Origin of the sequence: Siphonobacter sp. SORGH_AS_0500 (genome assembly GCF_031453245.1) — a bacterium.
Classification (GTDB): domain Bacteria; phylum Bacteroidota; class Bacteroidia; order Cytophagales; family Spirosomataceae; genus Siphonobacter.
Map to the genome: position 1 here is coordinate 115,344 of NZ_JAVIYT010000006.1, position 57,671 is coordinate 173,014.

The window sequence follows — 57,671 nt, forward strand, 5'->3', positions numbered from 1 at the left end:
CATTACTGGCACGGCACGAATCGACTTTTCCTAAACGCTATTTTCTACGGAAATTTGATTCAGTTACAATCCGGTTTTCAGGGAGCCGAAGAAGAGTAATACCTGAATTAATTATAGAGATTTTTAAAGGTTACTTCCCTGGTGGGAGTAACCTTTTTTATGATCCATGAAAATGAAATCAATCGCCGTGGTTGGTGTCCTCATCAACCAAAACTACTTTCCAATACAAAACTTGCTTCCAAAAATGGCTGGTGAGGACACCAGCCGTGGAAATTAAACGGGTTTGCATTAGTTAATAATAGAAAATAGATTGAATAGTATTGGTCAGTATAAAAGTACTTGAGTTAAAGTAAATAGTATAAATCTTAGAATAGTTTGGCTCGTTGAGTAAGCTTCACAATTGCATAATATTTACGTTTCCTTCAGATAATATACCCCTTGTTTCTTTGCAGAAGAATGAAGGAGTATGAGCATTACATTACGCATTGTTTTTCTGGGATTACTCGCTCACACAAGTTATAGTCAGCCATCCGTAACCGTGACGCGTTCGTTTACGACTGATTCGCTGGGAGCGTGTCAGGGCGTAAGTTGCCTGAATGAGAAGGTGTATTTGTACGGAGATCGGGAGGTGGGAATGATTCGGGAATATGACTGGATCGATGGTTCTCTGCGGTACACGAACCGGGAAGTTCGGCTAACGCAGGACGGAAAGGATGTTATAAACCATCCTACCGGTATTGCTTATCGCCCGGATTTACCCGTCTTTGTAGGCAATAGCATTCGTCTCAATCACGAAGGAACCCTCTGGAAAGCAGTAATTTATGCCATTGATTGGGAGGGCCTCTGGAAAACCGGAACGCTGGATGGGAATTTGATTCAAACCATTGAAGACGATGCCTGCATTCAGGGTACTCGTCCGCAATACGTGGAGTATCAGGGAAAGTGGGTAGTTGCCACCGCCGATTATGGTAGTAAAAATAATGAAGTTCGGCTTTACGATCCTGAGCGGTTAAAGAATGCGTCTAAAACTTCCGAGCCAGGCATTGTTCTCAAAAAATTCAAATGTTCGCCCTGGGTTCAGAATCTGCACTGGATTCCCGAAAAGAGACAGTTAGTCCTCATTCAAAACCAGATGGAAGGCCGAAAATGGCGATTAACTTTTCTGGATTTTGATCGCTCCGTTGAGCAGGGAAGCGAGGTAGTTTTAAAAGTAATAGATTTCAATAATGCGGATGAGTTAGAAGGTTTTTCCATACTTCCTCAGAAAAATAAAGGTTTAATCGTCACTTCTTCAAAAGCCTTAAATACGCATATGGTAGCACTAGAATAAGTAAAAATAGGCGATACCAATCAGGTTAATTAAGGTTACTTCAAAATCTAATACTCATTCGATCTATAGTTCGTCAATTCCTGGCAGACGTCTGTCAGGCAGGAATTGCTTTACCCTGTTTCTAACCATATTTCAACATTTTTTTTCATGCAAAAACGTCTATTAAAAACGATTCGAAAGACCTCGCTTACCGTGGCTTCGCTGTCGGTACTGGCGGGTGCAACCGTAGAAGTAGCAGTGGCGAATGTTCATCCTTTGCTGGAAGGCATTCACCAGCCTCGTGCCTTAATCCGCGTGACGGGTATTGTTCGGGATGAAAAAAATGAGCCAATTCCCGGGGTGACCGTTTCAAACAAAGGCACCAATCGCGGAACCATTACCGACGCCATTGGAAAATATACGCTGGAGGTAGAGCCTAACAGCAAACTGGTTTTCTCCTTCATTGGGTACGAATCACAGGAAGTATCGGTTGGAAATCAGCAGGTTATTGATGTCATTCTTCAGGAAAGTGCCAGTCAGTTGAACGAAGTTGTGGCGGTGGGTTACCAAACCGTTCGGAAAAGCGACGTAACCGGGGCTATTTCCAGTGTCAAAGCCAAAGAACTTAACCTCAGCACGCCAACCGTTGGACAGGCTCTGGTGGGTAAAGTAGCAGGCGTTCAGATTTCACAGGTGAGCGGTGCTCCTTACAATAGCACGAAAATTCGGGTGCGTGGGGTCGGTTCAATCAACGCCAGCTCTGATCCTCTATACGTCATTGACGGCTATCCGGCGGGGAATGACGTGTTCATTAACCCCAACGATATTGAGTCGATTGACATTCTGAAAGATGCCGCGTCGGCAGCCATTTATGGTTCACGGGCTTCGGGCGGGGTTGTACTGATTACGACCAAACGCGGGAAGGAAGGCAAAGGTCGCCTGGATTATGATTTCCAGTATGGTCTGAATCAGTTGAGCAAGAAAGTGAAATTGCTTAACAGTGAAGAGTTTGCTCAACTGTTGATTGACGGTCGAAACAATACCTATCGGGATCTGATCCGTAATGCGGGTAAATCCTGGAATGATGGCATGTTTTCGGATGATAATGCTACGCGTATCACGAAAGTAGGAAGCGGCAGTAACTCCAACACGTTCAGCATTCCGACGGATCTTTATGACTTTGCCAGTCAGACGATGATTAAGCCCAAGTATAACACCGACTGGCAGGACGAGCTGTATCGACTGGCTTCCGTACAACGCCATAACCTGACGTTTTCGGGCGGAACCAAAGACGTGCGTTATGCCATCAGCGGCGGTTACATGAACCAGCAGGGAATTATCGTAACTACGGGTCAGGAACGACTGAACTTGCGTACGAATGTGGATGCTCAGTTGAATAAGCGTCTGAAAGTAGGAGTGAACCTGGCTTTGACTTCCAACCAAAACCGGGAAGTTCAGGAAGGGCGGTTCAACCAGGGGCCTATTTTAGGGGCTCTTATCTACATGCCTATTTTCAGGGCATATAATGAAGACGGCTCTTTCTCCAAATTTGAAGCTTCGTCTCAGGCTCCTTTGTACGCCTATCAGACGATCGAAAACCCGGTGGCTCTGGCGTCCGAGACGATCATTCGTCGCAAGGGTTTACGCAGTACATATAATGGGAATGCGACTTACGAAATTCTGCCGGGCTTCAATGCCAAGATTAACCTGGGCATGCTGACCTATAACGAGAAGTACGAGTTTTACCTGCCCACGAGCTTGAGTAGCGGCAACTATGCTCCCGGTTCGCCCCAGGCGATTGCAGCAGCTACAGCCACGGCTCAAACACTGACGCAGGTGGATCGACTGGCCGAGTTTACGCTGAATTACAGCAAGAAAATAGGGAAACATAGCATCGACGCTTTGGCGGGTTATACGGCTCAAAAGTTTCAGAGTGACCAGATTAGCCTGACGGCCCGAGGTTTCCAGAATGACCGCATTCAGGAAATTACGGGCAAGGGAGCCGATCCTTCACTCTTTACCCTGAACTCCAGTTCTGGTAAGTACACCTGGACGCTGCTTTCGTACCTGGCTCGTGTGGGCTATAATTTCGACGAGAAGTATTTCTTAACGGGGTCATTCCGTCAGGACGGTTCTTCCCGTTTTGGTCCGCTGAACAAATGGGGCGTGTTTCCCTCAGTATCCGGTGGCTGGAATATCTCGAAAGAGACTTTCTATGACAACTGGTTAGGAGCGAATTCTTCGCTGAAATTACGGGCAAGCTGGGGTTTGAGCGGTAACAACAACATTGGTAACTACAGCTTCCAGCAGGTGATGAATAGTCCGGGTGGCGTAGTGTTTGGAAATAATACCATCGAATCAGCCATCTGGTCCAATGCCATTCGGGATGCCCGTCTGGGTTGGGAATCGACTTCGCAGTATAACCTCGGGCTAGATGCCGGGTTGTTCAATAACCGACTCTTCGTTATCGCGAACTATTACGTGAGCCGTTCGTTCAACCTGCTTTTCAATCAGCCCCTATCGGCGGTTTCGGGTGCCGCTACGATGTTAACCAACCTTCGGGATTCCCGTGTGCAGAACAAAGGCTGGGATTTTCAACTGGATGCCCGCGTGATTTCTACGCCTGATTTCAAGCTGAACGCTAGTGGTAACATCTCCATTAACCGCAACAAAGTATTGAACATGGGCGGTGCCAGTACGATTATTACCAACGGAGCTGAGCGTTCATACCTGACCCACATTACGCAGGAAGGGCAGCCCATCGGGATGTTCTACGGATTCAAGGTAAAGGGTATGGTGCGTGAGTCGGACATGGAAAATCTGGCGGCTGATAATGCTCAGTATAATTCCGCTACGCAGTCTTTCCCCGCTGGTTATCAGATCAAAGGCCCGGCTCGTTCTACGGCTTCAAGCAACCCGTTGCAACCCGGCGATTTATACTTCGAAGATGTTAACGGCGATGGTGTCGTGAACGATGCGGATAAAACCGTCATTGGTACGCCTTACCCGAAGTTTACCTACGGTTTTGCGATCAGTGCGACTTACAAAAGCTTTGATTTTAGCTCTTCTTTCAACGGTTCATACGGTAACCAGGTACTTGACGGTCAGGATTATTACCTGTTCAATATGGAAGGTTCAGGTAATCAGTATTCCGTTGTGAAAGATCGGTACCGTTCGGAAGCTCAGCCGGGGAATGGTCAGGTATACCGGGCCGCTCGCGGAGGTACCCAAAGTAACAGTACGCGTCTGTCTACTTTCTATTTACAGGACGGTTCATTCCTGCGTTGTACAAACCTGATGCTGGGGTATACTTTACCTGCTAAATGGTTCACTGAACGTGGGTTAAGCAATGCCCGCGTGTATGTTTCGGTGGATAATGCCTTTACACTGACGAAGTACAAAGGCTATAACCCGGAAGTGGACTACAACAACGGAGCTAACCTGACGCCCGGCGTGGATTACGGCAAGTACCCGCTGGTTCGTGGGTATAACGTGGGGGTAAAACTGAGCTTCTAATTCCGAAAAAGACAGGCTCTTTTTCTTAACGAACGACAATCATGAATAAACGATTTATACAGATGGCCAGCTTGGTGACCTTATTGTCGCTGGGCTCGTGTACTAAAAATTTTGTGGTGGAATACGATCCCAACGCGGTTCCAACCGAGATTTATTTCCAGTCTGAAAACGACGTAAAACTGGCCGTGAACGGGGTGTATCAATCCCTTCGCAGCTCGAATACAGTAGGAGAAAACAGCGGTTTATTTACCGACGAACGCTCCGACGATACCGGACGAAATGATAGCCAGTCGAACGCCGGAGAGCCCTTTCAATTCAACGATTTCTCGCTGTTACCCAGTAATACCTATCTGAAAAACCACTGGCTGGCTTTATACGAGGCTATTTCCCGCTGTAACCTAGTGCTGGATAACGTCGATAAAGTAAGCTATTCCGATCCGGCCACGAAGGTGAACTACCAGGCGGAAGTAAAATTCGTGCGGGCGTTTCTTTACTTTCAACTGGTTCGTAAATGGGGAGATGTTCCTCTGGTGTTACGTCAGTTGAAAACCAAGGCGGAGGTGGATGAACATACCTTCCGTGAAAAAAAAGAGAAAGTCTACGAGCAAATCGTTAGTGATTTAAAGGATGCGGCGGGTAGCACATTGCCCGATCATCAGCCGTCGTCTTCCAAAGGGCACACATCTAAAGTAGCAATTAATGCTTTGTTGGGTAAAGTATATCTGACCATGGCAACAACGCTGGATCAGACCAACCGTACCACGAATCTGAACTTGGCGAAGACGTATTTGATGGAAGCCTATAACAAAAAAGCGTTCAGCCAACTGAAGGATATTCCTTATACGGATGTGTTTGACGTAGCTAAAAAGTCTACCAATTCCGAGATTATCTGGCAGATTGTAAACCGTCAGGGAGATGTTACCTATTCTTCCAGCATTGCGGCTAATAACCAGGCGAAAGGTGAGACGATTAACTCTCTGAAACCTGGCACGGGCGTTGGAGGAAATGTGACAATGGATTTAGTGAAGGAATACGAAGAGGGCGATCTTCGGAAAGATTTTTCCATAAAATTTGCCAATGATGCTTCGGTCAAAGACTGGTTCATCACCAAGTATCGCGATGCCAGTTCGGCGGCAAGTACGTTGGGATACGGTGGTAACGACTGGATTTTACTACGTTACGCCGATGTAATTCTAATGCTGGCGGAAGTGCATCAATACCTGGGTGATGAGGCTACCGCGATTCAGTACCTGAACATGGTGCGGGAACGGGCGGGCCGTCCGACGTATCAGAACATGCAGAACGATGCGACGTATAAGTCAAAATATCCGACATTGAAATTGGCCATTTTACACGAACGTCGGGTAGAATTAGCCTTTGAACACCAACGCTGGTTTGATCTGCTTCGCACCTTTACTGCTCAGGAACTGGTTAGTTACATGAAAAGCAAGTCGCAGGCTGATTTTGGTATTGCCAAGCTTTCCAACTTCGGAACAAAGGATATATATTACCCTATTCCTTTCGACGAAAACAAGTTGAATCCTGAGAAAATGTACCAAAATCCAGGGTATAATTAATTTTTAAGATTTAATAATAGAAAAAACACCCGCTGATCACTCAGCGGGTGTTTTTTCTTATTCTAAGTTTTTCTTCCAAAACATCCCACGAGCTATGCATGGATGGGGGGCTAAGTGAATTGATCCACTAGTGAAGGAACTCTCAAGGTTTAAATCGTTCTGCTTCCTCTACAATTGCGTGATTTTTTGGCGATGGTTCTTCCCCCATTCTCCCAGCACGTTTACAAGCTCTTTCAGCGTCTCGGCGTATTCGGTGGGTTGGTATTCAACAATGACCGGTATGTTTTCTGCATGCACGACTCGTTTTACTAATCCATTTTGTTCCAGAGCCTTCAATTCACTGGAAAGGACCGTAGCCGAAATGCCCTTGATGGTTCGTTGTAATTCATTGAATCGGGTGTATCCGCTTACTAAAGCGATAATGATGCGGAGTTTCCACTTGCCACCTAATACATAAATAGCATCTTCTACGGCCGCTAAATTCTGGGCACACTGCGTTTCGGAGTAAAATATTAGGGGATCGTTCATCTTCTTTTCAGATAGTATAGTAATATAAACCTTACTGCTAAGGTTTTGTTTAGTACTAGTTTTTGCGTAGTTAATATAAATACATTTGCGATCATCATATAATTCGAAGCAAATGAAAAATATACTGCATATTATTTCCAGTCCTCAGGATGAAGCCTCAGTCAGTCGAAAACTGGGAGCTGCTATTTTGAAAGAGGTTCAGGAAAAATATCCAATCAATCAGGTAAAGGTTCGCGATTTATATAAAGAACCCGCTCCTCATCTGGATGAATCGCATATTAATGCCTTTTTTACGCCTAAAGAAAATCTCTCACCGGAGCAGGAGCAAAGCATCAAGTATTCGGATGATGCCGTTGCGGAATTAATGGAAAGTGACATCATTATTATGGAAGCTCCCATGTATAATTTCAACATCACGTCTACATTAAAGGCCTATTTTGATCACATAACCAGAGCCGGAATCACGTTCCACTACACGGGTAATGGTTTACTTCCCGAAGGACTTCTGAAAAACAAAAAGGCTTATCTGGCCATCACCTCGGGAGGTGTTTATTCCAAAGGAGAACTCAAGCCGTATGATTTCATTGATACGTACGTGCGTTTCTTTTTAACGTCAATTGGCATTGAAGTGATGGGCGTTTTTCGAGCAGAAGGGCAGGCCATTGTCGGAAAAGAAGTTGCTTTGGAAGAGGGTATTAAAAGCATTACTATCCATTGATGGGTAGTTTCCGTCGCTGCTTTTTCGAATGGATCAAGAACTTGCTTGAGTATATAAGTTTGTAATTTAGGAAGTTGAGTTAGTTTCTTTGTCCCCCGCCAAGAAATGGGCGGGGGGTTTGCTTATTCTTTAGAACGATAGCTTAGAATGTGCCTCAGCACGATGATAACCAGACTGTTTTACTGACGACAAAATACTCGGGAGAAAAGGAAGATCCTTTGCTTCGCTCTAGATGACAGACGCTGATGATAAAGTAGTTAGAAGTCATTTAAGTGTCCCCGGATGAAATCCGGGGACATTCTGAATGACAGATGTTTGGAGCATTTGTTAAAAAAGAAAAGCTGCCAGCATAAGAGTTGGCAGCTTTTCTTCGAAGATGTTTTCAAACTGGGAATGCTTTACGAAGCCAGACTAACTTCCTCAGTCTGATACAATTCACTAAGGATAGACAAGACTTCGTTGATTTCTTCAAACGTATTATCCGCTCCGAAGGAGAAACGAACGTTTTCTTTCCCAAAACTGGTGGGAATTTCCTGTAGTACGTGTGAGCCTCCGGCGAGATTGGAACAGGCACTACCACCGGAGACGGCAATGCCGCGAGCATCCAGGGCTTCTACCAATGAGCAGGGGCCGTCGAGAATAGGGAAGGCGACGTTAATTAATCCGGGTAAACTTTCCTCGAGGCTTTGACATCGACCATTAAACAAAACCCCGGGGATTTGCCGTTGGATTTCGTCGATGAACTGTTGTTTCAATGAATTCAGATGGGCGATGTTCTGCGTTTGATGGGTTATCGCCAGCTCCAGAGCCTTAGTTAATCCCACAATGCCGGGAATATTTTCGGTTCCTCCGCGTTGCCCCCCTTCCTGTCCGCCGCCGCTGATAAAGGCGGGCAATCGGTGTCCCTGACGGGCAAACAAAAATCCTACGCCTTTAGGACCACGAAATTTATGAGCCGAAGCCGTCGCAAAATCAACCGCATGCAGGTTTACGGGCACTTTACCGATGCTTTGAACGGTATCCGTATGGAAATAAGCTCCGTAGTGTTGAGTTAACGAATGCACTTCTTCCAAATCCAAAAGCGTACCTAGTTCGTTATTGGCGTGCATGAGGCTGACGAGTCCGTTGGGATGCTTCTCCAGCCACTGGGTTAAATCAGGAATGGATACCCGACCCTGCTCGTCTAACTGGACGTAATGAACTTGAATGAGCCCCGCCTGTTCCAACTGTTTCAGCGGCAAAAGCACGGCTTTATGTTCAATCTTCGAAGTAAGGACGTGGCGGATGTTAAAGTGCTGAATGCTACTTTTTAAAGCAAAATTGTCAGCTTCGGTACCGCCAGAAGTAAAGATAATTTCTTCGGGAGTAATGTTCAGTAAATCAGCAATTTGCCGACGACTCGATTGAATTACTTTTTTCGCTTCCCGGCCCGCCCAGTGATTCGAAGAGGCGTTGCCAAAATGTTGCGTAAAATAGGGTATGATGGCTTCCAGAACAGCAGGAGACAAAGCGGTAGTCGCGGAGTTATCTAAATAAATACTCATGGTATAAAAGAGCTGATGAAGGGTGAATGAATGGACACATAAGGAGCACAGGTATCAAATAAACCTGAGCGACGCTTGGTAATGAAATGAAACTGAGTCTCGTGACAAACGAGAGAAAGCCTTAACTCATCAGTAATGAGCAGGCCGATCGGTTCCTTAGATTGGGGAGGAATGACATGGCATATGGGGTTTATAGTTCCTAAAAATGTTAGGCAGGTTAGCACTGATTCCGCGTCGGAAAGTTGCTAAGGATTCGTCGAGCCTGTCTCTCCTCCTTTCTGTATAAGCCCCAACTACCAATGGTAATTGAAGACAATGCAAAGTAAAGTAGGGGAATTTAATAAAACAAATAAAATCTATAGAAATGGTAGATTAATAATACTGTTAACACTTCTTGTTGTGCTATTGCTCTGTAAAATAGATGATTACTAAAAATTATTTTTCTAAAATCAACTTACCATTAGTAAAATAGTCATTGCTATGATTCATTACGTAGGTTTAGGCAACCGAAAAAACTAGTTACCTATGAAGTCATTGCTGAGAATCATTACGCTTTTCTTCTGTTTTCCGACCTTGGTATTCTCCCAAAAAAGTGCATTGGAAAATGCCACGCTACTTCGTGCCAGGGAAGGGTTACCTTTCTTTTTTGAAAAAATAAAAGCTGGAAAGCCGATCATGGTAGGATACCTAGGTGGTAGCATTACTGAAGCCGGAAAAGGCTGGCGGGAGCAGTCACTGAGTTGGTTACAGAAAACCTATCCGCAGGTTCCCTTTCGGCAGATTAATGCGGGAGTTGGAGGAACGGGCTCGGATTTAGGTGTTTTTCGGGTGCAAACTCAGGTGCTCGATCAGAATCCTGATTTGGTTTTCGTAGAATTTGCTGTAAACGATAACGGTAAAAAGCCAGAGCAGATTTACAAAGCCATGGAAGGAATCGTTCGAAAAACCTGGCGGCAAAATCCTCATACCGATCTCTGTTTCGTATACACCTTAACGGCAGATCTGGCCCCAACTTACCAGCAGGGAAAACTGCCAGCTTCGGCTTTAGCCATGGAACAAATTGCGGAATATTATGGAATTCCCAGCGTTTGTCTGGGGCTGGAGGTGGCAGCTTTGGCCCAGCAAGGTAAGCTGATTTTCAAAGGCAAACCCGAAGATGCACCGGACAAAATTGTGTTTTCAGCCGATAACGTGCATCCTTATCCCGAAACAGGGCATCGGTTATATACGGAAGCCCTGGCAAAAGCTTTGAAGCAAATGGCGGACCTGAAAGTAACGCCACAAAAGCGGGCTTTAGCTAAACCTTACGTGAATGATAACTGGGAAGCGGCCCGTATGATCGCAGTGGACGAATTGAAAAAACAGGGGAACTGGACGACAATTACTCCCGATACGGATTCCGTGGCTTTGGCTTTGCAGCAGCGGTTTTCGAGCTTAATAAAATCCAGCACGCCGGGTGATTATCTGGAAGTAAAAATGAAAGGTCTGGCTTGCGGGTTGTATGATGTGATGGGTCCGGGAACGGGTCAGTATAGTATGGAAGTGGATCAGGACTTCAAACAAACCATTTCCCGGTTCGATGCTTATTGTACAGATTATCGCTCGAATTTCTTCGTTGTCCCTACATCGCCGAATTAGACGCATGTGATTCGATTTAAAGTTTCGGACGAAAAAGTGGATAAAGCCGCCATTCTTAAGACCCGAAACCAGGTTATGAATGATCCGTCACGCTTTCAGGAAAATGCCTGTTATGCAGGGAAGTTATTACTGGTGGGTGAAATAGTGCCGTAATGGAAATAACCGTTCCATAAGCGAAACGCGAGAGAAGTATTCAAATAAATTCACAAGGAAGTCATTCCTGCTGACATAAGGCTGTCATGGATGGGGTAGACCTTTGGATCCATTCTCACTAAAACGCAAATGGATATGTCTATCAAAATGAACGCCGGAATTATTACTTCCCGCTTAGCCGAGACGAAACGTTTTTATCAGGAAGTTTTTCAGTTTGGGATTACGTTCGAAAACGATTTTTTCGTGCTTATGCATACGCCTGACCGCAAAGCCGAAATCAGCTTTATGCTACCGGAGCATCCTTCGCAACATCCTTTATTTCATCCTGAATTTGACGGTAAAGGTGTTTTCCTAACACTGGAAGTGCCTAACGTAGACGAAGCATACGAGAAAATCAAAGATCTGAAGATCCCGATTGTTATTGAGTTGCGAGACGAACCCTGGGGTGACCGTCACTTTGCCTTTACGGATCCCAATGGAATTGGAATTGATGTTGTCACTCATCATGCAGTTGAATAGATTTTCAATAAAAAACCCGGTTCAGGTCTTACGCTGAACCGGGTTTTTTATTGAAAACTTATTACTTGGGTAAGAACACGCGAAACGTAGAACCCTGCTCTAATTGACTTTTGGCAGTAATAGCACCGCCGTGGTTGGCGGCTACTTTTTCGCAAATGGCTAAGCCCACTCCAGTACCCGCGAACTCAGTCTTGCCGTGTAAACGTTGGAAAACCTGGAAAATTCGCTTCAAGTATTTCTCATCGAAACCTATTCCGTTATCGGTAACGTCGATGCAGTAATAATGAGAGGTATGTTTGGTCGGTTTAATAAGAGTCGGTAGCTCGGTATGGTCAATTACCTTTGAATGAACATGGATCTGCGGATAAACGTCGTCCTTACGGAATTTTATGCCGTTAGATAACAGGTTCTGAAAAAGCTGATGCAGTTGGGAAGCATCCCCCATAACGGTTGGAAGACTCGAAACGTGTATCTGGGCAGAGGCTTCCTGAATGGTAACTTCGAGATCATTGATAACCGTTTGCAGAACCTCATTCAAAGGTACCGGATGGGCTGAAATCTGCTGGGTCGTGATTTGCGAGAAACTCAATAAATCCCGGATCAGCGTGGACATACGCCCCGCTGCGGTTTGCATTCGATCCAGGTAGATGATGCTGTCGCCTAAATCTTCACTATGCTGTAATTTTAATAAGGTACTGAACGACTGTATTTTACGAAGGGGTTCCTGTAAGTCGTGCGAAGCGATGTAGGCAAATTGCTGTAATTGTTCGTTCGACCGTTGTAAATCATACACGGATTCCTGCAATTCTTTCGTTCGTTGCTGTACCTGCTCGTCGAGCTCGTTCGATAAGTCACGATAGCGGGCTTCGCTGGCCTGTAAAGCCCGGTTAATCAATATAATATCCGTTACTTCCGTACAAACTTCCAGCACACCCGTTTGTCTATTACCTTCATAATAAGGCGACAACAGAAGGTTGAAATAACGAACCTCAAGCATTCCATTTTTTAATAAAGGAATTTCCAGAGCATAGGCCTGATCGGGTTCGCCGGTTTGATAAACTTTCCGACAGCGTTCCACAAAATCCTGCCCTTTTAGTTCGGGCAGGGCTTCCAGCAGGGGTTGACCAATTAAATCATTTTCCCGCTGAATGAGCGAAAGCATGGTTTGATTGATCAGTTCAATGGTTAATTCTTCACCTTTGACCAGCATCATCGCCACCGGAGCCTGCTGAACGAGGTTACGTAAACGAATTTCGATCTGGCGACGAGACTGATTAAGGTTAATCTGGGCTCTAACCTTGGTCAATAATTCCTGACCCGAGAAAGGCTTGACCAGGTAATCATCTGCTCCGGCTTCCAGTCCGTCAATGCGGGCTTCCTGACCCGCCCGGGCTGAGAGGAAAATCAGCGGAATATGAGCCGTTGATGCATTCTTTTTCAGTTTTTCCAGCAACTCTTTCCCGTCCATGACGGGCATCATGATGTCACTAAGGATCAGGTCTGGCTGTAAGGAGTAACTTAATTTTTCAAGGGCATCGGCTCCGTTGAAAGCGGTATGAATGGTGAAATAAGGCTCTAGTAACCGTGTCAGATACGCTCGCATGTCGGCATTATCATCGACAATCAGAATTTGCGTGTTTTTATCAACGTCGGTTGAGTTCGCTTCTAAACCTTCTCTTGCGGGTTTGTCATCCTCAAGCATGGTGCTGGCTTCCTTCACGAAAGAATCGGCCAGATGACTGATCCCTACGATAGAGCTTTCTTCGACGATCTGATCGGTGGGCAAATGATTTTTACCCAGCGGAATTCGAACGGTGAAGGTAGTTCCCTGACCTTCCACACTGGTTAGGCCGATCGTTCCTCCGTGCAAACGTACGAGTTCATGCACCAGCGAAAGCCCAATTCCGCTGCCTTCGTAGGTACGTCCACCGGCATTTTCCACGCGGTGGAATCGTTCAAACATGTGCGGTAACTCTTTTTCAGGAATACCTACGCCCGTGTCCGTTACGTGTAAAACGGCTTGATTGCCTTCAGTGGTTAAGACTACGCTGACGCTACCTTCAAGCGTATACTTAAACGCATTAGAGAGCAGGTTCAGAACAATTTTCTCCCACATTTCTGCATCCGCATACACGGGAGCGGGCATGGGGTCCGTATGAACGTCGAACGTTAATCCCGCTCGCTCAATCAGGGATCGGAAACTGCTCGATAAATCGGTAGTTAACGCGACCAGATCAACGGGTCGGTAAGTGGCCTGCACCCGATTTGCTTCAATCCGGCTGAAATCCAGCAGGTTATTGACAAGTTTGAGTAAACGTAACGCATTCCGATGGGTGGCTTCTACGGGAGCTTTGTAAGGAGATTCGAGTACCTTTTCGTCCCGAAGTAACTCTTCCAGCGGACCCAGCATCAGGGTTAAGGGCGTACGGAATTCATGACTAATGTTGCTAAAAAAAGCCGTTTTAGCCCGATCAATGGCCGCCAGAGCTTCTGCTTTTTTCTGTTCTTCCTGGTAGGCATTAACGTTAGAGAACGCCGTATTAATGGTATTGGCCAGCAGAGCGTAGAAGTTAAGGTAATCCTGATCGATGGCCCGGTGTGGGCTAACCCCGGCTAATAAAAATCCAACGGGTTGTTCTTTCGTGGAAATGAAAATCGGAAGCCGGATCAGGGTGTGCGGAGCAGCCTCATAAGGACCGCCTTCAATAAGACTCAGGCGTTCGGCAACGTTTTCAATTGTCAGCGTTTGTGATAAATCCTGTAGCCATTCCGTAGCCGAGAGATCTAATTCCAATAATTCTTCAGGAAGTTGATAATGGGATTTCAAACCAGTGGTCTGCTTTAAACTAGCTTTTCCTGCTTCAGAATCAAGCTCATAAAAAAGCAAATAGGGCAAATCCAGGCTAAAATCTTCCTGAATGGAGGCAATGCTGCTGTAGATGTCCTCATTTTCTTTTGCCTGGGCCGTTGCGGCGGCTACGTCTCGAAGTACCTGCGTGCGGCGGGCACTCAACATTTTGTCGGTGGTTTCAGTAATGGGGTGAAAGATGCCACCTACCTCGCCGGATTCGTCCCGAATGGGAGCAAACGAGAAAGTCATGAACGATTCTTCCAGATAACCATACCGATCCAGGAACATCCGTTGATCCTTGATGTAAGTCCCTTCGCCCTGTTGGCCCCGGGTAAACTTATCACCTACGACGGGCAGGGCCGTTTCCCAGCAAATCCTGAAATTCTGACCCATGGATTCCGGGTGCTTGGCTCCGCAGATGGGTCTATAGCTATCATTATAAATCTGAATAGTTTCGGGTCCCCAGGCAATTAAAATAGGGAAGGTCGAGGAGAGGCATAAACTCACCGAAGTTCGAAGACTTTGGGGCCAGCTTTCAACGGGTCCCAAAGGCGTTTTCGACCAGTCCATAGACCGGATTAATTGACCCATTTCGCCACCACCGGCTAAAAACTGCTCTGAGGATTCGGTCTCAGTCATAATAATAGTGTCCCTTGAAATTAAATGGAATGGGTGTTAAGTATTAAGAAATGGAAAGGTTCATTTCTTAACTTACAGCTCGTATGTTTAATCATAATTCCATCAAATTGTTTTAAATCTACCAGAAGGTTATCCCTTATTAATCAAAGTTTTTGTAGAATCGGGTAGGAAATGACTAATAAGTATCTGTTATTATCAATAATCAAAAATTGTTATTATTTATGAAAAGCACCATCCGATTAATCTTTCTTATAGGTTACTGTTTCCTATTCCCAAGCGTATCGGTGGCTCAGCCTTTACCTAAAGGTGTTAGCCGGGTGCTTTTCCTGGGGAATAGCATAACGTACGACGGCAGATATGTGAATGATGTGATCGCTTATGTGCGTATGCATTACCCCAAAAGTAATTATACGTTTATCAATGTAGGGTTGCCCAGTGAAACGGTTTCTGGTTTGTCTGAGCCCAATCATGCGGATGGAAAATTTCCCCGTCCCGACCTGCACGAACGGCTTGAGCGGGTATTAACTCAAATCAAACCCGATTTGGTTTTTGCCTGCTATGGAATGAATGATGGTATTTATATGCCTTTCGATTCCTCCCGATTCAAGGCTTTTCAGTCGGGAATGGAGTGGTTGCATCAGGAAGTAGAAAAGGCCGGGGCCAGAATCATCCACAGCACACCGCCCTTATACGATGATGGTAGAGGAGGAGCAACGGGTTATGCTCAAGTGTTAGATGATTACTCGGACTGGTTGATTAACCAGCGAGAGCGACAACATTGGGAAGTAATCGACCTCCATTTTCCGATGAAGGCGTTTCTCGAACAACAGAAAAAACGGGATTCTACTTTTTACCTGGCCCAAGACGGTGTACATCCCGGAGCTTTGGGCCATTGGTTAATGGCCAGAGAAATGCTGAGGTACCTCGTGAAAGACGATTCCGAAAAACTAAGCAGAACTGAGTCTTTATCTGAAGCATTAGGCGATAAAAAGAACGCTGATGAACTAGTAAAACTAATAACGGAACAGCAGCAAATAGTAAGGAACGCCTGGCTTTCGGCAACAGGTCACAAACGCCCCGGCTTACCATCCGGGTTACCCCTGGATCAGGCACAAAAACAGGCTAGGAGTCTGGAAAAGAAGATACGAAAGTTGCTGTAATGCCATGGCACGTGACGTCTTTTTAACCCCCTTTATACGCTTGATTTTCGTTAGATATCTCTTATGCCCTTGTGTACCAACGTTTTAAACATACCCTTTTTCTGGATAAAGAAGCTGTTCAAAACGGAATTGGGACTAAGGGCACTTCAGGGGTAATAGTTTGCTTTAATCTGAAAACCTTCAATCCGTCACGGTGATCTACGAATTAGAAAAGCTCATCGCAACGGAAGAAGGATTATCGCCATAGAAGCTCAAGTAGAAAATTGATTGTCCTGGATGTAACCCTTAAACTGGGCTAAAGATGAGTTTGGTGGACCTGAGGACAAAAAAATGCCTACGAACGAGTCTTCATGTTTAATAAGCAAAGATTGACCGCTAGGTCACTAGTGACTCAGTTGATACCCCACCGTAAGTGTTCCGTTCTGGTTGTAAACGGCTGGCTGCCCCCCTTGATTGAGCGTGTTCTCGTTCCAGATGGGTACTAATCCCCGCTGGAAACGAAGCCCAACCGTCCAGCGGCTTCCAATGGCGTAATCCAGACCCAGCCCTAATCCGGCATCGATTTTTGACACGTAACCAGTCAATGTACGAGCGGTGCCATATACCGAGGTATCAGTTTGCAGATGGCCAGCCGGGTCTTTTCGTTGGATCGATGCAGCTAATGCCATGCTTACGTAAGGACCAGCGTACAGCCGTAAACTTCTTTGCACCCAGGTGAAATTGGCCGGAAAAATGGTAAGGTGCTGTAGCCGTAACCGGCTGGTGTATGATTGTCCGTTGTCGTCATTCAGACGAACCATAGCCCCCTGCTGCTGAAGCCAGAGTTCGTGTCCGAGCCAGAACGTAGGTTTTAGATGGGACGTAACGCACAGCCCCAGGGTTAACCCAGTCTTGTAGCCAGGGGAGCCCCCGGTTGACAAACTATCGTGGGCATCTCGACCCACAACCGTAGACAGGCCCACGCCACCACGCAGACTGATGGTCAGTTGACCAGATTCTGGCTGGTCTGGTAAGGGCTTGTAAACCTGAGCGGTGGCTCCAACCGTTGCCAGCAACAGCAGAGGAATAAGCATTATTTTCATAGACTGGATAGCTAATGGCTTAAAAATCAATATCCCAGATACCCGCCGTTCGTTCCAGATTTACTAAAGCCGAGGCATACGTAATCAAGGCTTCGGTATAGGCTAGTTGTAACTGATTGAACGTTTGCCGGGCAGCCAGTACTTCCAGCAGCGAAGATTCACCCCGGTTGTACGAATAAATCCGACCTTCCAGCACCCGCTGTGCCCGGGTTAATAGATCGTTGTTGAATTGCTGGATTTGTCGTCGGGCGGCTCCATATTGCTCAAAGGCCTGCGTGACCTCAACCCGAATCTGTACCTCGACTTGCCGATAAGCCAGATCGGCTTGCTGGCTCTGCAAACGAGCGATCCGTATATCACTGTTGTAGCGATTGGAAAATTTAAGTGGAATGGCTATGCCCGCCGATAGGGTATTGTAGGAAGGCGTGGGTTCAATGATGTTGGTGATCCGGCTGACGTAGTTATTACTGAGCGATAGCCCCAGATCAATCATGCGGTTGGCTCGGGCAAGTTGCAAGGCTTTTTGGGCTACATCCTGTCCCTGTCGGGCGGCTAGTAAGTCAGCCCGAGTGTTTTGTGCCTGAATAATGAGCGGTTCTAACGCAAAGGTGCGATCGAAGCGGGAAAGATCACCGACGGGCTGATATAAGGTATCTTTGGGTAAGCCACTCCGAAACTGTCCCAGGGCAATCAGGGCCGTTTTCCAGTCAGCTTCGGCCTGAATCAGGCTGTTCAGGGCATTGTCGGCCTCCACCCGCGATTGAATGGCATCTACTTCGGAGAGCGTTCCCAGACGATTCCGTTTCTGGTTGGCTTCGGCCAACTGAACCAGGTAGCGGTAATTCATCTGCTGAATCTGAAAAATCCGCTGCCGATGGATGCCTTCCAGAAAGCCTAGCGTGGCATCGGCCCGAAGTAGCCGAAAAAAATCGAGCAGCGTAGCCTGGGCCAGTTCGGTTTGGCTTTGTGCCAGATGGATACGGGCCCGTCGCTTTCCGCCCAGCTCCAGCGTTTGGCTATACTGAAACAGGAAACCGTAACCCGTTTGGAGTCGACGCTGGCCATTATTAAAATAGCCAACCCCCAGCGTAGGATCGGGAAAAATACGGGCTTGAGCAATGGCGGCCTGTGCTACATCGACATTGAACTGCTGACTGGCATAGCTTAGGTTTTGCTGACCCACCTGACCCAGATACGCAGCAAATGCCAGTGGCTCCCGCCGGAACGTCGTATCGACCTGGGCCTGAACAGCGGGAATGGCCAGAGCGGTGAGCAGCAAAACACCTATTGTTTGACGAAAAATAACCTGAATCATACGGCGGAAGGGGTGGATGAGTTAGTGTCGCCAGCGTTGGGTTTGGTCAGACTCGACGAACGGGACTCCAATAGAAAATACAGAGCTGGTAAAACAAATAGGGTAATGGCCGTCGCCACAAACAAGCCGTACACGATAACGGTTGCCAGGGGTCGCTGAACGTCTGAACCGATACCCGTCGCCAGGGAAGCCGGTAACAGGCCCAGTACGGCAACCGTAGCCGTCATCAGAATGGGTCTGAATCGCTCATGCGTGCCAGCTAATACGGCTTCTTTCAGGGCCATTCCTTCCCGGCGAAGCCGGTTTAGGTTAGAAATCATCAAGACACCGTTCTGGATAGCTACCCCAAAAAGAGCGATAAAGCCTACCGCACTGGATACGTTCAACGTCATACCCCGAATGTTCAGAGCCAGCATTCCTCCGAACAAAGCCAACGGCACAACCGACAGAATCAGCCCTGCCTGACTAAACGTACCGAAGGCGGCATATAATAACAAAAACATAATAGCCAGGGCCAACGGCACGATAAAGGCTAAATGGGCGTAGGCCCGGTTCTGGTTTTCAAACTGACCACCCCATTTGATCTGGTATTTGACAGGGTCGAACTTCACCTGCTGGGCAATACGAGCCTGAGCATCCGTTAACAGGGATGTCAGATCACGGCCCCGCACATTGAGCTTTACCGTCAAATGCCGTTTGTTCATCTCGCGGGTAATGGTACTTTCTCCCGTGTTGAGTTGAATCAGAGCCACCTGAGAGAGGGGAATCTTGGTTCCGCTCGGCGTTGTCAGGGTTAGGTTACCGATGTCTTCGGGGGTTCGGCGGCTGTCTTCGGTGAAGCGGCAGGTGATGTCGTACACTTTTTCGCCGATAAAAATCTGCGAGACGGCTTTTCCTCCGATGGCCACTTCAATCAGTTCTGCAACGTCTGCGACGTTTAGCCCGTACCGGGCCACCGCGTCGCGGTCTACTTTAATCTGGAGCTGCGGCAAAGGTGGTTCCTGGTCGATAGCTACGTCAACGGCACCGGGCGTTTGCCGAAGAACCCGCTCCACCCGCTCGGCCAGATGCCGGGTTTCTTTAAAATCCTTCCCGTAGATTTTAACCACCAGTTCCGAGTGTGCCCCGGAAATCTTGTCCATAACTCCGTCGATCATGGGTTGGGAAAAGCCGACGGTATACCCCGGCATTGTGGCGTAATCGGCCGCTAGTTGATTGATCAGATCGTATTTGGTCATTCCGGAAGGCCACTCATCGTAGGGTTTGAGACCAATCGAGCACTCAAAATGCGAAGGTGTCCAGGGGTCCGTTCCGTCGTCGTTCCGTCCGGCCTGCGTCATCATGTACGTTACTTCCGGATGGCGGAGCGTAACAGCCCGGAGCTGGTTAGCCATGTCCCGCGACCGTTGCAGGGTCAGGCCGGGCGGCAGCGTCACCTGAAGCCAGATCGAACCTTCATCCAGGGGCGGCAGAAAATCTTTACCAACCATTCCTGTCAGCACAATAGCTCCGACCAGCACGACTCCCAAGGGAGCAAACACCCGCTTGGGTCGTTCCAGAATTCGAACAACCTGGTTGTGGTAGCCCTCGTTCAGCCGTTCCAGCCACTTGTTGTGAAACAGCTTACGGGGCTTGCGATACGTAGCATACGCCAGTCCGGGAATCAGTAGGAGTGCCACCATCAGTGCCCCAAACAGGGCATAGCCTACCGTGAAGGCCATAGGCGTAAACAGTTTTCGTTCGACCCGCTCAAAGGCAAACAAGGGCAGGTAGGCCGTGATAATGATCAGCGTAGCAAAAAAGATCGGGCGGGCCACCTGCATGGCTTGTTCGGCAATGCTTTTTTCTTCCAATACCTCGTCGGGATGATGTTCACGCTGTTTCAGGATGGTTTCCATCATTACAATGGCCCCATCGACAATGATCCCGAAGTCAATGGCTCCGAGCGAAAGCAGATTCGCCGGAATATTGGTCAGGTGCATCAGGATAAAGGCCATCAATAAAGCCAGCGGAATGGTAATAGCCACCAGTAAAGCCCCCCGCCAATTGCCCAGAAAGACGATCAGGACGACAACGACCAGCCCAATGCCTTCCAGTAGGGTGTGCGAAACGGTGTTCAGAGTCGTTTTTACCAGTGCGGTGCGGTCGCTAAACGGTACAATCTGTACGCCTTCGGGTAATAGCCCGTGATTGAGTTCGTTAACGGCCTGATGTACTCCTTCGAGTACGTGCGACGGGTTTTCCCGCTTCAGTAGCAATACAATCCCTTCAATACTTTCGGGATAACCATGCTGGTGGTCTGTGTAGCCCAGAACGCCTTTTCGCTCCAGTTGACCATACTTGACCGTTCCCAGATCTTTGACAAATACGGGAACCCCTTTATTGGTGGCGACAACGATGTTACCAATATCGTCCAGTGATTTGAGTAACCCGATACCCCGAACAACGTAGCCTTCATCGCCCCGGTTAAGGATACTGCCGCCGACATTGGCGTTATTTTTCCCGATTTGATCCGTTACGTTGCTGAGCGACAGGTTGTACTGAGTTAATTTACGTGGATCGATCTCGACCTGATACTGGGTGGTGATACCCCCGAAATTTGTTACATCGACGACCCCGAAAACCTGTTTGAGCCGGGGAATAATCGTCCAGTCCTGCATGTCTTTTAACTCACGTAGGCTGTAGCGGTCACTGACGATGATGTAGCGGTAAATCTCCCCGATGGGCGAAGTCAGCGGATCCAGCTCGGGCGTAGCTCCGTACGGCAGATCTACACCATTGATTCGCTCGGTCATGCGTTGGCGAGCCCAGTAGTCCTCGACACCGTCTTCAAAGACGAGGGTAATCATGGACAAGCCAAAGGTGCTTTTGGAACGCATGACGTGCAGCCCCGGAATACCGTTGAGGGCACGTTCGAGGGGAATGGTTATCTGCTGTTCGACTTCTTCAGCCGCCAGCCCGGGCACTTGTGTAATAACCTGTGACGTTACGTCGGCGATATCGGGATAGGCTTCAATGCTAAGTTGTGTCCAGGAATAATAGCCAAATACCCCGATCAGGACAAACAGGGCTACCATCAGCCAACGCTTCTGGATAGCGGAACGAACGAGTTGATTCATGGGAAGCGGGCTTATTGTTCGGCCTGAAGTAGATAGAAAGCACCGGTCGATACAATGACATCACCGGCTTTTAACCCTGATTTGACTACTACCCGTCCGTTTTGGGTATCACCCGTTTCCAAAGACCGGCGGATATAATGACCGGGAGCCGTTTGCAGAAAGACGTAGCTTTTTTCTTCTTTTTGCAACAGGGCGGCTGCTGGAATCAGGATGGTGGGCTGAGCCTGTTCAATGAATCGAATGGTGGCGTACATGCCGGGTTTGAGTTTCCGGTTCGGATTAGGGCAAAGCACCAGTGCCTCAATGGCTTTGGTTGCTTCATCTACGGTTTCGCTCAGGTGAAAAACCCGACCGGGAATGTTTTCGCCCGGATAAGCCGTCACCTGCACGCTTACTTCGTCGTTCTGGTGGACAAACCGAATGTCTTTTTCTTTGACCTGCCCGGCCACCCAGACTTTGGACAATTCCGCAACGGTAGCTACAGGAGTCGCATTATCGGTCAGGTATTGTCCGACTACAATGCTGTTACGGATCACCTGCCCAGCAATGGGTGAACGAACGACCAGCGGCTGACCGAGCGTGAGTTTGGCCGCGTCGGCCCGGAATAACCGGAGGCTGACCAGGGCATTTTCGTACTCTTTTTGCTGAATAGCCGCGTTGGTTCGTGCTTCTTCCAGTTCCCGCTGGGTACCTACGCCGTTTTCCATCAGATCCTGCTGGCGTTTGAAATTCAGGTCGGCCAACTGGTGCTGTTGCCTCGCCTGAAAATAAGCCTTCTGAGCGTCGGTAAAATCGGGTGAACTGAGTTCAAACAAAGGAGCACCTGCAGCAACCGACTGGCCGAGTTGCACAAACGAGCGGAGAATACGGCCATCGAAAGGAGGAGCAATGTCGGCGTACTGATTGGGGATCGCCTGCACCGTAGCAGCCGAGGTCAGTTGCTGTCGATACTGCTCCTGGGTGACCAGATACGTTTTGAGCTGGGAGCGAATGGTAGATCTGGCGGGGACCACAACGGTATCACCTTTCATAACCAGATTGGGCTCTTCAGCCTGCTGGGTGGGTTTGGGTTGGCAGGCCCATAGCAGACTCATTACTAGTAGTAGCTGAGTAATGCACTTAAAACAAAGCATAGGAAGATAGGTCAGGCTAAATGAAAATTCAGCTTTTATACACTTAAGTTAGGTGGCAAAGGATAAGGTTTATAATCCGGTCGACTTTAGAAAATGCTTATAAATCAACCTGTTGGCCTACTACCGCCCAACTGACCTGGGTAACCTGCTCCTCGATAGTTAATCGACTCACAATGCGTTCCATCCGATGCTCCTGTTGGCCTGCCGCTATAATTTCAGCGGTGATGATAGCGTTGGCGGGGTGACCGTTGTCATGGCTGGTCAGGGATCGTAATAGTAAATTTTCGTCGCCCGTTAGGTACTGCATGAGCAGGACCCGAATGTGATTTTCGACAGTTTCACGGCACTTGACACTAATCAGGTAGTCGGTTTGCTCGGCTTCGTCAGCTCGGTTAACGGGGGCACGACTAATGCGGGTCCCGAGCGGACGTAGCAACAGGTGGGTCAGCACGATAGCGGTAGTCGTGACCACTGCTTCGCCTAACAATCCCACTCCGCACAAGCTACCGACGGCTGCCGAGCACCAGATGGTAGCGGCCGTATTGAGCCCCTGCACGTTCAGACCATTACGCATAATCACTCCCGCCCCCAGAAAACCAATTCCTGTCACAATCTGCCCTGCCACCCGTGAGGGATCGCCTTTCGCATCGGTCATGGCCACCGATAAGAGAATAAAGGCGGCTGCACCGAGCGATACCAGCGTATTGGTACGTAGCCCGGCACTTTTCTGCTGCCATTGCCGCTCGAAACCCACAAGTGCCCCTAACAGCATGGCCATGGCTAAACGTTCGGCAAATACTAGCGTAGTCATCACAGGTCTCCTTTCTGATAAATACGAAGCCGTCCAGCCGCCCATCTGCCCGTGGCCTTTGGTGGAGCAGATGGGTCACTTCATGCAAATAATGCACTACGGAGCGACCCCTGGCCCCAACAGACCCGGTAGTATAGAAAGAGATGAGCGATGACTCGGACCAGCGTCCATACGATTTTCTTTTCGATTAACGAGGGCAAAAGTAGGCCAATGCTTAAGAAGCAGCTGTTAGAAAACTCACAGAAAATTATTAGAATTCTATTAGAAGAACCGTCACACGTGGGGCAATTCGACGGTCACGGTAGTGCCTTCCTGCAGGCGGGAAGTTAGCTGGATGGTGCCTTTATGCAGGTGGATGATACGTTGGGTGAGTGGCAAACCAATGCCATTCCCATCAATATGTTGAACATTACGTCCCCGATGAAAGGGTTTGAACAAATCCAGGAGTTCGTCGGGCGGAATCCCAATTCCCCGGTCGTCAAAGCGTAGGATGGCTGTTTGATAGGTATGCGTAAGGGTTACTGTACAGCGGTGGTCGGGAGAAAATTTACACCCGTTTTCCAGCAGATTTTTAAAGGCTACCCGTAGTAAGTATTCGTTCCCGTACATCGACATAACGTCGGCATCGTCGCCTTCCTGCTCAACGAATAATTCGACCATATAGTCTGGATTGGCCCGTAGCAGATCCTGCCGGGCATCCAACAGAATTTCATCGAGACGCAAATGACGGAAGGCAATTTCCGAGGGGTCATAATTGGCTTTGGCCAGATCGAACAGGCCATTAGACAAACGGACTAGTTTGCGGGCATCGGCAGAGGTGCGTTCAATGACGGCCCGATACTCGGGGACGGTTCGCTCCCGGACAGCGGCCAGATCCAGTTCGGCCACGATGGCCGACAGTGGTGTCCGTAATTCATGGGCAATATTGGAGACAAACTGTCGCTGAGCGTCGAAAGAATGTTCCAGCCGGTCGAGCATCTGGTTAAACGTCCGGGCCAGCTCAGCTAACTCATCCTGCCCAGTTTCTCCGAGCACTCGTTGGTCCAGATTACTGGCTGTAATATCACCGACCTGAGCCACCATTTGGGCTACGGGTTCCAGGGTCTTTCGAGCCAGGAAATAACCGACCAATAACAGTAGTCCAACCGCTCCTAAAAGGGTAAGTACTAGAATTAAACCCAGCGAACGCATTTTCGCTAAGCCTAGCTGGTCACGACCAGCCGCTGTGATGACATACGGAATGCCTCGTCGATGGTGTAAAAAACCAATGACCTGGGTGTTGGCTTGCTCAAACCGAAGTTCCCGCTGCTGGAGAATCGTTTTAATCATGGACGGAGTTTCCTTGACCTTGTCCACCTCGACCGCATCGTGATAAAGCAGGTGAAACGCCGTATCATAAATAGCTACTTCCTCCTGAAAAGGCGAAGAAGCCATATGACGATAGATGACCTGTAGCACCGAGGGGGACACCTGGGCATCCAGCAACAGATCCGCCTTGGTCACAGCCTGTTCCCGTAATCGGTCATAATACGCCTGCCGACGATTTTGGCTGTAGGCGAAGAAGACCACGAAGGCAAATGTGACTAACAGCGTAGCAAAAATGGCGGTAAAAAGCAGCGTCAGACGCGTACGAATTTTCATCGATCTAGCCTATTTTAAGCACAAACCCAACGCCTGATTTAGTGTGAATAAGCTTCGGCTCATAATCCCGGTCAATTTTTTTGCGTAGGTAGTTGATATACACGTCGATGAAATTAGTACCGGTATCAAAATGGGTATCCCAGACCTTCTCGGCAATTTCGGCACGGGTCAGCAAGCGTTCCTGGTGCAGGAGCATGTATTCCAGTAACTTGAATTCTTTAGGAGTCAGGGGTATTTCCTGCCCCGCTCTGGTAACCGTATGGGTTACCACATTCAGTTCCAGATCGGCCAGCCGCAGCGTAACCGGCGACCCCACTGGCTGTCGGGCCTGCCGTTTAAGTAGGGTGCGGAGCCGCACGGAGAGTTCGCGGAACTCAAAGGGTTTCACCAGATAATCGTCGGCCCCGGCATCGAATCCTTCCACCTTATCGTCCGTGGTTCCCAAAGCGGTAAGCATAAGAATGGGTACATCCGGCCGGGCCTGGCGAATTTCGCGACATAAATCCAGCCCATTGAGTTTAGGTAAAATGAGATCCATGATGATCGCATCATGATCAGGCGTTAACGCGAGTCGCTTACCCATCTGTCCATCAAAAGCCAGGTCTACCCGCCAGCCCTCTTCCTCAAAACCTCGACCAATCAGATGAGCGACCCGGTCATCATCTTCAATTACTAATAGTCTCATAAAACAAAAGTAGGTACTGAGTTCATTTTATGGATACAATTAGCACTGCGTGGAATCATTCATTAAATAGATCCTATTCAATGGTATTTATACTTCTCTAAGGAATGTTTGGTTTGGTGAGAGAAAAGATCATGTTTGGCTCAGAGGGATAGGTGTTGGGCAGCTTCTGCACTCAGAATACTTACGGCTGAACTCCCTGTCACATCCGAAGACCAGGGGCGATTTTAATTACTCGTAAGGCACTAATGGCAAAAGCAGACCATATGCTTCACCCACTAGAATAACTCAGTACAAGCATTAGCAGTTAATCGAAGAATCGTACACTAATGACTAGGCTGGGATCATTTGGTATCTGATGTCACGTAAGTTCCCTTAACTAATGCATAAGATAGCAATACTAATAAAGCGAATGCAGTGCTTCCGTTTACGTCGCCAAATGCAGGGTGGAAAGTAGTAGTGGAATAGCTTCTTTGTAGGAATGGTTCAAACCTGTTGGATTCATGACAGGGTAATTTGAAAGTTAGTAACCCCAAATTATCGGACCGATTCCTATTTGTTTTGTCGTAAACCTTTAAACAACTTCTCAGACTTTACTGAATACTAGTAATTAGGACTTACACCTAATTTGCCCGAACAGCAGTAAATCATTTACTGCTGTTCGGGCAAATACATGCCTTACTAATGCAAAAAGTAAGTATTACATTTCATTTAAAATCAGCGTAAAGCCGCCCCGAGGCAAGCACTCTACTTCCAGAGCATCTCCTTCTTTCACAGTTGTATATTTGACGTTGAAACCTGAGTCATACTCACCATCGGCAATAAGTTCAGCCCGATAGGTTTTGCCTTTAGTCAGGAAATGAAAGGGGATGGAAATTTTTTTCGATCGATCTTCTCCGTTAATGCCTGCCACATACCAGCGGCCTGCTTTTCTTCGGGCTATAACGACTTCTTTTCCGGGGTACCCGGCTAGAAATTGCGTTTCGTCCCAGGCATTGGGCACTTCTTTGAGCATAAATTTTGCGGGGTCCGGTAACTGATCAAAGCCCTGTGGACGATCCGCCAAATGCTGTATGCCCGATTCGAATAGCACCGCAAGGGCCAGTTCGTGGGAGTAAGTAGTCGTATGAGCATGCTGAGAATTGGTAAAAGCGACGGGCGTATAATCCATCGGACCGATGACATTACGAGTGAAGGGCAATAGGGTATTATGCCAGGCTCCTTTCGTAGTCATATATTCCTGATTGTTATACTGCTCGCCTCCATAAACGGCTTCCATACTCATTAAATGTGGGTAGGTCCGGCTCCAGCCCCTCGGAACCGTGCTGCCGTGAAAGTTGACCATTAATTCATAGCGTGCCGCATCTTCCAGAATATCCAGGTAATACCGCATCATATCCTGCTTGTCGCTTTCAAAAAAATCTACTTTTACTCCATAGATTCCAATCTTCTTTAACCAGGCAAATTCTTTAGCTCTGGATTCCGGCGTAGTCAGTCGATCTCTAGGACCGGAGGTAACCTGATTGTGTGCTCCCCCAGAATTATACCAAAGCAAAGGTTTGATCCCCTTCGATTTCGCATAATTTACGGCATCTTCGAGCGTTCCTCCGTTCGTCATTTCGTCCCATTCCCAGTCCATCAGGGTATAGGGCCAGCCCATTCGGGCCGCTAAGTCAATGTACTCGCAAAGCTTTTTGTAGTCTTTCGTTCCGTGATTATAAGCCCAGTAGACCCAGGACGAAACTCCTGGCTTAATCCAGTCGGTCTTCGTGAGCTGGGAGGGCTTACTTACATCTTCAACCAAGGTAGATTCAACAAGGTCCGCTAGTTGTCCGATGATAGCTACCCTCCAGGGAGAACTCCAGGGTAACGTTAGCGTAGGGTTGACCTGCCCGGTATTAAATCCATCTGTCGCGGCTGGATATTCCAGGTGATAACTGGATTTGCTCAGCCTATTACTGAGTTTAGTGGCACAATAGTTACGATCTACATTTGCTTCGGTTAGTAAGGCCCAGCAGGGTTCTTGATTTCCCGTTTTGAACAAAGCCGGATAGCCCCATTCTCCAGTTAGGGTAGAGTCTTTTTGATCGGGGTAAAAACCTTCATAGCTGGTAACAAACTTCTGTAACCAACGTTCGGCCTTATCTTCCACTTCAAAAGCCGTTGCTTCGCGTTTCATGACCAGTGGTCCCTGTCCTTTCTCGGGAAACTCGTATTTAAAAGCAATGCCATTGTTATAGGCTCGGGCCACTACGTTCAACTTACTACCTTTGGTATTCACGAAAGCAAAGGTGATTTCCTGAGCTTCATTCTCCCGTTTCGAGCTTTTCCCGTGAAGAGCGGTGTACTGTTCTTTGATAGGTACAGGCTTACTACTGCTCTTTAAAGAAAGGTTGTCTGTAAATGATTGATCTTCCCTTTCGAGTCCAAGCTTGATTTGAGAAAATACGGGGGTTTTAGCTTTCCCATGATAATGAACGGACAAAAACCAGCTGCCCGGTTTTTCTTTGGACTGAGATAAGCTCAGTTCTATTTTTTTATTAGGCGAATACAATTGCTGAGCGTTCACACGGACAGCTACCGCTAACAAGAAGAGAAGAATAACGAATACTATTCATACCTCATTTAAGTTTTGGGTAGGCAGAATCAGGCTTCATTCTGATTCTACCTAGAACGTATGGGTTAAGCAAGTAGTACGTATATAAATACGCGTACTATAATTTTATCTTCTGAATGCTCTACTTTTCAATCGTGTAATGGAAATAGTCAATATCTACTGATCCTTTTTCGGCTTCGTTGTTAAAGGAGTAGAGACCGATTCTATCCCCCCGATAGTAACCCCAGGCTAAAGTATAGGGCTCGCCCAAAGAGGTATACTTTTTACCATCCATACTATACGAAAAAGTAGACTTTCCATCTAATCCCCAGACCGAACGCAGCCAGATCGAAGATCCGGTAAGGATATCTCCCTTTATGACTGTTCCATTCTTTCGATATTCAATCCAGCGGGTTGAGCCCTCCTGAGCAATGCCAATGGCAGCTTGTTGCTGGGAGAAGTGGCATAATCCGCTTCGCTGTCCGCTAGCCATGCGAGTGATATCCAGCTTCACGATGACTTCATTGCTACGTGTTCTAAAACAACGTTGCGTCAGGGTATTGCCCGCTGTTAATAATTCATTGTTTTTCAGGGGCTTGAAAGCTTCGAGTCGGAGCCAGCCCTTACGTTCACGGAGCGAATACTTTTCGCTTCTGGGCTGATAATTCCATTCCCATTGCTGGGCTATTACGGGCATATTAAACTCATCGCTTCGGGCCAGAGAATATCCGCCAGCATTAGCGGAAGGAATTTTACCCTCCCAGGTCATGGTTCCAATCGAATCCCCGAGTACCGTGCCAATGATCGGCCAGTCATTGATCCAGGTAACGGGTAGTAAGCTTACGATTCGTCCTGACCAGTCGCCCGTGCCGTGGTGAGTCAGAAAGTACCATTTCCCATCCTTCCCTGGTATAATTCCTCCCTGATTGGGTTCCATGGCTTCCTGACTTGTCAGAGCGAGTTGCTTTTCTTCGGCATATGGGCCCGTGATCGTTCTGGACCGCTTGGCCATCACATACCGTCCTTTGTCGGGCTTGTGTTCACTGAAGATGAGATAATACCAATCCTTGACCTTGAGTAACTTACTGGCTTCTCTTCCTGACCCGGCATTTACTAGAATGGCCGATTGTCGGTCAATGGACTTTCCGTCGGCAGACATGTTGAAAAGATACGTTTTGTAACCATCGGCAAAGTGAGTACCGATGAAATAGCCTTTGCCCTGTTCGTCCCAGATTACCGAGCAATCATCCCAGCCGGGTTGCTTGAGTAGGGGAGTTAGCGGTTCCCATGGGCCTTCCGCTTTGGCCGCTGAAGTCATGAAATACCCTTCGTCAGGCGTTCCGAAATACAGGTAAAAGCGATTATTATGATGTCTCAAAGATCCCGCCCAAATGCCTTTGCCGTACCGATTCATTTTCTGCCAGGATAATTCATCGGAGATCTGGGTAAGATCTGAAACGGCATGACCGCAGATTTTCCAATTCACCAGGTCTTTTGACTCCAGGATAATCATACCGGGAGAGAACTGGAAGGTGGAAGAGATGGCGTAATAGGTTTCTCCTACCCGAATGCAGTCCAAATCGCTGTAATCGCTGGGAATGATGGGATTCCGGTAGGTTCCATTTTTCTGGTCTCCCCAGTGCTCCCAGGCTCCCCATTGCGGTTGATTCTGGGCCATACCTGCGAAGGTAACCCACGTGAAGCTTGTGATCGTGAAAAAGAGTTTTCTAAGTACGTCGTTCACTGCATTAGCTATTTTAAATGAATCATTGCTTTAATAACCTTATTGTTCGGATCTAAGAAGTCTTCGAAGCAGTCTCGTACCTGATCAAAATCTACCCGATGAGTAATGTAAGTGGCCGGAGAGACTAAGCCTTTTCGCATGCAATCCATGACGTGTATAAAATCGGCTCTGGTGGCGTTTCTACTGCTCATCAATGTAGCTTCTCTTTTATGAAATTCGGGATGACTAAAAGTAATATTTTCCTTTTGTAAGCCTACTAATACATACCTGCCTCCATGAGCTAAGTACGTAAAGCCCGAGTTAATGGCATTCAGATTACCTGTTGCATCAATCACAACTGTAGGCATACCTCTATTCGTAATGAGTTCCAGTTTCTCCAGAGGGTTTTCTCGCCGTGGGTTTATGGTATAATCTACGCCTAGGGTTTTACTACAGAAGGTAAGCCTATCGTCGTTGATGTCCATTGCAATGACTTTTGCCCCTGCAATCCTGGCAAATTCCATGGCTCCTAATCCAATAGGACCCGCACCGATGATCAGGACAAATTCATCTTTAACGACGTTAGCCCGACGAATACCATGTGCCCCGATAGCCAGTGGCTCGACTAAAGCAAGCTCATCATAGCTAAGCCCTTCTGCTTTAATTAAAGCGTAAGAAGGAACCAGAAGTTGTTCCGTCATGCCCCCATCAATATGCACGCCACTGACCCGAATATGTTTACAGCAATTGGGTTTACCGCTTCGGCACGCAATACAAAGGCCACAATAAAAGTATGGAATGAAGGTTACTGCATCACCGGGTTTAAAATCAGGGTTATCCGTCAGTACTACCTCGGCTGAAAGCTCGTGCCCCAGGGTACGAGGGTAGTTGAAAAAGGGCTGATTCCCTTGATAAGCATGCAAATCAGTACCACAAATTCCAATGCGTTTGATCGCAAGCAGGGAGAAGCCCGGTTTAATGGAAGGCGTTGTTGTGGATTGATATTCAAAGTGCCCCGGTGAAACACAAACGAGTGTTTTCATAGTGATTGATACTAGAAAGGATTAAAAAGCTATGATGAATAGCTAGAGGTAATGTATTGTTGGTGGTCGGGCGTAGTCCAAGATTTCACTGGAACTACTTGGGTAACCATTTAAGTAAGAAGCCTAATCAAAAAATGAGGGCTAGTGAGAAAAAGAAACGAGCGTTGGGCCCGTATCCTTTTTAGTAGGGGCCGATTTATACCCATACAACCCGTAAATGACTATAACTATAAAGCTTAGCAATGGTACAAAATATCCCACTTGGATACTGCCGGTTACATCGCTTAGGTAACCAAACAACCTGGGTAATAGAGCTCCTCCGACAATGGACATAATAATGAGACTACTACCATATTCTGTATCTGCTCCCAAATTCTTGATACCCAACGCAAAGATGGTTGGAAACATGATTGACATGAAGAAGCAAATCAGTACTATCGCGTATACGGTAATGAGGCCATGGGCCATGATGGCAATCAGACACAGGAAAACATTTATTCCCGCATAAAGGGTTAAAAGTCGATTTGGAGCTACAAATCGCATGAAGAAAGTACCCAGGAATCTGCCGATTAGCAAGGCAATTCCACAAACTCCCAAATAATCGGCTGCTTGAATTTCGGGAAGTGAAGCTACTTGCGTAGCGTATAGAATAAACAAACTGAATATACAAACTTGAGCACCTACATAGAAAAACTGAGCAACAACAGCCCACGTTAAATGACGGTGTTTGAACGCATGGAAAATAGACTGACTTTTCTGATGATGGGAAGTTTTGTAATTGATTTGAGGAAGTTTTATTAATTTAAAAATGATGGCAATAATCAATAAAATCATTCCTAAAATCAGGTAGGGAAGCTTCACTGAGGAAGCTTCCGAGGCTAAGGCTTGCATCCGTAATGATTCAGACATGGCCGAAAGCTCGGTGTCTGAATAGCTTCTCGTTAAGATAACCCTGGCTCCGATGACAGGAGCCAGAGCCGTAGCTAAACCATTGAATGACTGAGCTAAATTGAGTCGTTGCGTACTAGTTTCCGGAGTTCCCAATGCACTAGCGTAGGGGTTAGCTGATGTTTCCAAAAAAGTTAATCCACAGGCAATGACGAATAGAGCGACTAGAAAGAAAGAATAGGATTGCAGATTTGCCGCAGGAATGAATAGGAAACAGCCTACTGAAAATAAAAGTAAACCCAGGATGATGCAATTTTGGTAGCCCCATTTTTTGATAGCTAATCCTGCTGGAAGGGCCATCAGAAAGTAAGCGATAAAAACAGAAGAATCAACCAATGTCGATTGAGTCGTAGTTAGGGCAAAGGATCGCTTTAAATGGGGGATCAGAATGGGGTCTAAATTGTGAGCAAAACCCCATAAGAAAAAAAGAAAGGCAATAAGAAAGAAGGCAAAGCCTGTTTTTTGATGATTGGTAGATGAACTCATGCGTTGTTAAGTTGAGAGAAATATATCATGCACCATACTCGAGAGCATTGGCTGGTGAGAAGTTGACTTATTGAAAACATGAGCCTATGCTTTTCGTACTATTTACCTCTTCTATTGCGAACTGACATCAAAACATACTAAAGCTAATACTTTAGTATTCAGTCATGTATAATAGACAGTATGCAAGGAATAGCTTGAGAAATTATCCTGAATTTTGGAGGCTTCGCCTTCGGAGGAGATCATTAAGCATGAGGATTTAGAAAATAGGTCGTGCCCTATTTTAGTAACGTTTGCAAATATACGTTACTAAAATAGAACGATTGTATACATTGGTGACCCAGAGGTTAAGCAGGGATTAAGGTAAAGATACGATCCATTTGTACCCATTTTTCATGTTCAGCTGACCAGCTCAATGGAAGCTGGAATTGTGACATGAGGGCTTCCCATTCCATGACTTTGACATTATTACGATCCATTTGCTCTTTCACACGAAAGTCAAAATCATCCTTTGTTTCCATAATCATAAAGAGCCGATTGCCGGTGCGATAGATCTCCATGGCGGTCACGCCACTATCGAGTATGCTTTGGGTGACTTCAGGCCAGGCATTTTCGGATTTGTGATAAGTTTCATACTGGCGGATGAGCTCGGGATCGTCCTTCAAATCCAGAGCAAGGCAGAACTTTTTCATACGCGAGGCTCGTGCAAAACATAACTAATGGAGACTTTCGACGCTACAAATGTATTGTATAACAAAATATCTAAATTGTATAAAAAGGCTTTTGATTTTAACAAATCGGGTTTTATAAATACGTATGAAATAATTTCATAAGAATATTTTCTTAGGGATCATCTCTATAAAACGGCCATTTATAGGTAAAACAGCCTGCATCGCTACTTTTTCGTTACTATACACAAATCTTACACGGTTGAACAAAACGTATAATTGTAAAAAGGGGATGAGTTATTTATCTTTTCAACGAGGGGTCAGGCCAAAGAGCTCACCTGAATATACCCCCCAAACTCCTTATCTTTTAAAAGCTGTCTAAAATTCATAATCGAAGACATTAGGGCGAATCAGGGGTTCTGAACGAGAAGGTATCTCGCACCAGTGGAGGTTCTTCGGTTAGTTCTGGAAGACAGATGGGGTTCCTTCGCAGTCGCTCGGCTCTAGCCGAGCGACGGGGGGAGCCAATTTTTCCTGCCTGTCATCTCGAACGAAGAGAGAGACCTTCTCAGAAATGGGGCGGGGCTGGTTCAATCAAGTTACCGCATGACCCAATAAGCTTGAAAAAGGCCAGAAGATTCTTCGCTTCGCTCTGAATGACAGATGCTGATGATCAATATCCTTAAGGTATGAAATGACCTTACATACCAACCGTACCCTTGCATTGTCCCCGCAGTGTCCCCGGATGAAATCCGGGGCTATTCATATTAAACCCCGCTGGGGTTGTTGTTACAATAGGTTTACGGCCAATAACCCCGGAGGGGTTCAACATGGCCCCAGGCTGGATAGCCCCGGATGAAATCCGGGGAAGCTCCAATGGTGCTCTCGAACAGAAAACGGTTCTTACAGGCTATTCCATAATCAGTTTGAAACCTACACCCCTGATGCTTTCGATGTGAATGGACGGGTCTTCCGATAGGTATTTTCTCAGTCTGCTAATGAATACATCCATACTTCTGCCATTAAAAAAATCGGCATTTTGCCAGAGCTGATCAAGAATATCGTTTCGTTTGACCAGTCGATTGGGATGGGTAGCCAGATAGTGAAGTAACTGAGCCTCTTTCTCCGTAAGTATGCGGTGACTCTGCGAAGAGACAAGCGAAAGATTACTTATGTCAAAATGGTATTGTCCAATCTGCAAAACCTGATTTACGGGCTCTTCCTTACCCTTGGTTCGCTTTAAAATATTCCGAATTCGCTGGATCAGTTCATCCGCATCAAAAGGTTTAACGATGTAGTCATCCGCTCCCAGGCGTAAGCCTTTCAAGACATCTTCTTTGGCTTTCCGGGCGGTCACAAAAAGAAAGGGGAGGTGAGGATGAAGCGATCTTAATTTCTCTGCGAGGGTAAATCCGTCCTCTTCCGGCATCATTACATCTACGATTAGAATATCGTAAGCGGTACTCAGGAGTTCTTGCCTGGCTTCTATGCCATTGAATACCCGCAATGCCGTAAACCCATTCAACTCCAGATACTGCCTCAACAGATTACCCAGATCAACGTCGTCTTCTACGATTAGTACCCGGATGCTCATAACGCTACTGTTAATTCGAATGTGGAACCGCCAGGCCCCGTGTTTTTCAAAGTTAAGACGGCCCCAATGCTTGCAGCTGATTGCCTAGCCAGGTATAAGCCAAGGCCTAATCCTCTGACGGTAAGACGATTTGCTTCTGGAACCCGGTAAAATTTATCAAATATATGCTCACAAAAAGCGGGTGCAATACCCTCACCCTGGTCCGTTACCTGGATGCAGTAATGTTGGTTCGTAGCAAAACCCTTTAGGCTGATGGGCTTACTGGCGGCACTGTACTTAGCTGCATTGTCGATCAAAACGTTCAAGATACTGAGGATAACAGCCGTATTGGTTTTTACGTTTTGATAGAGGGGAGCAATGGCTACTTCCAGTCGGTGGTTCGCTACCTGCAAGTCCTGGCCATATTCCCTCAGGTAACCCGCAATGTCAACGTCTGACAGTTTAATTTCCTCCTCTGTCTGGATGGTACTTTCCAATACGTGGTCTACTAACTGCTGAATTTTTTGGTATTGCCGGTCCAGCGTTCCTAATAGCTCGTTCATGATGGAAGGATTAGCCTGTACGTCTGCCCGCAGCACACTTTTCATAATCAGGTTCACCGAGCTCAGCGGTGTTTGTAATTCATGGGTAATGTTATTCGCAAAATCTGTTTTCATTTCTGCTATCTTCTTCTGCCTGATCAAGGCCCGAAATACCATATAAAACAGGATAATCACGGCGAGAATCAAGCCTGATGCCATCAAGAATATACCGGCCATACGCCTGATCACCTCTGTTTCCCACCCTGAAATATCAATATAGCTGGATTGTTTAATGAGCAGACGGAAGTTCAGGCGGTGTATGGATTTTCCGTTTCGATCCGATTTATCATTGGTTCGTGTCACCGTAATTTCCCGATTAAGCAAAACGGCATCGGCAGCAGGAATCACTTTCCCGATGATGGTTATGGGCTGATCGGACACCCGTAACAGCGTATCCGCTTTACCGTTGTTTTCAAGGATGATCTCATCATATTGCAGTTGATAATTAACCTTGCCCAATGCGGGCTTCCTTTTTAATTGTACCGCCAAATAGTCTCCCGCCTGTTTGTTGATGCCTTGCTCAACCTGACTGATGGCATTAACAATGGCTTGCTTGCTCATTTGCCCATTTGTATACGAGGCGGCTAACTGTGAAAGTTGTTGACGAATGCTGTCTTGCAAGTCCTGCATGTCCCGCTGGTTCGTAATACCGGACATGGCCTGCTTTACTTCTGCATAGTAACGGTCTTTGGTGAGTCGGTACGTATTACCAACCAAATGATATTGAATAAAGCACAACGTGGTTACGGTTAATATACAGGCAGCAAGCAGTGCCCCGGTTTTGTAGTTTCTTTCCATGCCTGATCAAATATACGACCTGCCGTTAAGCCGAGTGTTACGCTTCGTTACCATTAACTCTCTATTAACCGTTCGTTAACCATTGTTCTTTTCAAACCGCCTCACCTTTGTATCGAACAAAATTCCAAAAAGATGAAGAAAACAATCTTATCGGCGGTGCTCATTTTCTTTTCCGCTATCAGTTTTGCCCAACATACCAGATCCAGCCAAACTTCTACCGTAAGTACGTCAGTTAGTGTCAGCAACAGCGATCACAAGTATACGCTGCGGGCAGATTTTGACAACGGTGCTGAAGAACCCATCAGGAAGTTGATTATGGATCGGTTAGGCAACCCTAGCCCGCTTTCAGCCACGGGTAGAAGTACCTGGAAGCTGGAAGAGGTCTATATCATTACCTTGCAAGACAACCGAATTTCCATGGAACTAGATAAGGGAAAGGCCACAGGGTCTTTAACTCAATCTTTTGTGAAACTCGGAAAAGAGATACAGCAGGCGATCAGTCAGGCGGGGCAATAAAAAAGCAAATCGATACAATTTAACACGCTAAACGCCTAACATGAAACCCAAAATCACTGTCTCGTTGATGGCCTGGCTCGTGGTGTCCTTATTCGTTACCGCCCGTGCACAAGATCAACTTTCATTGAAGGGGCAAGTACTCAACCCCGAGCAAAAGCCACTGGCAGGGGCTACGGTACGCCTGCGTTTGGCAACAGATTCTGTATTTAATCACGTTATGAGTACTGATACCGCCGGGAAATTTCATTTTGATCACCTGAAAAAGGGGCTCTATCAAATTCAGGCGACGATGATCGGCTATCAAATGTACCAGGTGACCCTGACACCGGATGACAAGGGCCAGCAGACTTTTTTACTTTTGCAACCCGCTGAAGTAACCTTGAATGAGGTAAAGGTCACTACCCGGAAGCCACTAATTGAGCAAAGGATCGACCGGGTTATTGTTAACGTTGATGCTATGGCAAGCAACGCCGGAGGAACAGTTTTAGAAGCTCTGGAAAAAGCACCGGGTGTTGTATTGGATCAAAACGGCAGCGTCAGCCTGAAAGGGAAGTATGCCACCATATTTATCGATGACAAGCCGACGTATCTTGCCGGCGTAGAACTGGAAAATTATCTTCGCTCGCTCCCATCCTCCGCAATTGACCAAATAGAGCTGATGACTAACCCGCCAGCCAGATACGACGCTGCGGGTAATGGCGGCATTATCAATATCCGTACCAAAAAGAATAAAGTCATCGGGATCAACGGCGGCCTGAATCTGAGTTATATTCAAGGCAGGTACACCCGAACCAATAACAGTGCGAACATTAATTACCGTAGAAACAAGCTCAACGTTTTTGCCAATGCCACCTTCAGTGTCGCCAATAGTTATAGCGATATGGATTTTTACCGGCATTTCATGAACACCAGTGGAGAGCCTGTATCTGATTTCTTTCAGAATTCTTACACCCGTCGCACGGGTCAAAGCTACGGTACTCAACTAGGTGCTGATTACTATGTATCCGACCGAACTACGCTGGGTGTGAATTTCACCGGATTGTACAGACCCTCGGGTCAGCAGGTTCCGGTAGTCAGTCGATTCACAAATCCGCAGGGACGCCTTGATTCTACCGTGCTGGCCAATAATAATCAGAAAGCTCTTTTTAAAAATGCAGGAATTAATTTCAATTACAGGCATACGTACGGGCAAGAAGGGAGACAGTGGACCGTGGATCTGGATTATATAAGGTATACCAGCACGACCGACCAGTCGTTCGATAACTATACTTACAACCCTGATGGAGCCCTGATCAATACCTATTTGCTGAATGGCAGCTTACCTTCAGCTATCCATATTTATTCTGCCAAGACGGATTATACGCATCCCTTAAGCAATGGGCTGGAACTGTCAGCGGGTTTAAAAAGCAGTTACACCTATACTGACAACGTTGCTGATTATTTTTATACGTCCAATCAGGTTACTGCTCCTGATTACGATAAAATCAATCACTTTCGGTATCATGAGAACATTAATGCAGGATATGTCAACGCTAGTAAAGAGTTCAAAAGATTCTCTTTCCAGACGGGCCTGCGTTTAGAGAATACATTTTCCAACGGTCATCAGTTAGGGAATGTGCAACGGCCAGATTCAACATTTAAGCGTAATTATACCAGCCTTTTTCCTACCCTGTACGTCCAGTATAAGTTGGATAGTTCCGACATCCATCAAGTAGGATTAAATTATGGAAGAAGAATTGAGCGGCCTTATTATCAGGATCTGAACCCTTTTCTCTCCCCGTTAGACAAGTTCACCTATTATACGGGCAATCCCTTTTTGAGACCAGCTTTTACGAATACGGTTGAATTGTCCCATACCTTTAAAAATCGGATTACCACTACTTTGTCCTATACCCTCAACCGTAACCAGATCAATGAAACGATAGAAATCAATAACGGAACGTACTTCAGTCGGCCCGGCAATGTAGGTCGCTCAACCGTTAAATCTATTTCTGTGGATGGTAATTTTGATCCATTCTCCTGGTTGAATCTGCATCTGTATGGCGAGGTGACGAACATCCATACCGTTAGTGACTTCTATACCGGACCGTTAAACACGAAAGGAACTTTTTATTATCTGAAACCCATCCTTACTTTCAAGATGGGTAAAGACTGGAGCCTGCAGGCCGATGGGTACTACCAGAGCCGTATCACGAACGTACAGTTTATAGCGGGCGTTCAAAAGCGGGTCAATCTGTCGGTAGTCAAAAAGCTGTCACCCAGTGCGACGATTAAATTAGTTATCAATGATGCCCTGCATTCGTACGTAAACAGCGGCATTATCAATAATTTGGCGTTGACCCGAGCCTACTACCGCAATGTAGCAGACACACGCACCGCATTATTGAGCTTCAGTTATCGGTTTGGAAAGGCAATCTCCGGTCAGCGAAAACATGAGACGAACGGTGCGGAAAGTGAACAAAACCGGGTGAAAAATTAGAAGTAAGGTTGAGCGAGTTAATCAATTGCAGAAAATCCAAGAGGTCTATTTTTATAAACGAACGTTCCTATAAGCTACGTCTCAAAGTGTTATCCTGAGAATGGGGCGAAGGTAACTTACATTCTTCAAAGGTCAAAAATAACTAAGCTATATATAATTATATATAGCTTAGTTATTTTTGACCTTTAGATTAATATACAAAGTTTTTAGTATGGACCATTCAATTATATAGTAATATCGTCAGCATAGATTAATTATCATTAATAATAAACCCCCTAACTGAACCAAACATGCTTTAGATTTTTAAGCCACACAAAGGGTGTTATTAGAGAAAATTTCATGATAGGATATGTATTAACTAGTTTTATTAATCATATTTTAAATTTATATTAAAAGTTAATATCGTATACTTATATACGTAAGTCTTATAATTGGCCATCTTCGTCTATATATTATAGGTATATACTTAGATATAGATGTATAATTGTATTGCTTATAACTCAGTAAGCCTACTCTAAACCATATTATGAAGTATCCATTTCTAAGATCATTTTACTTACTTATTATTTTCTTAATTTTCCTTTCAACCTCTTTCCTCTCATGTAAATCAAGTTTACCTTTCAAAGAGATTACTAGTACTGCTATCCAAGATTTTACGATAGCTAAAGCAAAAGAGTTGTATGAAAGCAAGTTTGTTGGGGCTAGGGTTTCTCAAACTAAAGATAAATTTGGGGTTCCTATTTGGAAATTTGCCCAGGAAAATAAATATGCAGATGGTCGAACCTATGTACAAGTTCCATTGGAATATCAGCAACTTCTACTAGGAGCGATTCCATTAACTGATGATACAACAGGATTAAGTAAAAAATCACATCCAGTTATAGCTCCACCTCGCTATCTAATTATATATATAAATAACGATGATAAGGCTGTTTATAGGGTAATGGAATCGGTTCCTGCAAATAATGATATATATACAAAAGGAAAACTGTTTTCTGGGGAAATCAGATACTACGATTTTGAAAGTAGTAAATTATTGGATGGTTATATCATGGTCAATGGTATAGAAACTAGTTTTTTTAGAACAGCTTCAGGTAGAGACTTATTAGCAAATAATGGAGGACGAACGTCAGGTTGGACTTACAAAGAATACCTTAAATGCTATTACTGGGGCCAATATGATCGTTCAGTAGATTGGGCATCCGCTCCTAATGCAGTCGGTACCAGTGTCTTAAGACCTAGAGATAGTTATTGTCTTACACGTTTTACAGGAAGTGATAATTTCGGAACAATCACTTGGTATTTTAATTTTTCAGAACCTGTATGGGTAGCTGACTATGAGAATGATGGAGGCACTTCTCCAGGGGGGCAAGGATCTGTTCCTGGTGGTGGACTTCCGCCGCTTCCGGGAGGAAATAACAATTGGCTCAATATTAAAGCTGTTTATGAAAGAAATAAAGCTTTCTTGTTAAGTCAATGTGCATCTCTAGCACGTTGGCAATCTCTCTTAAACTTTAAGGTTGCTAGACCCATAACAGATAGGATTTGGGCTAAGAAAAATACTACTCCTTGGGGATATAATTTGATTCCATATAGCCATTATGCGACTCAAGATATTGAAAATGCTGCTGGAGCGGTAGTAAATCTTGATTTTTTCTCCGTAAGAATTGGAGCTTTACCTAATGGGGTCTCAACACCAGAGCAATTATTGAATCATATTCGAACGAATATTAATAGTTTTACTTCGAATAACTTTAACCCATACGATCAAACAGAAGCTGCTATTTGGAATTCGTCAAATCCTACGGGAGCAATAATTAGCATTCAACTTGCTACCTTGTATAATAATCCTTATGAAACTGGATCTGTAGTTGTAAGCGATTATTCATCTAGCCATTGGACTTTTACTGCTATGACTACTCCTTATGATTCAGAACATCCGGTAAGTGGGAATAGACAATTTGGCTTTTATACTAATCCCGATGGAAGTTATACATTTTATACAAGTGGAGTTGATCGTTTGACAGGCCATATCGAAGAATCTATTCAAACGGTAGGAAATGCATTTAACTCGCTAAGTGCGTATGGTTTCCCTATCCCTTTTACGCAAGCAGATCATTTATGGGAATATTTTCAGAAAAGCTTAGCTGATTACGTAAATGCACATGGAGGGAATGCTACAAGAAATACTCCAGAAAAAAAACGCCCTAATTGGCAAGATGCAGTAAACGCATTTAATACCGATGATCCTGGGCGTATAGGATGTAATAATCAATGATTTTAAATAATGATGTATCTTATAAAAAGAAATTTACTGGTCTATCTACTAACTTGCTTGACAGGCTCAATTGTACTTGGACCTGTATTCGCAATAGTTAATAGCACTCCTTTGAATATTGGTGAAAGTGTAGTTTTAGCTATGATGACATTAGCTTATGCAGTGGCATTTTTCTGGATTCCTTTGTCAATTTTAGCGATCTATAATTTAATAGTTATAAAACTCAATTTACGCTCGATTTATCAACGTGTTTTTGTTGGGGCTGCTTTGAGTCTAGTATTAACGGCACCATTTACCTATTTGGCAACTCGTCATATGCAACAGAGTTACTTATCAATTATTGTTGGATATACTGTCATAGGTGGCATTATGGGATATTTTCATTATAAGAAGGTTGAGATATAATTATGCATTAATTATATCTATTTTCTATGAATTATAATTTATTTTCCTATGATTCGTTATTGTAATTCCATAAGACTGTACATCTAAATATTCTTCAAAGGTTCTCGTTTGTAAAAGCTTATAAGAATGTTATCGTTGTACTATGAAATGTATGACCACTGGAGCTCATGACTGTTCATTATTCAGATCACCAACCAAGCGAGCCGCTTCAACCTTTTGTTTTTACCTTTTGGAAGACGCAGAATACTAGTGGTACGGACAGCCATTATACCATCATTCCTGATGCAGGAATCGAGTTGATTTTTTCTATTTTTCCTGAACAACCCCAGCAAATAAAGTTGTCTGGCTTATCAACTCATCTGTTAGAGATAACCATTCCTGACCAAACGGTCTTATTCGGGGTTCGGTTTAAACTACTAGCGGCGGAATACCTGCTTCGCACCAGACTATCTACAAATTCCAGCCATAAATTGCCCATGGATTTGGGACAACTGGAGCTACATGCTCATACACCACTGGCTAGTTTTGTTGAGTCCGTAAGTGCCTTGCTTTATCAACAACTCCATTCCCAAAGCATTGACCCAAGAAAACGAAAGCTTTTGGAGTTAGTGTATCAATTCAAGGGAGCTGTCTCGGTTCATGAGCTAGCCTTGGAAACGGGCTGGGCCGCTCGACAGATGAATCGATATTTCAAAGCCTGGTTTGGCCTTCCGCTCAAGGAATATCTGGAACAACTAGCCTTTTTCTCTTCCTTACCTGAGATTGGGCAAGGCCTTTTTTACCCACAAAGCTACTACTACGACCAATCTCATTTCATCAGGCAAACGAAGAAGCATACGGGAAAAACGCCTAAACAACTTTATCAGCAGCGAAAGGCCCGATTCGTCCAATTGGACAGTTCCGGTGACGAATCATTGCACTTAAAAAAGTAGAAGCGTTCGTCGTACGAAGTCTTTAATTAAAAGGGTGATTAGGCAAAACTCTCCTATGGGACTATTTTACTTGCTTGAGAGTAGGTGGTACGTGAGACAGTGACTAGGTAAGAGCCTAACCGTTCCAGGTTCGAACCTGGAACGGTTAGGCTAAGCTATTTCACTAGGGTGATTTGCTTGCAACTCCTGCAAATAGGCTGGTTAATCAAACGAGGTAGGAATAACACTGATTTCGATCATCAAACGGTCAAAATGAAAATAAAAACCAAACGTATTTCTTAGTTTCCTCGGCTCACTTTCAAAAGTCACTTCCTGGCCCTGAAGCTTCTCATAGACAGCCATGACTGATTCGCGGTCAGGTTGATAAAAACCGACATGAAAATTCTCTGGGTATTGGACTGCTTGCTCTTTATTTAATTTTGAGGACCATAAGACTAAAGCAAATGCATCGGTATTGGTTAAGACCGCAATCAGGTCTTTTCGATTATCAATGCATTTGAATCCTAGGTGATCTACAAACAAGCTGATTGCTTTGGGAATATCCGTGACGACGAGATTAATGTGATTGAGTTTCATGTGCTATCTATTTATAAAGGAGCAGCAAATTGGCCTTTTGCTGTTTTTATAAATTGGATAAATCGGACATTTTATCAATGGACTTAATCACTTGCCCTTGTAAATCTTTCGGAAGGTCAGAAAGGGAGTCCCAATGTTCCAATCACTGGAATAAAAGTTAATAGAATGAGTTGATTTCGCCGCTGCATCTTCGCCTCGCATAGCAGGTGAGTGGCTTATATAGCTGCTTGTTCGGCAACCATACCCATGAGGTAATTGATAAGATCAATGCTTTAGGGTTGAGCGAATAGGCATTAACCTCAAATTATATGGATAGAAACCTAATAACTATCTTACGGCATTTTACAAAGAAACATTTTAAAAAAGTTACTTTGGATGATCTGCCCAAAATAAGGTGATGAGCAATGATGTGATAACCGATAAAAAAAGATGAGTATAAAGTGCTTCGGGGCAGGAAGGGATAGGTGACATTCAAGGCCTTCAAACGGATTGCCCCCAAAGTAGAATGCCGTATCAGCTAGTAATACTTTTTTGCAAATCGTATCAGTCAGCCGCAAAAAGGGAACCGTATTTAAGAATAGACCGATTTCTTCCAGTTGTTTTCTAATAGTCCATACAGACAAAAAATGGTTGTTCGTATAGCCCTCACAGTGAGTGTTTTATCAGCAATCTGAATGCTATTTAAACCGCCATGTCGTTAAAATAATATTCCATTCTTCAAAAACGAAAAATGTTAAGCCGTCTTCATTTAGGGTAGAGCTATTGATTTTTGTGAGCGAATTTTGTAAACTCGCAGTGCCAAATGGTCTTGCATTACTTGAGCTAAACTGCTCATTTATCCTTCGGTTTTCCATTCATTAGCTATGCGTTTTTGCTGCATAATTCGCTAGTTTACTAACCTGTAGTTCACCATTTTTACTAAAGACCTTTGCATAAGTAAAAACAATAAACCTATTTAAAATAATGAAGAAAAGCTTCTTGTTGATACTGTTTACATTAACTTCTATTCTTTCACAAGCACAATATAAAGTCGATTTTACAGAAAAGTTTAAAAAAGAAAATCAGGGAAAATATAAAATCGAAATCAATGAAGTAAAGGAACTGGTCCATATAATGATCGCAATTACCAAATCAGGTATAGAAAATGACGATATGGTAGAACAGAAAGGAAAATATTATCAAGATGTTATCACTCATTTTAAGCCTTATGAAAATGAACAGATCATCAAAATAGTTGATTCCCTTCTAGTTGCTTCTATTTATAATTATATTTTCCTTACAGGTAACGGAATTTCCTATGATTTCAAAGGAAACAAACTGGTTAAAAATAAAATATTCGATTTTCCGGCGACCACTATTTCAAAAAATACAATCAAAGAAAATCCGATCACTACTTACAAAACAGCAATTGAAGACTTCGCCAAGAAATCGAAGTTCAGAGAATTTTATAACAACCACAAACCCTATTATGCAGAGATTATTTCAAGCTATGAAAAAAATGCAAATCTTGGTAAACAATGGAAGTGGTTGGAGAAAAATTTTAAGACAACCCAGAACAGTTATGCCATTTTTTGCTCGCCGCTAATCAAGAGTTTGAATTATACGGGAGATTTTAAAAACAACAATTTCAAACTTATCTATATGGTTTTGCCGCCGCTTGATAAGATGGAAAAACTTTCGGAACGTGAAAATGAATTATTTAATACCAGGGTAATGTTTACCGAAATTGACCACAATTATGTAAAGGAGCCAACGCTTGCAAACCAGGAAACGATCAATCAGTATTTTAAAGACAGAAAAGAGTGGACAAATGAAGATATAGAAGGTGTTTCGGCTTATCCGAATCCTGTAAAAGTCTTTGATGAGTATATGACCTTCGGTGTTTTTGTATTGTATTGCAAAGAAAATTATGATAATAAAGATTTCCTTTCAGCTCAAGAAAGTGTTATTAGTTTAATGAAGGAAAGAGGTTTTCCTAAAATGCAGGAGTTTACCGACAAATTGTTGAAAGTCCGTTCTGAAAATCCGGGTACAAAAATTGATGATATTTATCCTGAATTTTTGAAACAGTTTCAAAAGTAAAGAGTGGCTTTTCATCAGGTGAGCTGCCTGAATTGATAAACACCAAGATTTAGCCGATACCGCAGGTTTTGTAGTAAGCTCATCAAAGCCCCTCGGTTAGTAAATGCCGGAAATTTTTTCCTATGGGTAGAGCTTTCCCATGGCTTAGATGGATCATGTTAGCCTCCAGATAATGGATAAATTTTTTGTTGATAATGAATGACTTATGAATGCGAATGAATGAGTCCTTTGGCAATTGTTCTTCAAAACTGATGAGGGTGCGGGGGGTAAGTAAAAATTTCTGAGGTCCCCAGACCTTTACATAATTCCCCAAACTTTCAAAATAAAGGACTTCATCCAAAACCACTTTCACTCGCTTCTTATCAGATTTAACGTAGATAAAGGAAGACTCTAGGGAGGGCATACCCTCATTTTTGGTCTCGGTTACGGCCATTTGCCGGCGGAAGTCTAACTGCGTTTGTGCTCGGTTTACCGCTTTAAGGAAACGATCAAATCGAAATGGTTTGAGTAAATAATCACATACTTCCAGATTGAAGCTTTCCAGAGCATAGGCTTCGTGGGCAGAAGTTATAATGATCAGTGGCGGTTGTTGTAATGTTCTAATAAAGTCCAGCCCATTAAGTTTGGGCATATGAATATCCAGAAAAACCAGGTCAACGGCCTGCGTATTGAGGAAAGTTAACGCTTCGGTAGCTAGGTAACATTGTCCAACGTTTTTGAGAAAGGGAATATCAGCTATATACCTAAGAAGTACTTCATGGGCCAGGGGTTCATCGTCAACGATTAGGCAGTTTGTAGTCAGCATTTTCTAGTTCTAGCTCAGCTTTAAAAATCGTATTTTGAATTTGGAACTCAAGATGGTGAGCGTCAGGATACAATAAATTCAGTCGCTTTTGCAGATTAATTAATCCGATGCCTGTCCCAGATTTCACTTCCGAGGAAAACGAATTTTCAGAAGTAAAATATAGTTTGCCCGAATCTATTCGCAAGGTCATATGCAATAAGCCCCTCCCGCTTGCTGGTTCAATACCGTGTTTAAAGGCATTCTCGATCAATACAATCAGCAGCAGGGGTGCAATTTTAAATGCTGGATTATCGATTACAACATTAAACTGAAGATCAAATTTGTCTTTTAGCCGAATAGACTGTAGTTGTAGGTAATCGTTTAAATATTGCACTTCATCGCCAATCTCAACGTAGGGTTCTCTGGCTTTATAGATGACATATCGCATTAGGTCTGACAGTTGTAACACTACCTCAGGAGTATGCTGTGACTGCTGTAGACTTAAAGCATATAGATTATTCAGGGTATTAAAAAAGAAATGGGGATTGAGTTGTTGCTTCAATAAGTCGAGTTCTGCCCGGGTTTTTTCTTTTTCTAGTAACACCAGCATTGCATTTTGTTTTGACCATTGCACGGCCAGTAAAACGGGCAGACTTACCAATAAAATCGTGATTGCCCCAAAGGCATTCTCCCATACAAATGCATTTCCGGAAAATATACCACCTAAACGTTTACTAAAAGGCAGCATATACAACAATTGACCCATAATCGGATAAGTAATACCCACTAGGGCTAACGCACTAAGTATATACATCAACACGCCTCTTTCTTTTAAAATCTTACCCACTAAAAGTCGACTGTTGACCAGGAAAAAGAAGTAACCGCATAGGTACATCAACATCAGTTGACCGGCGTAACTGAGAAAGGTAGGGAATCGCAAAGCCACCTTTACTAGATTGAATTCAAATCCGATTAAGAGTTGTTGTTTAGTATCATACTGCGGAAGGCCCAGACTAGATACGGCCATGGCAGAAAGCATTAACGCAATGAAGGTAATAGAAATGAATACCGATTTTTCCAGACTTAACTTCTGACCCCATACCGTAGAAAGTACCCACTTGGTCATGTAATCGTTAACGAGCAGCAGAAGGTGTAGACACAAGCTGCAAACGGCTCCGGTAAACACAATTTCCCACAACTCGGTATGGGTCTCTAACAAGAGTAGACTACCGAACGCCAGTAAGAGTAGATATAGGCCAAAATATATAATTTGATTGTGACGATGTGCCTGCTGTTTTCTTTTCCAGGGAGCTATTCTCCAGGTAACTAGCAGGATAGGGAGATGCGAAATAAAGAGGATAAAGGCACTCCTAGAATAGGTCACCCAGCTGCCGCCCTCATCAAGGGCTCTGATGATTGCAATCCATTGCAACAGACCGAGATACAGGCAAAAGTCTAGTTTACTAGGATAGCCTTTGATTTTTTGAATGCTCATAGAGCTTCAAAAAAAGGCTGATTTTCCAGTGTACCAAATTAGAATGATGAAAGTGTTTTTTTTAATGACGTACGTCAACAAATGCGTTTATCCTCATTCTATGGAACTTTAAATGGAAAAGTGACGCCCTGATCATCTGTTTTTGCCGGATCATTTCCATAGGCCCATCTTGAATCGAAAATCAAACGCTAATGCAATGGAAAGGCTTGAAATCGCAGGAGTAACCAAAACGTATCCGAATGGAGTGACCGCCTTGGACAACATTTCTCTAACCATCGGTAATGGGATGTTCGGCTTGCTGGGACCTAATGGTGCCGGAAAATCTTCGCTCATGAAGATAGTAGCCACTTTACTTGAACCTGACAGTGGAAAAGTAATCTTCGATGGAACAGATATTGGCAAAAACTCACTTTTTCTCCGCAGCCAGCTTGGCTATTTGCCTCAGAATTTTGGGGTGTATCCCACCATTTCCGCCGTCTCACTGCTGGATCACCTGGCAGTGCTCAAAGGAATTTCCCATAAAAATGACCGGAAGCAACAAATCGACGCGTTATTGCAACAAACTAACTTATACAAAAATCGACATCAGGCGGTAAGCACCTTTTCAGGGGGTATGCGACAAAGGTTTGGTATTGCACAGGCGTTGCTGGGAAACCCGCAACTACTGATTGTTGATGAACCTACGGCTGGACTTGATCCGCTGGAACGTAACCGGTTTCATGACATGCTTAGTGAGATTGGAGAACGAATCGTCGTAATATTATCCACGCACATTGTTGAAGACGTACATGATTTGTGTCCCGAAATGGCCGTACTCGTCGGCGGTAAATTGATTCTAAAAGGTAAACCCTCTACTTTAGTCGAAAAGCTGAAGGGTAGGGTTTGGCAGAAAAACGTTAGCAAAGAGGAACTACCTAGCCTGCAAGCGTACCATCAGGTAATTTCCACGCGGTTTGTCAGTGGTCGTACGCAAATACACATTCTTTCCGACACGAAGCCAGCTATTGATTTTAAGCCTGTTGAACCCGGATTGGAAGACGTATATTTTTCTACGTTATTCAGCTTTCAGGGGCTGGGAAAGGTAGTGCCAGCATGATGAGGTCTTTACTTCTTTTCGAACTAAGCTATTATTTCAAGCAAAGAGTTTTTCAGGCTTCAGCAATCCTGTTTTTCGGTCTGGGGTTTTTGATGACTTACGGTCGATTTGGTGGGCCAGAGGTGTACAAAAACGGACCGTATGTGATTAACTTCATCGTTTGCCTGTTATCCATTTTTTTGATTTTTGTCAGTGCCTTGCTTTGTTCTAATGCGGTGCTAAGGGATAAATCTTATCAAATGGAGGCACTGATTTATTCAACAGGTATCAGTAAGCCTATGTATTTGGGTATCAAGCTTACGGGTTTATTACTTTCCGTTTGTCTGATCATCCTTCTCACGGTAGTGGGTATTATGATTGGTCCTGTAGGGCAGTCGTCAGCTCCCCAAGGCAGCTTTCAAATGATCTATTATGTACAATCATTAGTATTTTTTGGCCTGCCTAATGCCTTCTATTGTAGTTGCTTCCTGTTTGCAGCGGCGATTTGGAAGCAGAAGGCCAGCATTGTTTATGTGACTGGAGGGGGGCTTTTCATCTTTTATTTTGCAGCCTCCATTGTAGGGAATTCTCCGTTAATGGCTACCTCGGCCCTTAAAACCGGTGGTACAGGGCTATTTTCTACGTTAGCTGACCCTTTTGGCATAGTTCCCTTTTTTGGTGAAACTAAGGTTTGGTCCGTATGGCGTCGCAATCATGAGCTATACCCATTAACGATAACCTTTTGTGCGAATCGATTATTATGGACAGTGATAGCCGTTGCTCTAGTGGGTTTTCTGTATAATCGTCATGAATTTCAAATCTATGACGATACACCAACCCACCAACCTAGCCTACGCATCGAAAGGTATAGGAAACTAGCTTACAGGAATGTAGCTACGCAACCCTTGGGGTTCTATTATTTTTTTGCAGCCTTATGCTCCCAAATACGGCTTGAGCTGAGCTTTCTATTCCGGAAACAGCAGTTTCTGGTTCTGGCCGCCTTGTGGATCTTTGTGTATAGCGTAGAATTAAAGGAAAATCTATTCCACGGGCCGTATAATATTCGTTTCTATGTCACTACGGCTTTAGTACTAGAACAGTTGCTACCGGTACGTCTAGCACTTTTACTATTAATTTTTTATGCGTCAGAACTCATATACCGGGAGCAGGACACGAGAATGCAGGCCATCGTTATGTCCACGCCTGCCCCTAAATCACTATTTTTTCTGTCAAAAATCGCTGCTTTGTCCACCGTCATTGCCATAGTCATCAGCTTGAATATTTTAATTGGTGCAGGGTGGCAATGGTTTACAGGGGGCGAACCCATTACTTGGGTAGCTTATCTATCCCTGTATTATTACAGCGGCTATCAACTGTTACTTTTTGCTTTTTTAATCCTGTGTATCCAGACCTTTATTTCAAACAAATACCTGGGAATGCTCTTAAGCGTGGTGGTCGTAGGAGGCAGTGTCTTTGGTAAGACGTTAGGGATCGATTCATATCTACTTCGGTTCGGTTCGGCACCCGAGTTAACGTACTCCGCCATTAATGGCTACGGGCATTATACTAAAGCCTATGATCTGTACATGCTATTTTGGACGCTTGCTGCGGGTTTGCTGGGTCTGTTTACCATAAGTTGGTGGCCAACCGGCAGGCAAGATACCTGGTGGAAAAGAATAAAAGAGGGAGTAAGGCAATGGAGTGCTGGGTTACGAGTAGTAGCTTGTTTGGGTTTGTTACTCATGATTAGCACGGGGCTGTACATCGTTCAAAAAAGCCCAGGGATTGTTTTAGGTGCGGGTCGTGCAAAAGATATTCTCTGGCAAAAGCAGTACGAACAAAAATACAAACCAGAGGCCGGGGGGCAACAACCCGTCATTACAGCCATCAACATTAAAACAGACCTGTATCCAGACCAGCAGCGGTATATTGTATCGGGTACTTATATAGTAAGGAATGAATCCGATTCTTCCCTATCAAGTCTCTGGTTTGGCGTTGATCCCTCGGTAACGAACCTAAAACTTTGGGTTGCGGGAGCCATACAAACCAAGGCTGACAAAGATTTTGGTCAGTTTTTTTATCAATTGAAGCAACCTTTGAGGCCAAATCAGCAATGGGCGATCAGATTTTCGATGGAAGTAAACCGCTCTGGATACCATTTGTTTGATAGTGAAAATGCAGTAGTAAGCAACGGGAGCTACATTGAACTGGAAAAGTTTCTGCCGTTTTTAGGTTATAACGATAGGCTAGAACTAAAGAATTCGCAGGACAGAAAACGCAATGGATTGTTGCCTAGAACGGTAAACTCTAAAAATGATAAGTGCTATCATTTAATTCAGTTGGACCATACCGTTTCAACAAATGCAGACCAACAGGTGGTAACGGTCGGAACCCTGCAAAAATCCTGGCAAAAAGGACAGCGGCGGTATTTCCATTATAAAACCGAGCAACCGATACAGCCCATGTTTGCCCTCAGCAGCATGAAATATGACGTATGGACGCAGACGCAGAACGGAATTACCTTTCGGATTTATTACCACCCTGGACAGACCCAGAACCTGCAGGCCATGATGCAAGCCATGCAAGAGGCCATGAAATACGGAGGTAAGCAATTCAGCAAGTATCCGCTCAAACAGATCACGTTGGCTGAGATTCCGGTCTACCGCGACGGTGCCGCTACTGCTTACCCAGGCGTTGTTTTTAGCCAAGAAAAGTACAACTTCCTCGTTGATGCCAGAGACACCTCTCGCCTGAATATTTCTTATGCAACTACTGCTCACGAAACAGCACATCAATGGTGGGGCTATACCATTCGTCCGCAAACTGGTGCAGGGGATGCCTTTTTAACCGAATCGCTTGCAAAATATACGGAGGCAGTGGTGGTGGAAAAAAGCGTGGGCAAATGGAAATTAAGCCAATACCTGCACTTTGATAATGAACTGTATTTTAGTTTAAGAAACGGGTCGGGTGAACCAGAGCTACCCTTGAATCGAAGCTGGGAGCAGTCCTATGTCCATTACCAGAAAGGTGGATTGGCCATGTATTCGCTTCGGGAAAGGTTAAGTGAAAGGTGGGTAAATAGTGCCCTGAGAAGGCTTATTGCTAAACATACGCCTCCGAATGTTAAACCCTTACCTGAGGACTTGAGCAGTGAGTTAAAATGGAAAGCGACTCCTTCGCAGCGAACGCTAATTGAGGAGCAGCTTGAAAAAGTGGTGATTTACGATAATCGCATTCAGATCCACTCATTGACCCCCTTAACTGGAGGCAGGTTCAGGGTACGTTTGCTGGTTACTGTTCATAAAACAGACGAATCTCAATCCATACCCAAGCCCCTTCCCGCCAATGATTGGGTGGATATAGCCATCTTTGGAAGGCAACAGGGTGAATGGGATTCGAATACTAAACCTATCTATTTCCAAAAGCTCCGTGTGGTTAAACCTCAAACGGTAGTTGAAATAACGTTAAATCAAGAGCCTAAAGCAGTAACATTGGACCCCTTGGGCTACCTATTGGATACTAATCAAGAAAATAATACCGCTGTTTTTAGTAGCAGTGATTACAAATGATTGATAAGAAAGCATTCCTATTAATCCCCGCTGGGGTTGTTGTGACAAGAGGACCAACAACCCCAGCGGCGGTTAATAGGGGTAGCTCCGGTCTGGATGGCCCCCGGCTGGATGGCCCCCGGCTGGATGGCCCCCGGCTGGATGGCCCCCGGCTGGATGGCCCCCGGCTGGATAGACCCCGGCTGGATAGACCCCGGCTGGATAGACCCGGATGAAATCCGGGGACAAGGTTAGTAGGTAAGGCCATTTCATAGTCATCATCAGCGTCTGTCATTCAGAGCGAAGCGAAGAATCTTATGACCTTTTCACGCTTATTGGTTCATGTGGTAACTTTGCTAAACCCGCCCCATTTCTACAGAAGATCTCTCCCTTCGTTCGAGATGACAGATGAGGAGTTTAAACTAAATCCTGAATTTACTGATGCAAGATTCCAGACTTCCCATCGGAAACAGTGCTATAGTCTTTCCTTGATTTTTCAATAAAAATTATTTCCTATTTAGTTTTCTTCGGTATTCCAAGGGAGTTGAAGCTACCTTGGTCTTGAATAATTTATGAAATGACTGGGGGTACTCAAATCCCAACCTATAGGCCACTTCTCCAACACTTAGGTCAGAAAAAGCCAGTAGTTCTTTAGCATTCTCAATCAGTTTATACTGGATATGTTCCTGGGCACTTAAGCCCGTCGAACTTCGTAGCATATCACTTAAGTAATTACGGGAAAGGTTCAATTGATCGGCAAAAAAAGAAACACTGGGTATCCCCTCATGCTCTGCTTTGTTTTCCTTGAAGTAATTGTCAAGTAATTGCTCAAAAACAGCCAACAGATCACCACCCGCCTGGCGACGGGTTAAAAACTGGCGATGATAAAAACGGTAACAATAGCTGAGCAATAACTCTAGTTGCTGAATGATGATGGCTTGGGAAAATCGATCAATTGCGGCGGTACTTTCCTGATCAATTCCTTTCATTAACTGATACACTGTTTCTTCTTCTTGCAATGAGAGATGTAAAGCTTCGGTTAGGGCATAGGAAAAGTAGCCGTATTCCCGAATTTTAGTAGCTAAAGCAAACCCCTTTATAAAGTCGGGGTGTATCACTAACCAGGTTCCCGTTAGCTCCCAATCATCCCTAATCTCGGTAATGACTACCTGATTAGGAGCAAAAAAGCTCATCACGCCTTCATCGAAGTCGAAATGCTGCTGGCCGTAACGCATCTTGCCTTTGAAATTTTTCTTTAGAGCGATGCCATAAAAAGCATATCTGACGGCCTCCAACTTTTCATCATCAAAGCATTGAATGGTGGCAAAGTCGATCACACTCACCAGGGGATGCCTGGGCTTGGGTAATTGCAAGAGTTCATGCAATTCACGAATAGACGAAATGGCATACGGTTTCATCGCTAACTATGCTAAAAAAGGCTACCTGTGCCTTCCTATTAAAGTTAATCAAAGTTTGTGGACAGGGTAATCTCTTTCCAATGCTCCCATTCGGCCTCCTCCTGTCTTCGCTTCTGCGTGACCAGCTCGTAGGTATCCGGGCCCAGCAACAGGTGAAGCGGGGGGTGCTCTAATTGCGTTAGTTGTAATAAAATCTTCACTAATTTCTCGGGGTCTCCTGCCTGCTTGCCACTGAATTGGGACCAGAGGTGCTCTGCCTCATCTACTCCATAGACGTCAATTCTATTTTTAACGTAATGAATAGAATTCATGAACTCCGTTCTGAACTGTCCGGGGGCTACTACCGTCACCTTGATCCCGAAATCCTTTACTTCCTGAGCAAGAGCTTCTGAAAGGCCAATCACTCCAAATTTTGCCGCGTTATAACTGGCCGCTTTTTCAAAACCTACATAGCCCGCATTAGAAGAAATATTAATGATGTGACCGGATTGCTGTCTGCGTAAGTAGGGCATTACCTGCCTGATGATGTTTACGGTGCCAAACAGGTTGACATCCATGGTTTGCCTAAATTCCTCATCACTCATTTCCTCCATGCTACCTACTAAACTATAGCCTGCGTTATTAACCACCACGTCTATACGTCCAAATGTTTCCACAGCCTTTTGAATGCATTTTTTTACTTCCAGGTCTGAAGTAATATCCAGGGCCATCGGATAAAGGTTTGCTCGGTGAGTAGTGATTTCCCTCTCTAGCATAGAGACGTTACGACTGGTAGCAATGACGGTATGGCCTAGAGAGAGCAAAAGTTTGGTTAGGTGAAGACCCATCCCTTTGGAGGTTCCCGTAATTAGCCATACTTTTTGATGTTCCGTGTTCATGGTTGTTGCTTTTTATGATTGCAAAGCTACCCAACCCTGGCAGGGGGCTTGTATCCTAATCACGGAAAGAAGTATTCAAATTACTGATTCGAAGGTCGGTGTAGTAAGGGCACTCCTGCTGTCATCTTAAATGAAGTGAAAGAATATCAAAAGAGCGATTCTCCACGCGGGAAAATCGCTCTTTTGATAATGTATAAGCAATGTTAGGTACGCATTAAGGTAAGGCTACTTTAACCGCTTGGGTTTTGCTTGGGTTTTCCAAGCGAATCAGATATAAACCTGAGCTTAAAGCGGATGTCTGGAATTCGATCGGATTTTGTCCCTTTTCTAATTCTACCTGCTTCGTACTTAAGGTACGACCTGATAAATCAACAAGGCTTACCTGGGCAGATTTAGCTAGTTGCTCATCTCCGTAGCTAACAATGGCACGAACGTTACGGTCAGTTAAAGTTGACGCCACCAGGTTAATACCCTGATATCCCTCCAATTGTACGGAACGAATAGAGCTTAATTCAAACTTACCATCAAAATCCACCTGTTTCAGTCGGTAATAGTGAATCACTGAAGGGTTAAGTCGATAATGAGTGAAGTTGTAGTTTTGTTTTTGGGAAGTAGTGCCTTTGCCTTCTACTTTTCCTACAGTCTCAAAGCTCTTGCCATTAGTAGAGTGCTGTATCTCAAAAAACGCATTGTTTCTTTCCTGGGCGGTACTCCAGCTTAATTCAACGTTTTGGTTCTGGCCTTTAGCCGTGAATCCAGCCAATGAAACCGGTGTAGCCGTTGCCACGCGGATAGATGTAGAAGAAACGTCATTTGCAGTAGAATTACCATCGGGGGCACTTCCATTCCAGAATAGATTGCCCGTAACGTCATAACGTCCTGGCCCTACTGAGTTAGGAACTTGAAAATTAACTCTGAATACCTGGCAGGTAAATGCAGGCATAGCCGTTAACGCTTGTAAGCGAATTTGATTGGCCGTTGGCTGGCCAACAATGGAATAGGTTGTTAGAGGAGAACCGTCTGAATTACTTACCCCTGTAATGGTAGCTGAATTGGCGGCTAATGTTAACTGAGGTTGTACTCGGTTGGCCGCAAGTGTACTGCCCGCAATGGGATTACAAATATTCATCTCAATGTACCCTGCTGAGCCTTGAGGATAAGATAGAGCGTCAGCAGATATGTCAAGATTAATATCCTGAGCCTGGAGGTGAAAACCAGCCAAAACAAAGCCTAACAAAGGAAGATAGATTTTTTTCATATAATGTAATTTGAATGAATGCTTAAGTCGTTTCTGGTTGAGTAGATGAATTAAGTACTATACTTAGGGCACGGCTTAAAGGTACAAACATTTCATTAAAAATATAGATGTTACTGCTGTAATAATATCAAACGTTGATTTGCTGTATTCGTCTGTTTTATAATGAAACATGCTAGGTTGCATTGAATAAGATTAACTTGAGAAGAATAAAGCCAAATCTGAATCAATAATTCAATACTTCTTTTGACAATTAGCAGGTTTTGTATAATAAAAAGTCGTTTAGTTATTTACGTGCTTTTATCTTTACTAACGTTCAGAAGTAAATACATGCAGGTAAGTGTCTGATAATCTGTTAATAAAGAGTATTGGATAAGAACAGACGTATAAATTATTGGTAGTTTTTATGAATCTATAGCGGTTTTTTAAATTGAGCGTATAGGCTAATTTAAACAGCATACTAGCGGTTATTTTTAACTATAAATAATTAAATACATAGAGTATTTTGATTGTATCAATCCCTCAATTAAAGGAAAATTTCAGTTATCAAGATTTTATGAAATCTTATAAATTCATTTACTTATTGTAGATAAACGTCAGCATTAGATTATTTTTTAAGTAAAAATACTATTTAAATGAATTTAAAATGATTGTTTATGGCTAAAATAAACATTAGTCATTTGATATTGGTTGATTTTTGTTAGTAATAGGATTTGCCATGAATGACTGAAGTTCTCTTCATTGCACAGCGAATGATAAGTTGAGAATTTAGACCGTATTTAAGCTTGGATGAATAAGGTATAGAAACCCAATAGATTATTCGTTAGAAAGATACTTGATAGGTTTATGGTAGATCAGGTTCGTTAGGGTATTTAATTAAGCAGCAATACCTTTATCTTCACAGACCGGATGAATGATAAAAAGCAGTCGTGTAACTCACGACTGCTTTTTATCATTTGATCTGGAAAACCTAACCTATCGTCAGATTAGAACCCGAACTAAATACCTGTTTGGAAACCCGGTCAAAGGTAAAGTCCAGGCGGCCCAGGTTTATTCCTCCAAACCCTACCTGATTGACGATGACGGGTTTGCTATCTAGGTTTTTGTAAGTCTTCGGTTCTGGTAAAAACGTGTGCGTATGACCGCCAATGATTAAATCAATATTACGAGATTGTGCCGCTAGTACCGGATCAATAATCTCTGAAGCGTTGCCTTTAAATCCCAGATGCGAAAGGCAAATAACGAGGCTACATTTCTCTTCATTACGTAAAAAAGCGGCTACTTCGTTGGCCTTCTGAAGCGGATCAAGATAGACGGTATCGCCGAATAGTTTTGGGGGAATCAAACCTTTGGGCTGAATGCCTAATCCGAAAACACCCACCCGTAAGCCTTTTACTTTGAATAGCTTGTAGGGTTTGACAATATCCTTTAGAGGCGTATTCGTAAAATCATAATTTGCTACCAGTACCGGGAAAGTCGCATGATCACGAATCTGGCGAGCAAATAACTCCATGCCGCCGTCAAAATCGTGATTGCCCATGGTAATGGCATCGTAACCCAGCATGCTTAAGCTCTGCACTT

The 57,671-nt window shown here is 44.8% G+C and carries 42 protein-coding genes and 1 riboswitch (2 of these 43 cut by a window edge); of the genes, 18 read left to right on the forward strand and 24 right to left on the reverse strand.

Annotated elements, in window-relative coordinates; all coding sequences use genetic code 11:
• The 4 genes from QE357_RS22090 to QE357_RS22105 form a co-directional block, all read left to right on the forward strand.
• Window positions 1-99, forward strand: partial view of a M14 family metallopeptidase gene (locus tag QE357_RS22090; protein ID WP_309712547.1) — the 3' end only. 2,487 nt of this gene lie to the left of the window's left edge; 99 of the gene's 2,586 nt are visible here — the last part of the coding sequence; its start codon lies beyond the left edge, outside the window; its stop codon occupies window positions 97-99.
• Window positions 100-466: 367 nt separating this feature from the next.
• Entirely contained in the window at window positions 467-1,330 is an 864-nt protein-coding gene (locus QE357_RS22095; protein ID WP_309712550.1) for a hypothetical protein, read from the forward strand.
• 147 nt (window positions 1,331-1,477) lie between these two features.
• Window positions 1,478-4,825, forward strand: a complete 3,348-nt coding sequence (locus QE357_RS22100) for a TonB-dependent receptor (protein WP_309712553.1) — start codon at window positions 1,478-1,480, stop codon at window positions 4,823-4,825.
• A 41-nt stretch (window positions 4,826-4,866) separates the two neighbouring features.
• Window positions 4,867-6,402, forward strand: coding sequence for a RagB/SusD family nutrient uptake outer membrane protein (locus QE357_RS22105; protein ID WP_309712556.1), 1,536 nt, complete (start codon window positions 4,867-4,869; stop codon window positions 6,400-6,402).
• A gap of 168 nt (window positions 6,403-6,570) precedes the next feature.
• On the opposite strand, the gene QE357_RS22110 is transcribed toward QE357_RS22105, so the two are convergent.
• Complete coding sequence (locus QE357_RS22110) at window positions 6,571-6,930, reverse strand: helix-turn-helix domain-containing protein (RefSeq protein WP_309712559.1); 360 nt, start codon at window positions 6,928-6,930, stop codon at window positions 6,571-6,573.
• A 112-nt stretch (window positions 6,931-7,042) separates the two neighbouring features.
• Here QE357_RS22110 and QE357_RS22115 point away from each other — a divergent pair, with 112 nt between their 5' ends.
• Entirely contained in the window at window positions 7,043-7,648 is a 606-nt protein-coding gene (locus QE357_RS22115; RefSeq protein WP_309712562.1) for an NAD(P)H-dependent oxidoreductase, read from the forward strand.
• A gap of 398 nt (window positions 7,649-8,046) precedes the next feature.
• On the opposite strand, the gene QE357_RS22120 is transcribed toward QE357_RS22115, so the two are convergent.
• Window positions 8,047-9,192, reverse strand: a complete 1,146-nt coding sequence (locus QE357_RS22120; protein ID WP_309712565.1) for a cysteine desulfurase family protein — start codon at window positions 9,190-9,192, stop codon at window positions 8,047-8,049.
• 187 nt (window positions 9,193-9,379) lie between these two features.
• A riboswitch (SAM riboswitch) is annotated at window positions 9,380-9,481 on the reverse strand.
• 236 nt (window positions 9,482-9,717) lie between these two features.
• Here QE357_RS22120 and QE357_RS22125 point away from each other — a divergent pair.
• From QE357_RS22125 to QE357_RS22135, 3 genes are all read left to right on the forward strand, one after another.
• The gene (locus QE357_RS22125) at window positions 9,718-10,830 is read left to right on the forward strand and encodes an SGNH/GDSL hydrolase family protein (protein ID WP_309712567.1); all 1,113 of its coding nucleotides are present in this window, start codon (window positions 9,718-9,720) and stop codon (window positions 10,828-10,830) included.
• A 6-nt stretch (window positions 10,831-10,836) separates the two neighbouring features.
• Complete coding sequence (locus tag QE357_RS22130; protein ID WP_309712570.1) at window positions 10,837-10,983, forward strand: hypothetical protein; 147 nt, start codon at window positions 10,837-10,839, stop codon at window positions 10,981-10,983.
• A gap of 135 nt (window positions 10,984-11,118) precedes the next feature.
• The gene (locus QE357_RS22135) at window positions 11,119-11,502 is read left to right on the forward strand and encodes a VOC family protein (protein ID WP_309712573.1); all 384 of its coding nucleotides are present in this window, start codon (window positions 11,119-11,121) and stop codon (window positions 11,500-11,502) included.
• A gap of 61 nt (window positions 11,503-11,563) precedes the next feature.
• Here QE357_RS22135 and QE357_RS22140 read toward each other — a convergent pair whose 3' ends face one another.
• Window positions 11,564-14,992 (reverse strand): ATP-binding protein, encoded by a 3,429-nt coding sequence (locus QE357_RS22140; RefSeq protein ID WP_309712576.1) that lies wholly within the window; start codon window positions 14,990-14,992, stop codon window positions 11,564-11,566.
• A gap of 221 nt (window positions 14,993-15,213) precedes the next feature.
• On the opposite strand from QE357_RS22140, the gene QE357_RS22145 reads away from it, so the two are divergent.
• Window positions 15,214-16,152, forward strand: a complete 939-nt coding sequence (locus tag QE357_RS22145) for an SGNH/GDSL hydrolase family protein (protein ID WP_106638393.1) — start codon at window positions 15,214-15,216, stop codon at window positions 16,150-16,152.
• Between the two features lie 383 nt (window positions 16,153-16,535).
• Here the strand turns inward: QE357_RS22145 and QE357_RS22150 are convergent, their stop codons facing one another.
• The 14 genes from QE357_RS22150 to QE357_RS22215 form a co-directional block, all read right to left on the reverse strand.
• On the reverse strand, window positions 16,536-17,234 hold the full coding sequence (locus QE357_RS22150; RefSeq protein ID WP_309712580.1) for a porin family protein: 699 nt from the start codon (window positions 17,232-17,234) through the stop codon (window positions 16,536-16,538).
• A 19-nt stretch (window positions 17,235-17,253) separates the two neighbouring features.
• Window positions 17,254-18,549 (reverse strand): TolC family protein, encoded by a 1,296-nt coding sequence (locus QE357_RS22155; RefSeq protein WP_106638391.1) that lies wholly within the window; start codon window positions 18,547-18,549, stop codon window positions 17,254-17,256.
• Window positions 18,546-21,668 (reverse strand): efflux RND transporter permease subunit, encoded by a 3,123-nt coding sequence (locus tag QE357_RS22160; protein ID WP_106638390.1) that lies wholly within the window; start codon window positions 21,666-21,668, stop codon window positions 18,546-18,548. The genes QE357_RS22155 and QE357_RS22160 overlap by 4 nt, the downstream gene beginning before the upstream one ends.
• Before the next feature lie 11 nt (window positions 21,669-21,679).
• Window positions 21,680-22,762, reverse strand: coding sequence for an efflux RND transporter periplasmic adaptor subunit (locus tag QE357_RS22165; protein WP_309712585.1), 1,083 nt, complete (start codon window positions 22,760-22,762; stop codon window positions 21,680-21,682).
• A 136-nt stretch (window positions 22,763-22,898) separates the two neighbouring features.
• Complete coding sequence (locus QE357_RS22170) at window positions 22,899-23,612, reverse strand: MgtC/SapB family protein (RefSeq protein WP_106638388.1); 714 nt, start codon at window positions 23,610-23,612, stop codon at window positions 22,899-22,901.
• Between the two features lie 273 nt (window positions 23,613-23,885).
• Window positions 23,886-25,253, reverse strand: coding sequence for a HAMP domain-containing sensor histidine kinase (locus QE357_RS22175; RefSeq protein WP_106638387.1), 1,368 nt, complete (start codon window positions 25,251-25,253; stop codon window positions 23,886-23,888).
• A 4-nt stretch (window positions 25,254-25,257) separates the two neighbouring features.
• A complete protein-coding gene (locus QE357_RS22180; protein WP_309712593.1) occupies window positions 25,258-25,938 on the reverse strand; it encodes a response regulator transcription factor in 681 nt (226 codons plus the stop codon).
• A gap of 697 nt (window positions 25,939-26,635) precedes the next feature.
• Window positions 26,636-28,504: a glycoside hydrolase family 97 catalytic domain-containing protein gene (locus tag QE357_RS22185; protein WP_309712596.1), complete on the reverse strand. Its 1,869-nt coding sequence runs from the start codon at window positions 28,502-28,504 to the stop codon at window positions 26,636-26,638.
• A 169-nt stretch (window positions 28,505-28,673) separates the two neighbouring features.
• The gene (locus QE357_RS22190; protein WP_309712599.1) at window positions 28,674-30,275 is read right to left on the reverse strand and encodes a glycoside hydrolase 43 family protein; all 1,602 of its coding nucleotides are present in this window, start codon (window positions 30,273-30,275) and stop codon (window positions 28,674-28,676) included.
• A gap of 8 nt (window positions 30,276-30,283) precedes the next feature.
• Window positions 30,284-31,297 carry a zinc-binding alcohol dehydrogenase family protein gene (locus QE357_RS22195; RefSeq protein ID WP_309712602.1) on the reverse strand — a complete coding sequence of 338 codons (1,014 nt, stop codon included), beginning with the start codon at window positions 31,295-31,297 and terminating at the stop codon, window positions 30,284-30,286.
• A gap of 141 nt (window positions 31,298-31,438) precedes the next feature.
• Entirely contained in the window at window positions 31,439-32,731 is a 1,293-nt protein-coding gene (gene fucP / locus QE357_RS22200; protein ID WP_309712605.1) for an L-fucose:H+ symporter permease, read from the reverse strand.
• 344 nt (window positions 32,732-33,075) lie between these two features.
• Window positions 33,076-33,420: an L-rhamnose mutarotase gene (locus QE357_RS22205; protein ID WP_309712608.1), complete on the reverse strand. Its 345-nt coding sequence runs from the start codon at window positions 33,418-33,420 to the stop codon at window positions 33,076-33,078.
• A gap of 886 nt (window positions 33,421-34,306) precedes the next feature.
• Window positions 34,307-34,990 carry a response regulator transcription factor gene (locus QE357_RS22210; RefSeq protein WP_309712611.1) on the reverse strand — a complete coding sequence of 228 codons (684 nt, stop codon included), beginning with the start codon at window positions 34,988-34,990 and terminating at the stop codon, window positions 34,307-34,309.
• Window positions 34,987-36,369: a HAMP domain-containing sensor histidine kinase gene (locus QE357_RS22215; RefSeq protein ID WP_309712614.1), complete on the reverse strand. Its 1,383-nt coding sequence runs from the start codon at window positions 36,367-36,369 to the stop codon at window positions 34,987-34,989. The genes QE357_RS22210 and QE357_RS22215 overlap by 4 nt, the downstream gene beginning before the upstream one ends.
• 132 nt (window positions 36,370-36,501) lie before the next feature.
• Here QE357_RS22215 and QE357_RS22220 point away from each other — a divergent pair, with 132 nt between their 5' ends.
• The 5 genes from QE357_RS22220 (at window position 36,502) to QE357_RS22240 (ending at window position 42,979) form a co-directional block, all read left to right on the forward strand.
• Window positions 36,502-36,885 (forward strand): hypothetical protein, encoded by a 384-nt coding sequence (locus QE357_RS22220; protein WP_309712617.1) that lies wholly within the window; start codon window positions 36,502-36,504, stop codon window positions 36,883-36,885.
• A 40-nt stretch (window positions 36,886-36,925) separates the two neighbouring features.
• Window positions 36,926-39,364, forward strand: a complete 2,439-nt coding sequence (locus QE357_RS22225) for an outer membrane beta-barrel protein (RefSeq protein ID WP_309712623.1) — start codon at window positions 36,926-36,928, stop codon at window positions 39,362-39,364.
• Between the two features lie 526 nt (window positions 39,365-39,890).
• Window positions 39,891-41,642: a hypothetical protein gene (locus tag QE357_RS22230; protein ID WP_309712627.1), complete on the forward strand. Its 1,752-nt coding sequence runs from the start codon at window positions 39,891-39,893 to the stop codon at window positions 41,640-41,642.
• 9 nt (window positions 41,643-41,651) lie between these two features.
• Complete coding sequence (locus QE357_RS22235) at window positions 41,652-42,047, forward strand: hypothetical protein (protein ID WP_309712634.1); 396 nt, start codon at window positions 41,652-41,654, stop codon at window positions 42,045-42,047.
• Window positions 42,048-42,214: 167 nt separating this feature from the next.
• The gene (locus QE357_RS22240) at window positions 42,215-42,979 is read left to right on the forward strand and encodes a helix-turn-helix domain-containing protein (RefSeq protein WP_309712636.1); all 765 of its coding nucleotides are present in this window, start codon (window positions 42,215-42,217) and stop codon (window positions 42,977-42,979) included.
• Between the two features lie 201 nt (window positions 42,980-43,180).
• Here QE357_RS22240 and QE357_RS22245 read toward each other — a convergent pair whose 3' ends face one another.
• The gene (locus QE357_RS22245; protein ID WP_307143951.1) at window positions 43,181-43,555 is read right to left on the reverse strand and encodes a VOC family protein; all 375 of its coding nucleotides are present in this window, start codon (window positions 43,553-43,555) and stop codon (window positions 43,181-43,183) included.
• A gap of 963 nt (window positions 43,556-44,518) precedes the next feature.
• Between QE357_RS22245 and QE357_RS22250 the strand changes: the two genes are divergently transcribed.
• Window positions 44,519-45,637, forward strand: coding sequence for a DUF4932 domain-containing protein (locus tag QE357_RS22250; protein WP_309712641.1), 1,119 nt, complete (start codon window positions 44,519-44,521; stop codon window positions 45,635-45,637).
• 82 nt (window positions 45,638-45,719) lie between these two features.
• Here the strand turns inward: QE357_RS22250 and QE357_RS22255 are convergent, their stop codons facing one another.
• Both QE357_RS22255 and QE357_RS22260 read right to left on the reverse strand, forming a co-directional pair.
• Window positions 45,720-46,442 (reverse strand): LytTR family DNA-binding domain-containing protein, encoded by a 723-nt coding sequence (locus tag QE357_RS22255; protein ID WP_309712644.1) that lies wholly within the window; start codon window positions 46,440-46,442, stop codon window positions 45,720-45,722.
• Complete coding sequence (locus QE357_RS22260) at window positions 46,414-47,916, reverse strand: histidine kinase (RefSeq protein ID WP_309712648.1); 1,503 nt, start codon at window positions 47,914-47,916, stop codon at window positions 46,414-46,416. The genes QE357_RS22255 and QE357_RS22260 overlap by 29 nt, the downstream gene beginning before the upstream one ends.
• A gap of 196 nt (window positions 47,917-48,112) precedes the next feature.
• Here QE357_RS22260 and QE357_RS22265 point away from each other — a divergent pair, with 196 nt between their 5' ends.
• Genes QE357_RS22265 through QE357_RS22275 form a run of 3 tightly spaced genes read left to right on the forward strand, consistent with a single transcriptional unit; the run spans window position 48,113 to window position 52,775 of the window.
• Entirely contained in the window at window positions 48,113-49,012 is a 900-nt protein-coding gene (locus tag QE357_RS22265; RefSeq protein ID WP_309712651.1) for an ABC transporter ATP-binding protein, read from the forward strand.
• Window positions 49,009-52,560 (forward strand): M1 family aminopeptidase, encoded by a 3,552-nt coding sequence (locus QE357_RS22270; protein WP_309712655.1) that lies wholly within the window; start codon window positions 49,009-49,011, stop codon window positions 52,558-52,560. The genes QE357_RS22265 and QE357_RS22270 overlap by 4 nt, the downstream gene beginning before the upstream one ends.
• On the forward strand, window positions 52,557-52,775 hold the full coding sequence (locus tag QE357_RS22275; protein ID WP_309712657.1) for a hypothetical protein: 219 nt from the start codon (window positions 52,557-52,559) through the stop codon (window positions 52,773-52,775). Before QE357_RS22270 ends, QE357_RS22275 begins: the two co-directional genes overlap by 4 nt.
• 270 nt (window positions 52,776-53,045) lie before the next feature.
• Here QE357_RS22275 and QE357_RS22280 read toward each other — a convergent pair whose 3' ends face one another.
• The 4 genes from QE357_RS22280 to QE357_RS22295 all read right to left on the reverse strand — a co-directional run.
• Window positions 53,046-53,957, reverse strand: coding sequence for a helix-turn-helix domain-containing protein (locus QE357_RS22280; RefSeq protein ID WP_309712660.1), 912 nt, complete (start codon window positions 53,955-53,957; stop codon window positions 53,046-53,048).
• A 44-nt stretch (window positions 53,958-54,001) separates the two neighbouring features.
• Window positions 54,002-54,835, reverse strand: a complete 834-nt coding sequence (locus QE357_RS22285) for an SDR family NAD(P)-dependent oxidoreductase (protein ID WP_309712662.1) — start codon at window positions 54,833-54,835, stop codon at window positions 54,002-54,004.
• A gap of 214 nt (window positions 54,836-55,049) precedes the next feature.
• Window positions 55,050-56,093 carry a T9SS type A sorting domain-containing protein gene (locus QE357_RS22290; protein WP_309712665.1) on the reverse strand — a complete coding sequence of 348 codons (1,044 nt, stop codon included), beginning with the start codon at window positions 56,091-56,093 and terminating at the stop codon, window positions 55,050-55,052.
• Between the two features lie 967 nt (window positions 56,094-57,060).
• On the reverse strand, window positions 57,061-57,671 hold the 3' portion of the coding sequence (locus QE357_RS22295; protein ID WP_309712668.1) for a metallophosphatase. It continues 316 nt past the right edge of the window; only the last 611 of its 927 coding nucleotides appear in the window; its start codon lies off the right edge, out of view; it ends in the stop codon at window positions 57,061-57,063.

Coding starts and splice junctions, on each gene's coding strand:
- QE357_RS22210 (WP_309712611.1), bottom strand. CDS start 34,990: ATGAGCATCCGGGTACTAATCGTAGAAGACGACGTTGATCTGGGTAAT.
- QE357_RS22150 (WP_309712580.1), bottom strand. CDS start 17,234: ATGAAAATAATGCTTATTCCTCTGCTGTTGCTGGCAACGGTTGGAGCC.
- QE357_RS22270 (WP_309712655.1), top strand. CDS start 49,009: ATGATGAGGTCTTTACTTCTTTTCGAACTAAGCTATTATTTCAAGCAA.
- QE357_RS22175 (WP_106638387.1), bottom strand. CDS start 25,253: ATGAAAATTCGTACGCGTCTGACGCTGCTTTTTACCGCCATTTTTGCT.
- QE357_RS22180 (WP_309712593.1), bottom strand. CDS start 25,938: ATGAGACTATTAGTAATTGAAGATGATGACCGGGTCGCTCATCTGATT.
- QE357_RS22115 (WP_309712562.1), top strand. CDS start 7,043: ATGAAAAATATACTGCATATTATTTCCAGTCCTCAGGATGAAGCCTCA.
- QE357_RS22100 (WP_309712553.1), top strand. CDS start 1,478: ATGCAAAAACGTCTATTAAAAACGATTCGAAAGACCTCGCTTACCGTG.
- QE357_RS22160 (WP_106638390.1), bottom strand. CDS start 21,668: ATGAATCAACTCGTTCGTTCCGCTATCCAGAAGCGTTGGCTGATGGTA.
- QE357_RS22195 (WP_309712602.1), bottom strand. CDS start 31,297: ATGAAAACACTCGTTTGTGTTTCACCGGGGCACTTTGAATATCAATCC.
- QE357_RS22135 (WP_309712573.1), top strand. CDS start 11,119: ATGTCTATCAAAATGAACGCCGGAATTATTACTTCCCGCTTAGCCGAG.
- QE357_RS22265 (WP_309712651.1), top strand. CDS start 48,113: ATGGAAAGGCTTGAAATCGCAGGAGTAACCAAAACGTATCCGAATGGA.
- fucP (WP_309712605.1), bottom strand. CDS start 32,731: ATGAGTTCATCTACCAATCATCAAAAAACAGGCTTTGCCTTCTTTCTT.
- QE357_RS22125 (WP_309712567.1), top strand. CDS start 9,718: ATGAAGTCATTGCTGAGAATCATTACGCTTTTCTTCTGTTTTCCGACC.
- QE357_RS22110 (WP_309712559.1), bottom strand. CDS start 6,930: ATGAACGATCCCCTAATATTTTACTCCGAAACGCAGTGTGCCCAGAAT.
- QE357_RS22280 (WP_309712660.1), bottom strand. CDS start 53,957: ATGAAACCGTATGCCATTTCGTCTATTCGTGAATTGCATGAACTCTTG.
- QE357_RS22165 (WP_309712585.1), bottom strand. CDS start 22,762: ATGAGTCTGCTATGGGCCTGCCAACCCAAACCCACCCAGCAGGCTGAA.
- QE357_RS22240 (WP_309712636.1), top strand. CDS start 42,215: ATGACTGTTCATTATTCAGATCACCAACCAAGCGAGCCGCTTCAACCT.
- QE357_RS22205 (WP_309712608.1), bottom strand. CDS start 33,420: ATGAAAAAGTTCTGCCTTGCTCTGGATTTGAAGGACGATCCCGAGCTC.
- QE357_RS22230 (WP_309712627.1), top strand. CDS start 39,891: ATGAAGTATCCATTTCTAAGATCATTTTACTTACTTATTATTTTCTTA.
- QE357_RS22145 (WP_106638393.1), top strand. CDS start 15,214: ATGAAAAGCACCATCCGATTAATCTTTCTTATAGGTTACTGTTTCCTA.
- QE357_RS22285 (WP_309712662.1), bottom strand. CDS start 54,835: ATGAACACGGAACATCAAAAAGTATGGCTAATTACGGGAACCTCCAAA.
- QE357_RS22215 (WP_309712614.1), bottom strand. CDS start 36,369: ATGGAAAGAAACTACAAAACCGGGGCACTGCTTGCTGCCTGTATATTA.
- QE357_RS22250 (WP_309712641.1), top strand. CDS start 44,519: ATGAAGAAAAGCTTCTTGTTGATACTGTTTACATTAACTTCTATTCTT.
- QE357_RS22245 (WP_307143951.1), bottom strand. CDS start 43,555: ATGAAACTCAATCACATTAATCTCGTCGTCACGGATATTCCCAAAGCA.
- QE357_RS22120 (WP_309712565.1), bottom strand. CDS start 9,192: ATGAGTATTTATTTAGATAACTCCGCGACTACCGCTTTGTCTCCTGCT.
- QE357_RS22220 (WP_309712617.1), top strand. CDS start 36,502: ATGAAGAAAACAATCTTATCGGCGGTGCTCATTTTCTTTTCCGCTATC.
- QE357_RS22260 (WP_309712648.1), bottom strand. CDS start 47,916: ATGAGCATTCAAAAAATCAAAGGCTATCCTAGTAAACTAGACTTTTGC.
- QE357_RS22170 (WP_106638388.1), bottom strand. CDS start 23,612: ATGACTACGCTAGTATTTGCCGAACGTTTAGCCATGGCCATGCTGTTA.
- QE357_RS22225 (WP_309712623.1), top strand. CDS start 36,926: ATGAAACCCAAAATCACTGTCTCGTTGATGGCCTGGCTCGTGGTGTCC.
- QE357_RS22095 (WP_309712550.1), top strand. CDS start 467: ATGAGCATTACATTACGCATTGTTTTTCTGGGATTACTCGCTCACACA.
- QE357_RS22105 (WP_309712556.1), top strand. CDS start 4,867: ATGAATAAACGATTTATACAGATGGCCAGCTTGGTGACCTTATTGTCG.
- QE357_RS22255 (WP_309712644.1), bottom strand. CDS start 46,442: ATGCTGACTACAAACTGCCTAATCGTTGACGATGAACCCCTGGCCCAT.
- QE357_RS22275 (WP_309712657.1), top strand. CDS start 52,557: ATGATTGATAAGAAAGCATTCCTATTAATCCCCGCTGGGGTTGTTGTG.
- QE357_RS22155 (WP_106638391.1), bottom strand. CDS start 18,549: ATGATTCAGGTTATTTTTCGTCAAACAATAGGTGTTTTGCTGCTCACC.
- QE357_RS22235 (WP_309712634.1), top strand. CDS start 41,652: ATGATGTATCTTATAAAAAGAAATTTACTGGTCTATCTACTAACTTGC.
- QE357_RS22290 (WP_309712665.1), bottom strand. CDS start 56,093: ATGAAAAAAATCTATCTTCCTTTGTTAGGCTTTGTTTTGGCTGGTTTT.
- QE357_RS22140 (WP_309712576.1), bottom strand. CDS start 14,992: ATGACTGAGACCGAATCCTCAGAGCAGTTTTTAGCCGGTGGTGGCGAA.